The organism is Streptomyces sp. Ru72, assembly GCF_002920635.1.
GTDB lineage: Bacteria > Actinomycetota > Actinomycetes > Streptomycetales > Streptomycetaceae > Streptomyces.
The window spans coordinates 1-53,951 of sequence record NZ_PQSR01000048.1 but is presented as its reverse complement, the minus strand read 5'-3'; the positions used below and the strand labels follow the sequence as shown (position 1 = coordinate 53,951).

Here is a 53,951-nt window from a genome sequence, read left to right as displayed (position 1 = left end):
ACCTCACGGGCATCCGCGACCGCGCGCTGGTCCTGATGCACTTCGCCGTCGTCGGCCGCGAGGACGAACTGGCCTTCGCGCGCGTCCGCGACTTCGCCGAGCCCCCGGGTGGCATCCGGGCCGACCTGTGCGTGGCCAAGGTCCGGCCCGGCATCGTGCCGGTCCCTACGGCTCGCGGCCCTCGATCTGCCCGGTCCGCGCCTGGCAGGCATGGGAGGAGGCCGCCGGCCTGGACGACCCCGAGGGGTACGCATGGCGCCGTCTGCGCAACCGCTGGCACACCGTCATGAAGACCGGACTGCAGCCGGAGTCCATCTGCGCGTCGTCACCCGCGCCGGCGAACGCGCCGGGACCGAGATCCGCTTCACCGGCCACCGCCTCCGCCGCGGCCTCGCCAGGTCCTCACGCATGAAGGGCCACGACCAGATCGTCACAGCCAAGCAGGGCGGATGGGCTGCGCACTCCAAGGTGCTCGTCGGTCGGCTACCTCGAAGTGGTCGACCAGTGGGAGGACGACGCCCTGCTCGACGTGTTGCAGCGCACTTGCCCTGACTCCGCACTGGCCTGGGGCTTACAGGGCGGCGGCCGTCTCGGTTGTCAACCGAACAGGCTCGGTCAGGCAGGCGGCGGGGTCCGAGGGCCCCGGCCGCGTGCCCGCCGGGACGGTGTGTCAGAGCACAGCGAGCCGGTCCACCAGGAGTTCCACCCTGTGCTCGGTGTACTCCGGCGGCAGCCGTCCCGCCCGGGTCAGGGTCGCGATGCCGTGCAAGCACGCCCAGAACACTTCGGTGAACAGCCCCGGGTCGACGCCTTCCCCGGCGACCTCGCCGAGGCTCTCCAGCAGGGCGGCGAAGGCGTCCTTCAGAGGCTCGGGGGTGTCCTCCTGCGCGTACGCCAGGCCGCCGTCGAGCTGGAACAAGGCGTCGTAGACCGCCGGGTTGCGTGCGGCGAAGTCGAGGTAGGCGTGGGCAAGGGCGGCGACCCGGGCGCGCGGGCCGTCCGCGGCCAAGGTCGCGGCCCGCACCGCCGCGGCCAGTTCGGCGGCCCCCTGAAGGGCGACGGCGCCGATGATCTCGCGCTTGCCGCGGAAGTGGCTGTAGAGGACGGGCTGACTGTATTCGATGCGCTCGGCGAGCCGGCGGGTGGTGACTGCGTCCCAGCCCTGCTGCTCGGCGAGTTCGCGGGCGGTCGCCACGATGAGGCGCTCGCGCTCCACCCGTTCGCGTGCCTTGCGTTCCTGTACCGACATGAATCGATCCTAGCATCGCTAGACAACCGAGCGGCAGCAGTACTAGCGTTGCCTCATCAGCTAGCAACGCTAGTTCACGGAGGGATCGTCATGCTCAACGCACTCGAGGTCGTCACCACCGTCGTCGTCGGCCTGATGGTGGGGGTGGAGTTCTCCGTCGCCTTCATCATGAACCGGATCCTGGACGCGCTTCCCGAGGACAGCGGCCAGCTCGGCCACGCCCACGGCGGCCGGATGCTCGGCGCACTGATGCCTTTCTGGTACATCGGCTCGCTCGTCCTCAGCGCGATCTGGGCCGTCGCCGGATGGCACCACCACGGCGCCGGACTCGTCGTCACCGCCGCCGGACTGCTGATCGTCAGCGTGGTCATGTCGATGCTGCTGCTCGTCCCGATCAACAACCGAAACAAGACCTGGACCCCCGAGAACCGGCCCGCGGACTGGAAGGAGCAGCTGAACCGCTGGGGACGCTGGCACTACGTCCGCGTCGCCGTCATCATCGCCGCCTTCACCCTGCTCGTCTCCGCCCTCGTCTGACACCACCGCTGCCCCGGCATACGCGGGTTCGCCCCTGTGTATCGACGACTTTCGTCCGTCGGGGTGAGCCCAAGAGGGCTTCGGATTTCTGACCCCGCGGGCCGACGCCGCGCCGGTGGCGCACGATCCCCACTCCTCGGGGCGGCTGACCACCGAAATCCCGACATTCGGAAATGCATCCGCCGCTCAGATCCCACACCTGCGATCCCGGCAAGCCACGCCCCTCGATCAGCCGCATCCGCACGGCCTGATCAAGCCCCACAGGACTCAGCAAGCTCCACGAAACCCACCAGGCCGACGAAGACTCGCAAGGAGAACAATGTCGCTGAAGAAGATCAACACCGTTCTGGCCGCCGCGTTCATCCTCTTCATCCTCTGGTTCGGTGGGGAGTTCATCCTGAGCCCCGAGACGACGGCGCCGAGCTTCGGCATGCCGAGCTGGCCGTCAGGCGACGGCGGCGGCTTCCTGATCATCAAGGGAATCCGCGACGTCGTCCTGGCCCTGGTCCTCGGCATCCTGCTGGTGACCGGCCACCGCCGGGCGCTGGGCTGGGCGCTGCTGGTGGAGGCCCTCGCCGCGTACGGCGACATGGCCACCGTGCTGGCCCACCACGGCTCCGTCGCCACCGCGCTCGGCGTCCACGCCCTGACCGCGACACTGATGGTGGTCAACGGCCTGCTGATAATGCGCGAGACCCGCAAGGCCGCGGTCGCTCCGGCAACACCGGCCCCGCAGCCCGCCTAGTACTCCCGCAGCGGATCGTGTCCTGAGCTGGTGCTTGTCGTTGTCCTGCTATGCAGGGGATGACCGAAGTCGCCGGCTGGACAGCCGAGTCGGAGTCGGTGTTCGCGCGAGTGGCGGGCAGGTTCGAACCAGTCCATGTTCTCGGGCCTGCTCGGTCACGCTGGCGTTGAGCCTTCCGGCGGTGGGCGTCGAGACGACGCCGACGAGTGACCCCGACACGAGGGCCGCACCTGGCGCGGCTGGCACCACCACCAACGTCGCTCCACTGCTGGGTCAGCCGGGTGACGGTGGCCGGAGACAGCCCCGCCGAGCCGCCGAGGAACTGCTCCAACGCGGGCACGAAGTCCCGGAGCCATACGGGCCCCTCGCCGGTGGACCGGGGCCGGGCCGTCTCGAAACACCACCTGATCACCGATGGGCACGGCACCCCGCTGGCGGTTCTGCTGACCGGCGGCAACCGCAACGACGTCACCCAGCTGATCCCCCTGCTCGATGCGATCCCACCGATCTGCGGCCGGGTGGGCCGGCTTCGCCGCAAACCCGATTCGCTCTTCGCCGACCGCGGCTAAGATCACGACATTTATCGAGACCAGGTCCGCGAGCGCGGCACCGTGCCCGCCATCGCCCGCCGCGGAACACGGCAGGGTACCGGGTTGGTCGGCTGTCGTTGGGTGATCGAACGAAGCTTTGCCCGGTTGCACGGTTTTCGGCGTCTAAGGATCTGCTGGGAACGACGGGCCGACATCCAGGAAGCGTTCCTCAAGCTCGCCTGCTGCCTGTTCACCCTCCGGCAACTCGGTTCACTATCAAGGCCCCGTGATGTGGTCGCCTGGCTGGCACTCCAGTCGATCCCGGCCTGATCAGCACTCCAGATCGGCTACTACGGCGAAGTGGTCTGACGGTGCTGGTTCGCTGGTCCCGGCCAGTGCAGCTGCTCGGACGATGAGGGGGTGTGCGGGCATGCCGGAGCGGGCGAGGATGTGGTCGATCCGTCCTTCAGCGAGCCACTCATCGCTGCCCACGAAGCTGTTGTTGGTGGTGAAGGTGTAGCCCGGCTGTCCGGCACAAGCGGCGGCCCAGGTGTCGACTAGAACACGGGTCAGGGCCTGGAATTCGGATGTGTCAGGGCACGAGTTGAGGTCGGCGGCGAGAATGACCGGCAGCGGACCGTCGAGAGCGGGATCCGTGAGCAGGGCCGCCAGAGCTTGGATTTGGGAAAGCCGAGCCTGGCTCCGGTCGGCATGCCAGTCAGGACAAGCCGTCACCACATGCAGGGGCCCTGCTGGGTGGTCGAACGTGACAACAAGTGCCACCGACGGGTCTGTGGCTGGCAATGGTCCATCCGTGCCGTCGGGCAGCCGTTCCCGTCGGTACTCCAAAATGGGCCAGCGGCCGAGGATCGCCAGGCCGAGCTCCACGGCGTTCGGGGCCGGAGCTGGCTCCGGCATGCGACTTCTGCTGAAGACCGCCTGCATGCCGAGCTGCGCGGCCAGATCGTCGGCCTGACCGGTGTCGTGCGTTACCCATGTCTCCTGTAGGCACACGATGTCTGGCCGTAGCGTGGCCAGAGTTTCCAGGAGCCGTGGCGCACGGTCCCGCCACGGGCCGAAACATCCCCAGACGTTCCAAGTCACCACCCGCATGCATGGGACGTTACCGCCCGGAGCGGGCAACCCGGCAACTACCGACGCGGCGCACCAGGTGCAGCTGACTCATTGTGTTGGCCCCTGTCAGACACCTCAGGGCGCGTGCGTTCTCGGGTGGTGGGACGTCACGTTCGTGACTGACGTCTGGTTCGTGGCGTTCGCAACTGGGTCCTTCCCGACCCGGTCGCGGCCGGCTCGGACAAGTTGGCACAACAAGATCTCCGACAGAGCCCCGGGCTTCCCCGTCCGGCCCCGGCCCCGGCCGTCCGGCCCGGGCCGGACGGCCGGAGTCGCGGTCAGCGGGCCCGGTAGCGGGAGGCGAGTTCGGGGCTCTGTCCGCCGAAGGCGGCGAGGTCGGACTTGAAGACCGCGTCGAGGAGCCCGGCGTCCTCGACGCCGGGGGCGCAGACGACCTCGCCGAGTTCGAGGCCGCGCAGCGCGGCGGTGACGACGTCCTCGGCGCTCATGCGCGGCACCGCACTCAGGTCGAGGCCCTGGCGCGTGTGGAATTCGGTGGCGACGACGCCGGGGCACAGCACCTGGACCTGGACGCCGGTGTCCTCCAGTTCGGCGCTGAGGGTCTGGGACATGGCGACGAGGTGGGCTAGCGAGCCGGCGTAGACGGCGCGGCGGGGCATGACGGACTTGTCGGCGGGACCGCTGAAAGCGATCATCCCGGCCACGTTGATGATCTTTCCGTGGCCGCGTTCCTGCATGCCGGCTACGGCGGCGCGGGTGAGCATGGTGGGGGCGACGACCTTGACGTGGACGAGTTCGCGGGCCTTGTCGGCGGGCAGCTCGGCGAGCGGCATGTAGTGGGCGACGCCGGCGTTGTTGACGAGCATGGCCAGCGGCTCGTCGGCGCAGATCTCGGCGACGGTGTCGACGCCGAGGTCGGTGGACAGGTCGGCGGCGACGGTGCGGACCTTGACACCGGGATGGGTGGCGGTGAACTCCTCGAGGCGGTCCTTGTTGCGGCCGACGATGATCAGGTCGTAGCCGTCCGCGGCGAGGCGTTCGGCGAATGCCTCGCCGATGCCGGAGGTGGCGCCGGTGACGAGGGCGAGCTTGCTCATGAGTGCTGTTCCTTTCGGGGGTCGGCCGAAGTGGCCTCGGTGGTGGGGCTCTGGTGGAGCCAGGTGTGTTCGGCGCGGTACTGCTCGGCGACGGCCTCGGGCTGGTCGTCGCCGAGGTGGTGATCGCCGACGGTGTAACCCTTGCGGTTCAGGTACCAAGCCAGGAACCGGTAGGACGGCCGGTAGCCGGCCAACTCGGCCGCATCGACGGCGAGCCGGGTGCTCGGCAGAACCGGGACGAGGGTGTCCTTCTCGTAGATCGAGGTGATCCGGGCGATGCGCCAGAGGCCGTCGGCGCCGCGCTCGGCCCGGTACTGCGAGCGGCAGGCGGAGGCCAGGTCCGCCTCCACCCCGTCGATGTCGATACGCCACTCGATGATCAGCGGCAGCGAGGCCAGGGCCCGGTCCCTGTGGACGCGGACGGCAGGCGGGCTGAGCCGGTGCACCGCATAGTCACCGCGCCCGGCCATGGCGCGGGTCTGGCGCACGAAGTCGGCGCCGCTGCCGGTGAACCAGCTCATCTGGACGATCGAGTCGTCGGCGAAGCAGTCGGCCATCTCGTCGTACCAGCCGCGGTCCCGGCTCTGGCGTTCGCGCAGAACCAGCTGCGTCACGTCATCAGAGGGCATGGGGCTTCCTTGAGAGAAGAGAAGGGTGAGCGGGGGTCGCCGTTTCAGGCGTTTAGGCGGTGCAGCAGCTGCGTGAGCCCGTGCGCGCCGGCCAGGCCGCGCTCGGTAACGGCGGTGGAGTCGATTCCGGCCTCGCGCATGGCCTGGTCGAACAGCTCCATATCCAGCGCCTCCACGCCGGAGAGGTGCGCTACGTTGTCGGGCCGCACCATCGTGTTCAGCAGCGACAGTGCCGCGCTGGCGGCACTGCCCAGCTTGAGGACCTCCACGAGCCGGCCGGCATCCAGCTGCAGCTCGGCGGCCAGTTCGACGATCTCCCCGATCGCGGCCTGGTTCATCATCAGCAGCGCGTTGTTGAACAGCTTCGCCGTCTGCCCCGCGCCGGCCTCACCGAGGTGCACCACGTGGCGGGAGAACGACTGGAGCACAGGCGCGCAGCGGTCGACCGCGGCCTGCGGACCGCCGACCATCGTGGTCAGCCGGCGCTCCTCGGCACCCGGACGGCCGCCGCTTACCGGCGCGTCCAACACCTCCACATCGCCCTTCGCGCACAGCTCGGCCAGCCGCACGGCGTTACCGGGCAGGCCGGTGCCGTGGTTGACGACGATCGCCCCGGGACGCAGTCCTTCGAGCAGCTGGTCGGCCAGCTCCAGGACGTCGTCATCGGTGCGCACGCACAGGCAGACGATGTCGCAGGCAGCAGCCAGCTCACCGACCGTGTCGCGCCGCTGGTGGGGCACCTGACCGAGGCCGTCCAGGGAGGCGGGGCGCCGGGCCCAGGCGTGCAGGGGAAACCCTGCTTCGGCGATCGCGGTCGCCATGGGCAGTCCCTGATCACCCAGCCCGATGAACCCCACGACGGGCCGTTCGTGCGTTCGTGGTTCTGTCATGCCTCCACGGTCGGCAGGGAACGGATGATTAGGTAGTAGACCCGTTTTCATGGGAACGGCAGTACCAGGACAGGTAAACGCCTCTCTTGCCACAATCAAGGGCATGGCGACCACAGAACTCGGCGCGGCCCTGCGCCACTGGCGTGATCACGTCTCGCCCCAGGCCGTCGGCCTGTCCGCGGGCGGACGCAGGCGCGCCGCCGGGCTGCGCCGTGAGGAGCTGTCGCAGCTGGCCGGCGTCTCCGCCGACTACATCATCCGGCTGGAACAGGGACGCGCCACCAAGCCCTCACCCCAGATCGTCGAGGCCCTGGCCCGCGCCCTGCGACTCACCCAGGACGAACGAGCCCACCTCTTCCGTCTGGCCGGCCTCGCCCCACCGGGCCCCGGCACGGTGCCGCGGCACATCACCCCCGGTGTCCACCGCATGCTGGACCGTCTGACCGGCACGCCCGTCGCCGTCTTCGACGCCGCCTGGAACCAACTGCTCGCCAACCCCCTCTACACGGCACTCATGGGGGAATGGCACGGCAACGACCTCAACGGGGCCTGGCGCAACTTCCTCAACCCTGACCACCGCGTACGCCACACCCCCGAATCCAAAGGCGCACTGCAGGCAGCGCTCGTGGCCGACCTGCGCCGCACCTCCGGCCGCTACCCCGACGATGCGAACCTGCAGTCCCTCATCGCCGAACTATGCCGCCGCAGCGCCCACTTCAACGACCTGTGGGAATCAGGCGCCGTCGGCGAGCACGAAGCCGGGCGCAAGACCGTCGACCATCCCCAGGTCGGCGAACTGACCCTGGACTGCGACGTGCTCAGCGTCGCCGGCAGCGATCTTCGCATCATGGTCTACACCGCCCAGCCCGGCACCGAGGACGCCGACCGCTTGGCGCTCCTGAATGTCATAGGGACGCAGTCCCTCGTCGGGTAACGCCCCGGGGGCCCCTCTGCGCATCGGCCGGGCCCTGAAGGCAGGACGAGCGCCTGGCGATGCGGAATCCGAAGGCCCGATTGAACCGAAACCGTGTCCGCATGCCATCTTCCCTGATCTCCATGCTCGCCCGCCAACGCGCCCGCATGCCAGGCGGTCTCCTGGGCGACGCCACCGCGCTCGTCTCCCTCGCCGAGGTCCTCGACGCCATCCCGGACCCGCGAAGCTGCCGGGGCCGCCGCTACCGCGATGGCCCGCTCCTGGTCCTGTGCCTGGTGGCCGTCCTGGCCGGGGCCGTCGGCTGGGCCGGGAGCACACGCTTCGCCGCCGGCCTCGACCCCGCCACACGGGCCCAGATCGGCCTGGTCCGCGGCATCCCCCGCGCCACCACCGTCGCCCGACTGCTCCGACGCCTCGACGGCGACGTCGGCGACCTGGGCGACGCGTTGTGCGGCGACGCGGTAGGCGCCGTCCGCGGCCACCACCCGGCCGGGACGGCCGTGCAGCTGCGCGCAGGCGTGCAGGACCTGCGTGGCGCCGGTTCGACCACTACGGCAAGGGATCCGGTGTGCAGCAGTACCGTGTCCGGTTCGAGGGGGATGTGCGGCGGGTCCCAGGCGGCGAGGAAGTCGTACGTCGCTGAGCCGGTCGCGTCGTCAACGTAGGCCAGCGCGACCGTGGTGCGTCCCGAGGTGGAGTCGGGAGGTGAAGCACGTCCAGGCCACACCAGGGTGCCGGGCGGGTCGTGGCCCCAGCTGGTGATCAGGGTGACCCGGTGGCCGAGCCGGTGCAGGCCGATGGCCACGTTGGCGGGGCTGCCGCCGGGAAGGGGCCGGATCGCGTCCGCCCCGGTGCGCCGGACCAGGTCGACGAGGCCCTCGCCGACAACCACGGCCTTGGGGGGGCCGTCATGAGGGGCCGTCGTTGCTGTCGCTCTTGTCGTGGATGCTGAGCGGGTTCAGCTGCCACACCTTCGCCTCGAAGTCCGCGGTTCCCGCTCCGGCCGCTCGGGCCTCGAGGTGCCAGGGCTCCTCGCCCAGGGGGTAGAAACGCAGGGTGAGGGCCTCGCCGGTGCTGAGGAAGACTTCGGCGATCGAGCGGTCGACGATGACACGTAGTTCGGCGAAGGAGCCGGGCTCGGTGGTGCGCGGGATGCGCCAGGAACCCTGCTGGGCTCGTGGCTCGCGGGAGGCGTGGGTGCGGTCGACGACGACTTCGCCGGTGGCTGCATCGAGGGTGATGTCGAGGTGTTCGCTGCCGTCGGGGGAGGTCACCAGACGCAGGCCGGCTGCGGCTCGGCCGTCGGCGGAGCGGTGCAGGCGGGCGGTGAGGTCGAAGCTGCGAGGGCCGGTGGTGCCGAGGTCGCACGGCGCACCGGCGGTGACCTGGCCCCTGGACTGGAGGGTCGGCCGGCCGCGCAGCGTGTCGAGTTCGCGTGCGGGGTGCTGGCGGACCTGGCCGTCGGGGCCCAGGGTGACCTCGCGGGGCAGGCTGAGCAGCCCGGACCAGCCTGCCTCGTCGGTCCAGGTGCTGGGGGCGCCGACCTGGACGGCGTCGCGGGCCTCCCAGGCCCAGCCCCACATCAGCCACCGGCCGTCCGGGGCGTGCAGCAGGGCGGGGGCGTAGAACTCGGGTCCGTGGTCGAGGCGTTGGGGCCCCTGGGCGGCGAAGTGGGTGCCGTGGTCGCGGCCCGGGTAGGCCGCGGTATGGGAGGCGCCTGCTTGCGGGTCCCAGGCGCTGAGCAGCAGCACGCCCCGGCCCTCGCCGAAGTCGGCGTACTGCACGCACTCCCAGCCCTCCTCGGTATCCACCCCACCGGGCAGCGGCTCGGGTGCGCGGGCGAGGAAGGGGCCGGCGTACTCCCAGGTCTCCAGGTCGTCGGAGAGGTACTGCTGGGCTGCTCCTCGGCCGTCGGTGAGGCCGGCGCCGACGAGCATGCGCCAGCGCTCCCCGTCCCGCCACACGTAGGGGTCGCGGAACATCGAGGTGCCGTCGGCCGGGTCAGGGATGTGCAGGCCGGGGTGCTTGGTGAAGGTCAGCCCGCCGTCGTGGGAGACGGCCGAGGCGACCGGCTGCCACCAGCGGTCGTCCCGCTTGGCCGAGTAGAAAGCGACCAGCTTGCCGTCGGTGCTGACGGCGTTGCCGGACCAGACTCCGCCCTCGTCGTCGCCGCCCGCGGTCGGGGCCAGCGCGATGGGCAGCAGCTCCCAGTGGATGAGGTCGGGGCTGCGGAAGTGGCCCCAGTGCATGTCGGCGTGGCGGGCGCTGTGCGGGTTGTACTGGAAGTACACGTGGTAGTGGCCGTCGTGGAAGACCAAGCCGTTGGGGTCGTTGATCCAGTGGGCAGGCGGGCGGAGGTGGGCCGCCGGGAAGTGCGGATCGGATACGGGCACGGGGGTGCGCCTTCCTGGTCGGCGGGTCAGCTGCTGGTGCGCTCGTCGTAGCGGCGGCGCACGGCGGCGGCCTGCTGGACGTTGGCCTCGGACTCCTGCAGCGAACGCTCGCCGCGCAGCCGGGTGCGCTCGGCCAGGCGCTCCATGTGGCGCTTGAAACGGGCCTGGTACCGCTCGCGCATCACCGCTATCTCTTCGGCGACCGCGCCGGAACGCGCGGCGGGAACCGGCATGGGCTGGCCGGCCGGGCGCACGGGAAGGCGCTGCTCCAGCGGCAGGATCGTCGCCTTGGGGGAGGGGAGAGTCTGGTACCAGTAGGCGGTGGAGGCCCAGTCGTCGGCGAGGTGGTTGCCGTGGCCGTGCTCGATGGAGACCCGGATGCGTTCTTCGAAGCGGATCGGGTCGGCGACGTGGAAGCGGTAGTTGACCGAGTAGCCGGGAACGTCGGCCTCGTGGAGGATCGCGCCGTGGTAGAGGTAGGCGTTCTTCTGCATGCCCCAGGCGTGGTTGAAGTAGTCCTCGGTGCCGGTGCCGTGGAGGGAGGGCGGCCAGCTGGTGGAGCCGTCGGGCAGGAAGTCGTCGTCGATCCAGATCATGTCGTTGCCCTCGCCCCACCAGCTGCCCTGGCGGTGGTGGACGGAGAGGTTGCAGCCGACGTAGTGGCCCTTGCCCTCGGTGTCGAGGATGACGTAGTTGTCCTCGCCGGTGACGTCGACGATGTTGACCTCGGGGCTGTTGGTCTGGATGTCGGGGGCCCAGCCGTTGCAGGGGTTGTTGCGGTTCCAGCGGGCGTGGAAGTAGAGGGTGTCCTCGGGCAGGTCCTCGGGGTACAGCTCGTAGTCGATGTAGAAGTACTGCTGGATGGGCAGGTCGTTCTCGTTGACGAGCTCGATGCGGGCGCGCTTGTTGAACGGCATCGGTGCCCAGCAGTTCAACGCGGCGCTGCCGCCGAAGATCAGGGATTCCTCGGGCTTGGCGGAGACGGTGAACAGGGCCGACTGGTAGCTGTTGGGCATGCAGTGGCCGATGCCGAAGAAGTCGCCGAGCGGGACCAGGACGGCTGGTTCCTCCTCGTCGTCCCAGGTGATGCGGATGAGGACCTTGCGGTAGTAGTCCGGGTCCGGCTCCTCCCAGTTGACGCCGAGCGCGTTGTGGATCTCCATCACGGGCGCCACGGTGTCGGCCTCGAGCGGGTCGATCAGGCCCGGGCCGAGGGTCTTGCGGCAGAACTGGGTCATCCAGATGTGCGTGATCCGGCCCGGTCCTTCGAGGTCGGCCAGGACGCGGCTGGAGTGGGCGGGGGTCGTCCAGTAGTCCTGGTTGCGGCCCCGCTGGTCCCAGCTGGAGACGCGCGCGGTGCGGGCCCGGGTGGGGCGGGTGAGGTGTTCGAGGGCGTGCGAGGGCATGGGAGACTGATCCCTTCAGTGATGGTTCGCTGAATTCGGGCGGCGGGAGACTGGACCTCTTCCGCCGCCCGCTTTCTTGCTGTGGTGGCGGCTCAGGCCGGGCAGCCGCAGGACTCCCGGTAGGTGATCTCGGGTTCCAGGCGGATGGCGCGCGGGCGGGTGGTGAGGGTGCCGTCGATGCGGCTGAGTAGCAGCTGCATCGCCGTGGCACCGATCTCGTGGGCTGGCTGGGTGACCGTGGTGATGCCCGGACGGAACAGATCCGTGTGCGGGAAGCCGTCGAAGGTGGCGAAGGCCAGGTCGTCGGGGGTGCTCAGGCCGAGCCCCTTGGCCGCCCCCAGCACACCCACGGCGGTCTCGGTGCCGGCGGCGACGACCGCGGAGGGCCGTTGCGGCTGCCGCAGGACGTTCGTCATGCGCTCGCGGGTGTCGTCCGCGCGGCCGCTGCCGGTGACGATCAGGGTGTCGTCGACCTCGATGCCGGCCTCGTCGAGGGCTTCGAGGTAGCCGCGCCGCCGTTCGGCGATAGTGGAGACATCGGTGTCCCCAGCGGCCAGCGCGATCCGGCGGTGGCCGTGCGCTTGCACGAGGTGGAGCACCAGCTCCCGCATGGGGGCGGTGTTGTCGACGCCGACCTGGTCGGCTTTGACGCCGCCCAGCCGGTCGATCAGGACCACCGGCGTGCCCTGGTCGATGACCTCGGTGATCGCCCCTCGGCGGGAGCGGGCGACCGGGGCGATGAGCAGGCCGTCGACCCGCCGCTCGGCCAGGACCTCCAGCGCCCTGGCCTCGAGCTCCGGGTCCTCGCCGGAGTTGGCCAGCAGCACGGTCAGCCCTGCGCCCATGGCCTCCTGTTCGACCCCGTGGGCCATCGCCGCGAAGGCGGGCTCGGCCACATCGGTGAGGATCAATCCGATGGAGTCGGTGCGGGAGCGGCGCAGCGCGCGGGCCAGGCTGTCACGCCGGTAGCCCGTGGCCCGGACTGCTTCCTCGACCCTGGTACGGGTCTCGTCGCGGACCGGCCGGGTGCCGTTGATGACGTGCGACACGGTGGACGTGGACACCCCGGCCATCCGTGCAACGTCGGAGATCGTGGCCACTGCTGCTTCGCCGCCTCCTCGTGTCGTAGAACCCGATCTGCGATCCGGTCCGTAACTCAATAGCGCCATACGGCTCACCGGTCCATGCGGTTGGCCGGTTCACCGCCCAGTCGTTCCTCTCACTTTCAGGTCATCGAAACGATTGCGCAGACCTTCGCACGTCGTGACGCGGACCGTCAATGGCTGTGGCCAGCGAGGGTCTCCTACGGCTGGAAACTTCTCTGGCACACGGTATTGACACGCAGCGGCTCGCGAGGCACCTTTCATCGAAACGTTTGCGTCGGCGGCCACAAAGCTGCCCGATGCCGGACATTCGACCATACCGGACATTCGTCCCGGAATAGACGGCTCGTACTCATACCGAACATCCGGAGCCCTGTCACCCCCACGCCGGTTCCGCCTCCCCGTCCAGCCCCCGGAAGGCAACAGCACCATGGCGACCACCGCTCAGCACGCGACCCCGATGACGAGACGCCCCTCCGGCATCTCGCGCCGCCTCCTGCTCACCGCCACGGCGAGCGCCCTGTTCGTCACCGCCACGGCCTGCGGCTCCGCGGTGAGAACAGCGGATGGATCGTCTTCAGACGGGCTGATCACCTTGTCCATGCAGAACCCGGACAGCAAGACTCAGGACCCGGCGACCTGGCAGCTGGTGCAGGAGTTCAACAAGAAGCACCCCGACATGAAGATCAAGCTGGAGGGCCAGCCGGTCGACCAGCACGAGCAGCGGATGACCATCGCCGCGCAGTCCGGCACGCTGCCGGAGATCTTCTGGGTGTACGACTCGCTCGCGAAGACCATGGTCAAGAGCGGTGACCTGCTGGACCTGTCCCCGATCCTCGCCGAGAACGACCTGAAGTCGAAGTTCGCCCCGAGCATGCTCGCCGGCTTCCGCTCCGGCAACGTCCAGTACGGCCTGCCCTACCAGGCGCTGGTCACCGGCTTCTACTACAACAAGGCCATCCTGGACAAGAACAAGATCGCCGTCCCGGAGACCTTCGACGAACTGGTCGCCGCGGTGAAGAAGCTCAAGGCGGCCGGCGTGGCGCCGATCGCACAGGGCGCGAACAACTCCTCGTTCAGCGTCTGGGCCTTCCTGACGATGCTGGACCGCTTCGGCTACGAGTCGAAGTACCCCGACATCCTGTCCGGCAAGGCGAGCTACGACAACGCCGACTTCCTGCGCCTGTACAAGTACGTGGAGGAGCTCGCCAAGGCCGGCGCCTTCCCCTCCAACATGAACACCCAGACCTACGCCCAGGCCGTCGCCTCCTACACGGACGGCAAGGCCGCCTTCCTCGACGCGGGCGTCTGGGAGGCGGCGAAGATCCAGAAGAGCACCGTGGGCAAGGACACCGGCTTCTGGGCCGGCCCCACCTTCTCCGACGGCGTCGGCGACCAGAAGCTCGTCATGAACGTGCCCTCGGCGCCGTTCGTCGTCAGCGCCAAGGTCAAGCAGGACAAGAAGAAGTACGCCGCGGTGAAGGCGTTCATCCAGTTCTACTACAGCGACGCCGGCCAGAAGATCCTCGTCGACAACGCCCAGCCGCCGGTCACCACCTACAAGCCGGACGTCGACACCACCAGGAACTCGGTCTTCGCCGCCGTCCTGGCCGAAGCCTCCAAGCCGGGCTGGTCCAGCCCGAAGGCGCAGCCCGACCTCGTGGTCTCCGCGGCCACCGCGAGCGCCATGTACGACAGCTTCTACGGCGTGATGGGCGGCAGCCTCAGTCCTGAACAGGCCGTGAAGAACGTCCAGAAGACCATCAAGCAGGCGTCCTCATGAACTGGCTCACGACGCGCCGCAGCTTCGCCCTGATGGTCGCACCGGGGCTGATCATCTACAGCCTGTACATGATCTATCCGATCCTGTACTCGCTGTACTACAGCTTCACCAACTTCGACGGCGTCTCCGCAGGCGGCTTCGCCGGGCTCGACAACTACCGACAGATGGCGCAGGACGACGCCTTCTGGACGTCGATGCGCAACACCGCGATCGTCCTCGGCATCGCGCTGTTCCTGCTGATCCCGCTTGGCTTCCTGCTCGCGATCCTGCTCAGCGGCCGGGTGAAGGGCAGCGGCGCGCTGCGGGCGCTGGTCTTCGCGCCGGCCATCATCGCGCCGATCCTTGTCGGACTGGTCTGGATCTTCATCCTGGACCCGAAGATCGGACTGGTGAACGCCTTCCTGCTGGCGATCGGCGTACCCGCCCACCCGCAGTGGATCGGCGGCCCCACCCTGAGCCCGTACTCGATCGGCCTGGTCTACCTCTGGCAGCAGATCGGCTTCGTCCTGACCATCTTCTACGCCGGCCTGCGCATGCTGCCGCGCGACGTGATGGAGGCCAGCAGCCTCGACGGGGCGAGCCGCTGGCAGCAACTGCGGCACATCCAGATCCCGATGATGCGCGAGACGTTCGGCATCGTCACCGCGCTCGTCGTCACCGGCGTCTTCAAGGTCTTCGAGCTCGTCTACGCCCTCACCGGCGGCGGTCCCGTCCACCTCTCCGAGGTCATGGTCAGCTACATGTACCACATCACCTTCACCACCCAGCAGTACGGCTACGGCATGGCCTTGGCGGTGGTGGTGTTCGTGGTCGGCTCGCTCGCCTCCGCGGCCACCTTCCTCGGCAACCGCCGTAAGGGGGAAGCGAGTTGAGTATCGACACCGAGCTCAGGAAGCCGCTCTCGGCGGCGGCCGTCGGGGCAGCCCCGACGGGGCCTCGGCGCCGCGGCCGAGGCGCGGTCATCGCGACCGCCGCCGCCTACCTGATCACCTTCGTGATCCTGTTCCCGCTGCTGTGGATCGTGCTGTTGTCGTTCCAGACCAACGACAACATCCTGAACCACCCGTTCAGGTTGACCGACCTCTCCCCGGCCAACTACCAGCAGGCTCTGAAGACCCTCAACCTGCTGGTGATGTACAAGAACACCCTGATCCTGGCCGTCGTCTCGGTCACCATCGGGCTGGTCATCTCCTACATGGCGGCGTTCGCGCTCACCCGCATGGTCTTCCGCAGCGGCAGGCGCCGTACGCAGAACACGCTGCGCTTCTACTTCCTGGCCGGCCTCGCCATCCCGGTGTACATCCTGCTGTTCCCGGTGTACCGGCTGGACATCACCTTCGGCCTGTTCGGCACCTACTTCGCGCTGATCCTGCCGTACATCGCCGTCACCATCCCGTTCAACATCCTGCTGCTGACCGGCTTCCTGCGGGACTTCCCGGAGGAGATCGAGCAGGCGGCGGTGATGGACGGGGTCGGGCTGTGGCGCATGGCCTGGAGGGTCGTCTTCCCGCTCATGCGGCCGGTCGTCGCCACCCTCGCGATCCTCAACGTGATCTACGTCTGGAACGAGTTCCCGTTCGCGGTCACCCTCATCAACGACCCGAACATGACCACCGTGTCCCTCGGTGTCTCCCAGTTCCAGGGCGTCTACAGCGTCGACTACGGCGCCATGATGGCGTCCGCCACCCTCGTTCTGCTGCCGCAGCTGGTGATCTACGCGGCTTTCCAGAAGCAGGTCATCGCGGGCATGACCGCAGGCGCCGTTCGATGACCTGACGGCTCATCCCACTCCCGAGTTTCTCCCGCTCGCGAGGAGCCCCCATCACGTCAGCCCGGCCCTCTTGTCCGACCGGGTGAACCCTGCTCACAGGCACCACCCTCGCGGCGCCACCCCACCGCCAGCAGCCGCCCGACGGGCTTGCCTCTCAACCCTCCCCTTCTCGGCCCCAGAGCACGGAGAACATCATGAACAGAACGCCCCCGGGACTGTCCCGGCGCAGCTTCCTGCAGATCACCGGCGCCACCGGACTGGCCGCCGCGGTCACCGCCTGCGGTGCCGGCGGGAGTTCGTCCGGCGGCTCGTCCGGCAAGCTGACCGTGCTGTGCGAGTCGGGCGGCCATGCCGAACTGACCAAGATCGCGGAAGCGTTCAAGAAGCAGACGGGCCACGGCGTCACCTTCGTCGAGCTGCCCTACGACGGCCTGTACAACCGGCTCAACAGTGAGCTGTCCGCGGGATCCGTGTCGTTCGATCTGGCCGCGGTCGACGCGATCTGGCTGCCCACCTTCGCAAACGCCCTCCAGCCGCTGGACGACCTGTTCACCGCCGCCGTGAAGGCCGACCTCTTCCCGTCGCTGGTGGACGGCGCCCAGATCAAGGGCAAGTACGTCGGCATGCCGGCGTGGACCAACGCGGAGATCCTCTTCTACCGCAAGGACCTCTTCGAGGACACGGCCGAGAAGACGGCCTTCAAGAAGAAGTACGGCTACGAACTCGCACCCCCGAAGACCTGGCAGCAGTTCCAGGACACGGCGAGCTTCTTCACCCGCGGCACCAAGCTGTACGGCACCGACGTCAAGGGCGCCGTGGAGACCGAGTGGCTCGCCCACGTCCTGCAGGCCGGATCCCCGGGTGTCGTCCTGGACGACTCCGGCAAGGTGATCATCGACAACGCGCAGCACGTCGCCGCGCTGAAGTTCTACTCCGACCTCAACAACCGCCTGAAGGTCAGCCCGCCCGGCGCCGCGCAGATGGACTGGGCTGCCGCGCAGAACCTGTTCAACCAGGGCAAGACTGCGGTGATGCGCTTCTGGGCGCACGCCTACCCGCTGATCCCGAAGGACTCCCCGGTCCATGGCAAGGTCGGCGCCGCCCCGATGATCGCGGGCAGCGCCGGAATAGGCGCTATCCCCGGCCCCTTCTACCTGTCCATCCCGAGCGCGGGCAAGAACAACGACCTGGCCAAGCAGTTCATCAAGTTCGCCTACGACAACAACAAGCTGGCCATCGACTCCTCCCTCGGCCTCGCCGCCCGCAAGTCCGCCTACACCGCCTACGCCGGCAAGCCCGGCTACGAGCACTTCCAGGCCCTGCTGACCACCCTGAACGGCCCGGCAACCAAGTCTCGCCCGGCCAGCCCCAAGTGGCAGCAGATCGTGGACACGGTGCTGGTGCCCACCATCCAGAAGTCGCTGACCACCGGCGCGGACTACGCCGCGCTGCTGGCCAAGGCGCGCACGGAGGTGGCGAAGCTTGTCCAGTAGCACCCAGCCCCTGGTACGCCAAGCGGCCGCGCCCCCGCCGCGGGCCGCCCGGCGCCCGGGCCGGCGGCCGATGACGGACAAGCAGTTCGCTCTCGTGCTCATCCTGCCGGCGGCGGCGTTTCTCGCCGTGTTCGTCCTCTGGTCGCTGGTCAAGCTGGTCATCGACAGCTTCTACGACATCGCACCCCTGGCCGGCACCCGCCGCTTCGTCGGCCTCGACAACTACACCAACGCCCTGACCTCGTCGGACTTCCTGCACGCGGCGTTGCGCACGCTCGCCTACACGGTGATCGTCGTGACGCTGGAGTTCGCCCTCGGACTGGGCGCCGCGCTGCTGTTCAACTCCCTCGGGCAACGCTCCCGGATGCTGCGCACGGTGTTCCTGTACCCGCTGATGATCGCCCCGGTGGTCGCCGGTCTGCTGTGGCGGTTCCTGCTGATCGACAACTTCGGCCTCGTCAACGCGCTCCTCGTCCGCGTGGGCATCCTCGACAGCCCCGCGGACATCGGCTGGCTGTCCGACCCGAACATCGTCCTGGCATCCGTCTCGATCCCCGACATCTGGCTCACGACGTCATTCATGACCCTCGTGCTGTTCGCGGGCCTGCAGAACATCCCCGGCGATGTCCTGGAAGCGGCCCGGCTCGACGGCGCCAACCACCGTCAGCAGCTGTTTCGGATCATCCTGCCGCTGCTGCGGCCGGTCATCGCCGTCGCGCTGATCGTGCGAGGCATCGACGCCGCCCGCGCCTTCGACACCATCGTCATCCAGACCAACGGCGGTCCCGAGTCGGCGTCGACCACGCTCAGCCTGCTGATCTACCGCACGACCGTGCGCTTCGGGGAGCAGGGCCTGGCCTCCGCGATGGGCGCCCTCTACCTGATCGCGATGCTCGCCGCCGCCTTCGTGGCGATGCGCATGATCTGGCGGCCCGGAGGGGGAGAGTCATGACCGCCGTACTGGACCGGATCGCTGCCAGACGATCGCTGCTGTGGGTGCTGCTGTGCGTGGTGGTCGCCCTGTACGCCTTCCCCTTCCTGTACCTGCTGCTGACCTCGTTCAAGTCGCCGTCGGACGCCCTCGCGGTCCCGCCGACGATCCTGCCGAAGACGTGGAGCCTTGAGAACTTCACGAAGGCACTGGACACTCCAGGCGTGTCCGCCGCGTTCATCAACAGCGTCACGACCGCGGTGCTCAGCACCGTCATCTCCCTTGTCCTGGCCGTGCCTGCCGCGTACGCGGTCAGCCGGTTCGGGACCGTCAGCGGCCGGGTGTTCATCGTGGTGGCCCTGGTGACCAGGATGGTCCCGCCGGTCGCCATCGGCGTACCGCTGATCGGGATGATGAAGACCCTGCACCTGACCGACACCCCGGTCGGCACCGCCATCGCGCACACGACGATCTCGCTTCCGCTGTCGATCTGGCTGCTGGTCAGCTTCTTCGAGGCGGTGCCCTCCGAGCTGGAGGACGCTGCGAAGGTCGACGGCACCGGCCGAATGGGGGCCCTGATCCGAGTGGTCCTGCCGGTCGTCTCGGGCGGCGTGGCGGTCACGGCGATCTTCGCGTTCCTGGCCTCCTGGAACGAATTCCTCTTCGCCCTGCTGCTGACCGCGGTCAAGGCCCAGACCGTGCCGATCCTCATCGCCAACTTCCAGACCCAGTACGGCCTGCAATGGGGGCCGATGACGGCGATGGCCACCCTCTACTCGATCCCGGTCATCCTGCTCACCCTCGTCCTGCAACGCCGCATCGTGGCCGGCCTCACCCTGGGCGCGGTCAAGGGTTGACCGGGCCTCGCCGACACCTTCCCCGCACCCTCCCGGGCCGGCCGCGGGATGCGATCGCCGGCTGCACAACCGAGCACAACCGAAAGGACCCCGGCTCCATGTCCGTCCCCTCCTTCTCCCTCGGCGAAGACCTGCTCGGCCGCGCCGCCAAGCGCCGCCGCTCCCGCTCCGCCCGCGTCGCCAGCTGGGACCACACCGGCCTCAACGAGGACGCCTACATCGTCATGCCGGGCGAGACCGCCGTCCTCGCCGACCTGGAGGGCCCCGGCGCCATCACCCACCTGTGGTTCGTCCAGGGCTGCCGTGTCATCCTCGGCCCCGGCCTGTTCGACGCCCGCAAGGCCGGCACCGCCATGGTCGAGTTCAACAACGCCCTCGGCTACAACTGGGAGGTCAACGACCCCGACTACTACCGCAAGGTCGTCATCAAGATGTACTGGGACGACCAGGAACACCCCTCCGTCGTCGCCCCGCTCGGCGACTTCTTCGGTGTCGGCAACTCCATGCCGGCCAGCTTCCAGTCGATGCCCTTCACCGTCTCCGTCAAGGACGACTCCGAGCGCGTCTACGGCGGCCCCGCGGCCTTCAACTGCTTCCTGCCGATGCCCTTCAACCGCCGCGCCCGCATCGAGGTCGAAAACCAGGGCGAGCACCCGTATGTGCAGTACTTCTACATCGACTACGAACTGTTCGCCGAGGACCTGCCCGACGACACCCTCTACTTCCACGCCCACTGGCGCCGCAACAACCCCTGCAACGGCTGGGGCCCCGACCTGCAGGTCAACAGCCTCGAGACGCAGCTGCCCAACCTCGACGGCAAGGAGAACTACGTCATCCTCGACACCGAGGGCTCCGGCAATTACATCGGCTGCGTCCACACCGTCAACCACTTCACCGCCACCTGGTGGGGTGAGGGCGACGACATGATCTGGATCGACGAGGACTTCAACCCCGATGGCACCACCAGCTGGCCACCGTCCATGCACGGCACCGGCGGCGAGGACTACTTCAGCCACGGCTGGGGCATGCAGAAGATCAACTACCCGTTCCAGGGCACGATCATCCACGAGGAAGACGTCCCCGGCCTCCAGGTCCACTACCGCTTCCACCTCGCCGACCCCGTCCGCTTCAACGAGCGCATCCGCGTCACCATGGAGCACGGCCACGGCAACCACCTCGCCGACGACTGGTCGACCACGGCGTACTGGTACCAGACCCTCCCCGCCCCCCGCCTCGACATCCTGCCTGTCGAACAACGTCTGCCGCGCAAGGCCGAAGGCCCCGGCATGAAGGACCTCTCCACCGTCGACCGCACGACGCTTACCCCGGAGCGCCGGAGGATGTACGAGCAGCGCGACGCCCGCATGGCCGACTTCACCGCCCAGCGCAACGAATGGTTCGAACGCCGCGCCGTCGAATCCCGCGAACGAGCTGCCAAGAACAAGCAGTTCGCCGCCGAGGTACGGGCCAAGTTCCTCGCCGGCGCAAGGCACTGACGCCTGTGGCCGGCCGGGCCGTTCGTTGATGCCGTAGTGGCAGGAGGCCGCTTCGACGAGGCAAACCAAGCTCTCATCGCGACGCTGGTGCCGGCACTCACAGCGCGCATTCTGGGGCCCACCATAGCGGGGGGCTCCAGTCGTTCGCCTGCTGCGGACAACGGACAGCTTTGAACCCTGTCCATGACTTCGGCTCGCCTGCCTGGCCCGGCCGCAGATCAGGGCTGGACACCGGGGACGCGAGCATCGGCTCCGACAGTGTCCACGTCACGCTCGATGCTTTTCACGACGGCTAGGTGTTGCGGGTCAGGACGTTGGTGACGGCGCATAGTGGTGGGCAAGATTGGTGGCGAGGTCGCGAAGGTGAGCCCTGGCTTCGGTGGGGCCGTGCACAGTGATGGCGCTTCCGAACGGCAGTAGTGCTCGCACGTCCTCCAGATGCAGGAAGCGGATTGTTACCTTGTGGCCGGTGGCGGATACTTCATGGTCGTCCCGGACGAGCCGTAGGCCGAAGATCCGTTGCGCTCGCTCGATCTGGGTCTGGTCGATGGTGGCGCTGACCTCTATCGCGTGGTTGTGTTCCCACTGATCAATGAGCGCTGCAGCGACGGTGGCCAGGGTCTGGTTCTCGCGGATCCGTCGTGGCTGGTCGACTTCTTTCCATGTCGTGATGCGTTCGAGTCGGTACATCCGTGGCACTCGGGCACGGTCGGCGACGAGGTACCAGATGCCGGCCTTGGCGAACAGCCCGTAGGGATCCACGACCAGGTCGCGTGGGCATGACTCGCGTGGGCTGTCGTACTCGATCCGTAGCCGGCGACCTCGCCGCACTGCGCCGATCAGCGAAGCCGGAGTCGTGCCGGAGGCTGGTGCCTGATGCCAGGGACGGCTGTCCACGTGCACTACGTCGGTGAGCGGCAGGAGCTCATGAACTCGACGTGGCTGTGTGGCGGCGATCTTGGAGAGCGCGCGCCGGCTTTCGACCGATGCGTTGAGCTCCGCACGTTGCTTCTCATCCAGCCCGGTGAGCGACAGTTGATCACGCTCGCCCGGTGTGAGTCGCGTGAGGTCGAGCCCGGACCCGGGAAGCATGGTCACGCCTCCGAGGCGGCCCCGGTGTGCGGTCACCGGCAGTCCGGCGTCGCGGAGCCAGTTCAGGTCCCGGGTGATGGTTCGAAGGGATACCCCGAGCGCTGAGGCGAGTTCCTGTGTGGTCACGGCATCCCTCGACTTGAGGAGCAGCATCAGGGTGAAGAAGCGATCTGGGGTCACACACCGATCTTTTCAGGAATTGCGACACGATGCGGCGCATATCCCGGTCAGACTGGTGGATGCGTACCTACGACCTGTGAGAAGGGACAACCATGACCACATCCGTCGTGTCCATCCTCTACGTGAACGACGCTCCCGCCGCAGCTCGTTTCTACGGCGACCTCCTCGGCATTAGCCCCTCGTTCGAGACTCCGGGATACATCACCTTCGACCTCGGTCCAGGCGCTGACCTCGGTCTGTGGTCTGGCCAGTTCGAGGATCTGTCACCGGACGTTCCGCGCACCAGTGAGGTTTGCCTGGCCATCGACGGTGGGCCCGACGAGATCAACGCGACCTTTGAGCAGTGGAAGTCCAAGGGGGTCACGATCCTGCGCGAGCCTCATGATGTGGGGTTCGGGCTGACCTTCCTCGCAGCCGATCCTGACGGGAACCGTATCCGCGTCGCACCGCGGGACTGAAAGGCCGCAATGCGGCAGGCGCGCACGATAGGTGTCGCGCCTGCCGTCGACTGACTTCGAGAGGACGACGAGTGCCCCACGCGAATGCGCCCCTGAGCGTCGAGGGCCGTGGCGGCTCGTGCAGCGGTGCCAGACACGTCCCATCGCCCACATCGCCGCTGAAATGGGTATCTCTCGCCCATGCGCCAGCAAGTGGGTAAATCGCTGGCGGCTACACGGTGATGCCGGATTGCAGACCGGCCGTCGAGTCCGCAGCGGAGTCCGAACGCGAGTCCAGCATGGGTCATCGAGCAGATCGAGTCCTGGCGCCGCGAGCACAAGTGGTCCGGCGCAACGGATCACCGACGAACTTGTCAGTATCGGTTTTGTGATCGACCGGAGAACTGTCAGCCGACACCTGACCCGGCTCGGCCTCGGCAAACGCCGCTTCATCGACCCAGGCGGTGAGAACAACCGGAAGCGGGGGAAGATCACTGCCCGCTGGCCCGGACACATGGTGACCTGGATGTGAAGAAGGTCGGCCAGGCCGGGGCAAAGCGTGGCTACGTCTACCTGCACTCCGTCGTCAATGGTCTCTCACGGCTCGCCTACACAGAACCGCTGGGCGATGAGAAGGGCGCGACGGCTGCTGCTTTCCTCGCCCGGGTGAAGGTCTGGTTCGCCGCCCACGGCATCAACCACATCCACCGGGTCGTCACCGGCAATGGCGCTTGCTACCGCTCCGGCGATTTCGCCCGCATTGTCGGGCAAGGCACCCGGCATCAGAGAACCAAGCCTTACACACCTCGGCACAACGGGAAGGTGGATCGCTACCAGCGCATCATGGCCGAGAAAGTCCTCTACCCCCGCGAGTTCACCAGCGAGGACGCCCGGTCAGCCGCGATCGCAGTGTGGAACATCCACTACAACTACCACCGGCCGCATAGTGCTGCCGCCGGAAAGCCGCCAGCAGCACGCCTCCGCGAGAGCGTCACCGACGTCGAGCCCTCATACAGCTAGGGGATTCGTTTGGATCTAGACTTTGCAGCCATCGCTAGCGGCGTTGACGGTGACCGGCGACCTGGTTTACGGGAGGGAGGGTGGAGTTGCACAGCGTGCCGTGGCTGCACGTAATTCCGGAGCAAGGTGCTCTGCCTGTTGATCGCCTGCTTCCCGTGACGGGCAAGACGTACGTGGCGCGTCTCGACGGGCGGGAGATGCGCGACACGGATGCAGCATTTCGGCAGTTCTACGACGGGCTCAGGCTGCCTGATTACTTCGGGTGGAACTGGGATGCGCTCTCCGACTGTCTGCGTGATCTGAAGTGGCTCTCTGCTGACCACCACGTACTGATCTTCAAGGCCGCGGATGAAGCTCTACCAAGCAACACCTCTGGACGACGGCTGCTCTTCAAGACCTTGCTGCGGGCAGGACAACACTGGTCCTTCACACAACGGCCCGAGGGTATCGAGCTCGGCAGGCTCACGATTGTCATGGCTTGCGACGCCGGGGCCGTCCCGTTCCTTCAGGGGCAGTTGCGATCATGCTTGGATGAGATGGCCTCGCCGTAGCGCCGGCCTCATCTCGCGGACCAGAGGAAGATGCCTGCGATGTGAAGTCCGGCCAGGTAGACGGTTGCCGTCTTCTCGTAGCGGGTGGCGATGCCGCGCCACTGCTTTAAGCGGTTGATGCACCGCTCGACGGTGTTGCGCCGTTTGTACGCCTCGCGCTCGAAGGCAGGCGGCCTGCCGCGACGACTGCCCCGCCGTAGCCGGTGACCGCGCTGGTCCGCAGGAACGGGAATCACCGCCCGGATGCCCCTCTTGCGCAGGTACCGGCGGATGGCGCGCGAGGAGTACGCCTTATCGGCCAGGACCACATCCGGCGTAGTGCCAGGCCGTCCACGACGACGAGGAACGCGCAGCCGCGCCATCACGTCGGTGAAGGCGGGCGCGTCACCGGCCTGTCCAGCGGTCAGGGCGAACGCCAGGGGGCGGCACCGGCCGTCCGCAGCAAGATGGATCTTCGCGGTCAGTCCGCAGCGGTACCGGCCGAGGGCGCGGTGGTCCGGTTCGCCGGCCGGGGCCCCTTTTTGCGGGCCCCGGCCGCGTGCTGGTGGGCACGCACGATTTCGTCTACGACATCACCGTGAGACTAAAGCGTGTCGGGTGCTGCTGCTCAGCGCCTCGTCTCGTACCTGGTCAGGACCACGCCGCCGGGAAACGTCCGCGTCTCCACCAGGTTCAGGTTCACCCAGCTGTCCAGCGCGGTGAAGAACGGCGTGCCGCAGCCCACCAGGACCGGATGGGTGGCGATCGCGTACTCGTCGATCAGCCCGGCGCGCATGGCCGCCCCGGCAAGCGTTGCGCCGCCGATGTTCATTGGGCCGCCGTCCTCGGCCTTGAGCCGGCTGATCTCAGCGATCGCGTCGCCGGTGACCAGGCGGGTGTTCCAGTCGACCTTGTCGATCGTCGAGGAGAACACCACCTTCGGCGTGTCCCGCCAGTTCCGCGCGAACTCGATCTCCGCCGGGGTGGCGTTGGGCTGCTGGTCGCCGGTCGGCCAGTAGGAACTCATCGTCTCCCAGAGCTTGCGCCCATACAGCGACAGGCCACTCGCCTGCTCGTGGTGGAGCCACCACTGGAACAGCTCGTGGCTCGGAGGTCCGCTCCAGCCGATGTCGTCGCCGGCCGCGGCGATGTAGCCGTCCAGGGTCAGGTTCATGCCGTAGATCAGTTTCCGCATGGCCCAGCCTTCCGTCCGTGGGTGTCCGGCGTATAGACCAGCGCGGCGCGGGAAACTCATCGGTGCGCGATCTGGGCTCGCCGGCAGCCTCGTGCTCGGGGCTCAGCGTGTGGTGTACTCGGCCGACTCGGGCAGCCGCCTGATGTCGACCTCGCCCTCGCGAAGAAATGCCACGGATTTGAGACTGATCATGGGTGACAAGGACGTGGGACAGCCAAGAACGCCCAGGTCACGCAAGATCGGCATGTCACGAGCGGCGAGACCCCACATCTATCGGGTTGCAGACCCGTGCGGGTTCGGGGCCCGGTAGAACTGTGGGTGTGACGCGTGCGTAACTGACTGATGCTGATTGGGAGTTCATTGCTCCGTTCGGCGGCACCGATGCCCAGTGGTGGGCTTGCCGATTCGGGCTTAGACCGACCGGCAATAGGCGCTGGGGAGGTGGCCCGGACGGCAGAACGGGCACGGAAGCTCGGCAACACCGCCGACGAACCCGACCGCAACCCCGAACCGACACAGTGCTCCGAGCATGCCGGCCGAGTGGCGGACAGACGTCTGGCCAGGGAGAACGGGACCCTCCCTTCGCTTTGGTAATCGCTTGTCAACGCACCAGGGGGAGGAAGAGCGTGTCGACGATCTCTTCGAGAACCTGGTCGGGTACGGCGGCGAAGGTCGTCAGGAACTCGTGGCGAAGCAGGTCGAAGGGCAGGGTCTTGATGCGTTCGGTGAGGTGCTCCGCCTTGACTTCCCCGCGGTCGACGGCACGATGGTAGATCGTGTCGATGGCTTGTTTGCGGCCGGTCTCGGAGGGATCGAGCAGTTCGCTGGGGCTGGTCCCGGTCGCCTGGTGGTAGTCGGCCAGGTACACGCTCATGACGGTGACGAGCTGGACGCGGGTGGCGTTGATCTCCCGCATGAGGGTCAGGACGTCCTCGCGCAGGCTTCCGGTGTCGGGAACGGCCAGGACGTTCTTGTGCAGGATGTGGACGAGGGTCGCCCGGACGAGTGCGTCGCGGTCGGGCCATCGGCGGTAGAGGACCGGGGGGCTGGTGCCGGCGCGTTTGACGACGGCGTCCATGGTGAACCTGGCGTAGCCGGTGGCCGTGAGCTCGTCCCAGGCCGCGTCTAGCAGCGCATTCTCCAGGGCCGCTCCGCGGCGCCGTTCGGGCATCGTCGCTCCTCCAGTTAGATAGATTTGCCTATCTTAGGTTAGCGCCCTAACCTGAGGCCCGTAAGATAGAGCACATTATCTTAAGGGGGGCGTCCATGAGCGCCAGCGGTACCCAGTCACCACCCATCCCCGGCTCCAACCGGGTCGACCCGGCCTTGCGGCGCCTGACCTACACGTTGATCGTCGGCGCGCTCGCCGTCATCTTCGACACCACGATCATGAGCGTCGCCATCGACAGCCTCGCCGGGCAACTGCACACCTCGCTTGCCACCATCCAGTGGGTGACCACCGCCTACCTGCTGGCCCTGTCCGCCACGATGCCGACCGTCGGCTGGGCCCAGTCGGTCCTGGGCGGCAAGCGGCTGTGGATCCTCGCCCTTGGCCTGTTCTTCGCCGGATCGATGCTGTGCGCCGCGGCGTGGAACGCCCCGAGCCTGATCGCATTCCGCGTTCTCCAGGGCATCGGCGGCGGCATCATGATGGTGCTGATGGCCACGCTGGCCATGCAGGCCGCCGGGGGCCGCAACATCGGCAAGGTCATGTCGCTGATCACCGTGCCCACCGCCCTGGGCCCGGTCATCGGCCCGGTGATCGGCGGCGTCATCCTGCACCTGGGCGACTGGCGCTGGATCTTCCTGTTCAACATCCCCTTCTGCCTCGTCGGCAGCTACCTGGCCTGGCGCAACCTGCCCAAAGACGGGCCTCGCCCCGGGACCGGCCCCCGCCTGGACCTCGTGGGCGTGCTCCTGCTCTCGCCCGGCATCGCCGCCGTCATCTACGGCCTGACGCAGCTCGGCGGACCCGACTGGTACATCGGCATCAAGGCCGGGCTGCCCCTGCTCGCTGGAGTCGTCCTGCTCACCGGCTACCTCGCCTGGGCCCTTCGGCGCGGAGCCGACGCTCTGCTCGACATCCGCCTGCTCCGCCACCGGACCCTGGCCTCGTCCACGGCGCTGCTGCTACTGGCCGGAGCCGCCCTCTACGGGGCCATGCTGCTCATGCCGCTGTACTGGCAGCAGGTCCGGGGTGAATCCGCTCTGGGCGCCGCGATGCTGCTCATCCCGCAGGGTGTGGGCACCTTGTTGTCCCGTTCGCTGGCCGGCAAGTACATGGACCGCATCGGGGCGCGTCCGGTCGCCGTCATCGCCTTCGCCGTCACCTTCGCAGCCACCGTGCCGTTCGGCTTCGTCACTGCCACCATGGACAACACCATGCTGATGGCCGCGCTGTTCGTCCGCGGCCTCGGGCTGGGCGCGGCCATGATCGCCTTGATGGGCGGCGCCTTCGTCGGACTGCGACGCCAGGAGATCCCGGCCGCCTCCAGCATCAGCCGCGTCGCCCAGCAGATCGGCGGCTCCATCGGCACCGCGATCCTCGTCATGATCCTGCAGCACGCCACCGCCAGCACCCACACCCGGGCCGCCCTGGCCTCGGGATTCGGCGACGCCTTCTGGTGGGCCGCCGCGTTCACCGCCGCAGCGGTGCCGCTCTGCCTCCTGCTGCCGCGCCGAGCTGACCCCGAAGGCCAAGACTCAGACAACTCCTGACGCACCATCCGCCGAGGTCTGGGCGACCTCGGCACCGCCGAGCCTGATGTACACGAAAGTTCGGGGGTCAGCCGTGTCCCTCGGTTTGGGAATCGCTTCTCAGTGATCACGAAGGACAGCCGTGCCCGCGCTGCCATCTTGCCTGTTCGAACCCCTCTGGGACCAATTTGCCGAGCTCCTGCCCACACGATCGGAGTTCGCTCTGAACCACCCGCTCGGCTGCCACCGCCGTAGGGTCCCCGACCGGACCGTGTTCGAGTATGTGGTGCTCGCGCTGGTCCACGGCTCGGGCTACGAGGGTCTCTCCAGCCCCGGATGCTCGGACCACACCATCCGTCGAAGACTCAACGAGTGGGCGGAACAAGGTATTTCCGAGGCCGTCCACGCTCTCGCGCTCCAGGCTTACGACCGCATGATCGGCCTGGAGCTGTCCGAGATGTCCGTCGACGGCTGCGTCACCAAGGCCCCGTGCGGCGGCGACCGCGCCCGCGCCGCCCGCGCCTACGCCCGCCGCAGCAACTCCCGATGAGACCGCAGCCCACGCGGCGACCAGCCCAGCCGCGCCGCAGCCGGAGCCTGGCGGGGCGACGGCCCGGGCGACGACCGTGACTCCCTCGGGATGCCACCGCGGCACGCGGGCGATCTTCCCGGCTTATGGTTCGGCGTTCGTGAACGGGCGGCGCTTGGACCGCTCGATGAGCTCCGCGAGGTGCTCGCGCGAGCACCCGACCAGCATGCGTCTGCCGTAGTACCTCGACTCCGCCGTGTGGATCGCGGAGGAGTCCCGCACCAGCGCATACCACGACTGTTCCGAGGCTGAGTAGCCGTGGAGTGATCGTCAAGACGTGTGGACCGTGCGTTCTAGGATCTCGGGATGAGCGACGAGCTTCTTCACCTCACGGTCCTGGGCTGCGCGACGCCTTACCCGAGTGTGGACAATCCGTGCTCCGGCTATCTGGTGTCGAGCGGGGACACCCGTATCTGGGTGGACGCCGGCAGCGGGACGCTCGGCCCCCTCCAGCGTCATGTGCGGCTGGATGAGCTCGATGCGATCTGGATCTCGCATCTGCACGCCGATCACAGCGCGGACCTACTCACCGCGTACTACGGCGTCCTGTACGCGGACATCCACCTCGCAGCGCCGATCCCTCTCTACGGTCCGCCTGGAATCGCCGACCGGCTGGCCAATTTCCTCACCAACACTCCGGCGCGCAGCCCGATCGAATCCGCCTTCGCGGTCACCGAATTGCATGACCGGCATCAGGCGGCCGTTGGCTCGCTCCGACTGACCAGCCGGGTGGTGTCGCACGGCATTCCGGCCTTCGCCGTGCGCATCGAGGCGGCGGGCAAGTCGCTGGTGTACTCCGGGGACACGGCACCGTGCCCGAGCCTCACGGAACTGGCCGAGGGATGCGACGTGCTGTTGTGCGAAGCCGAGAGCGCACAGGCACCAGTCGAGGGCGAACAGGTGCACCACACGCCCGAGGACGCCGGCGACACAGCCGGCACGGCCGGAGCTGGCCGACTGATCGTCACGCACGTCGGCCGCTTCCTCACGCCGCAGCAAGCGGTGGCGCGTGCCTCGGCGCGGTTCGACGGTCCCGTCGACTACGCCGCTCCCGATGCCACCTTCTCGATCGGTTAGGCCGGGGACCGCACACTGCTCGAGGTCGTCCAAGACGACCGCCGATCTCATCTTCCACATCCCGGAGCTGATCAAAGTCGTCTCCGCGGGGATCACCTTGCAGCCCGGCGACATCATCGCCACCGGCACCCTGGCGGGCGTGGGCATCTGTTGGACCACATCCGCCCCGGCTTCCGCGCCGCTTCCGAACGCGGCGACCTCCTGCGGCCCGTCACCCACGACATCACCATCGCGCCCGGCATCACCTCACCATGACACCCGGCCACACCCCCGGGCACCTCGGCGTCATCGCCTCCTCCCAAGGCCGCAGCGCCCTCCTCCTCGGCGACGCGATCGTCTGTCCGGTACAACTCGACGAGCCCACCTGGAGTCGCCCGGCGACGTCGACCCCGACCTCGCGCGACGCATTCGCGAACGGCTCTGTGCCTGTTTGTGAACCCTCAGGCTGAGTGTCCTGGCTCCGTACGCCGGCTGAAATGCGTCAAGTGGGGTGCTGGCTTCCTGTGGTTCGTTGCCGGGCATCGGGGTCGGCGGAACCGTGGCAGTCGGGTTGCCTGCTTGTCCAGGGTGCTCTGCCACCAGGAGAGCTCGACCAGGGTCTTCGCCGGCCCGTCCGCGCACAGCACCGCACCGGTGAGCTCGAAGAGCGCGTCCGCACGGTCGCCTCCGCAGTGCCATAACGGATGGTGTCCGTGGAGGCGGTGCCGCCTTGACCGACTGCGATTCGATCACACCAGCCGTCGGTGCCGCGTCGCGGCCCGAACTGCGGCAACAGGGTCTCCTGGATCTCGGTTGGCTTCGCAACCACGCGTTCCAGCAGCCCGACGACCGACGGCATCTGCAACCTCCCGGGGAGCGACGACACAGGACACGCCACCACAACCGCTCGGTACGACAACAGGCATTCAGCTTGACGTTCAACGTCGGTGAACGTCGGCTTGATCAATGTCAGTGACTTTTGATGTCGCTCGGCCCATCCGCGTGTCGCCATGCGGGGTATCTGATCGGTTATGCCCTCTCGAAGCGAGTTCGCTGCGTGGAGGTCGTGTGGCATCTCGCTTCCCCCTCGGCGGTACTGCGTAATGTTGGGCTTCCGGACGGATCATGGGGGGCTTGTGAGTCTGAAGAACGCCTACTTGGAGACCGCCGCGCAGGCCGCAGCGTTGCTGAACTCACCGGAGGTGGCCGCTTCATGGGAGAAACCCAGCGCGTTGACGCAGTGGACTGTCGGCGGCCTGGCCGGCCACCTCGCGTATCAGATCTTCAGCGTCGATCCGGCGCTGGAGGGACCCGCCTCTGAGCAGGAACCCATCCCAGTGCTGGAACACTATGCGCGAGCCGTGTGGATTGATGCGCCGCTCGACGGCGAAGTCAGCTCCGGGATTCGAGCGAAGGGCGACGGCATCTCGTCCGAAGGCGTGCGGCGGCTGGTCGAGCGGGTCCATGCCGCGCTCGACCAGCAGCGGTCCGGCCTTGAGGAGGTGCGTGGCGACTGGGTGGTGTTCATGCCGCAGACAGGGTGGGCGCTGAGCCTGGACGATTTCCTCGTGACCCGACTGGTCGAGCTGGCTGTACATATGGATGACCTGGCGGTCAGCGTGGGCCTCAGCGCGCCGGAGCTTCCCGGCGCGGCCCTCGATCCCGTGGTTGCGCTGCTGACCAGGATTGCCATCCGGCGCCATGGCCAAGCGGCACTGCTGCGTGCCCTGACTCGAGCGGAGCGGGCACCAGCTGCGATCAACGTGTTCTGAACGTTGCGTCAGCTCGCGTCAGCCCGTTCGGCCTGGGCTTCGGTGTGGGCGAGGCGGAAGTACTCGGTGCCGGTCTGGATGATGGCGCCGTTGGAGGTCAGCCGGTCGACGATGGCGGCGCAGAGCCCCGGATCGGTGAACAGTCTTCGTCGACGCGCTGAGCATAAGAGATCGACACGGCCGTAGCGGGCGATCGTATTGGACGGCTGCTTCGCGTCGGCGGCTTCGACCAGTTCGTTGACGAGTTGGGTGGCCGGCACGTAGCGGATACGGAAATCGTGCGTCGCGGCCTCGGTGCCCAGGGCGATCAGCAGGTGTGACTTGCCGGTGCCGGACTCGCCGAGCAGGAAGAGCGGTTCCCCGGAAGGGAGCTCGCCTCCCGGAGCTGGTGAAGGTCTGCATGTATGCCCTCACACTCCGCCTGGGCACCGGCACTCTGATCAACCCTCGCGGCGTGACGTGCACGGTGACTGAGTCGGCGGCGTTCACCGGCCTGTCGGCGGCGGTCGAAAACGCCCTCTACGTCGCGGAAGCACACGGCTGGATCAGAGAGACCGGTAGCAAGGAGTACCGGCTGACCGTGCCGGGAGAGGACATCGACGTGAACGAGTACTGGCTCCAGAAGCTGAAAGAACCGGTGCGTGACGCAGAGCTGTACCAACGGATGAGGGACCAGCTCATTGCCGCGATGTGCTGAAAGGCACCTGAGAGGCTGGGCCGGTCTCCGAACTTCGGCACACCGGCCCGCCCGTGTGCCGTAGCGCAGCCCTCGCACGGGATCGTCAGACGTCGCTGCCGTGACGGCGTTCCTTGCCATCTTTTTATAGGCAGGCTATATAGGCATGCGATATAAATCTGGTGTGGACGGGATGCAGCCGGAGGAGATCGCCGGAGCGTTGGCCGAGGTCGCCCGCGCCGTGATCCGCGGCCTGGAGGACCGCCGGGGCATGAGCTTCACGACCGCGTCCACGCTGGGCCGGCTGGAGCGGGAAGGGCCGGTCCGACTGACAGTGCTGGCGACGGCGGAAGGGGTCGCCCAGCCGTCGATGACCCAGCTCGTCCAGCGGCTGGAGAACCAGGGACTGGCCACACGGGTCAGCGATCCCGGCGACGGGCGGGTCACCCTGGTCGCCATCACGGACACCGGACGCGAGGTGCTGGCCGAGCGCAGACGGGAGAGGAACGCAAGGCTGGCCCGCCTGCTGGCGACCCTGTCGGAGGACGAGCGACGAGCGCTGGGTTCGGCCATGCAGACGGCGTTGCCGCTGGTCCGGCGGATGGTCGACGAGCCGGCCCGCCACCGCGGTCCACAGCACGACACGGCCTGACCGACGCGCCACGGTCCGACCGGCACGACGCGGTCCGACCAGGAGGACGGTCGCAGAACCTCACCGGAGAGAGCAGCCCATGGCCACCGAGGAAACGTCCCACCGCACAGCCGACACACGCGTCGCCCGGCACCGTGGACGCACCGCCTGGATCGGCGTCGACCACCCCCGATACAAGTGGGTGGCGCTGACCAACACGACACTCGGCATTCTGCTCGCGACCATCAACAGCTCGATCGTGCTGATCTCCCTGCCGGGGATCTTCACCGGCATCCGGCTCGATCCGCTCCAGCCGTCCAACGTCAGCTACCTGCTGTGGATGCTGATGGGCTACATGCTCGTCACCGCCGTGCTGGTGGTCGCCCTCGGCCGGCTCGGCGACATGTGGGGACGGGTCCGCATATACAACGCCGGCTTCCTGATCTTCACGCTGACCTCGGTGATCCTCTCCCTCGATCCCTTCCACCAGGCGGATGGGGCGCTGTGGCTGATCGGCTGGCGGATCGTGCAGGCCGTCGGCGGCGCCATGCTGATGGCCAACTCCGCGGCCATCCTCACCGACGCCTTCCCGGCACGGCAGCGGGGCATGGCCCTCGGTGTCAACATGGTCGCGGGCATCGCCGGGTCGTTCCTCGGCCTGGTCCTGGGCGGGGCACTGGTGACCTGGAACTGGCGCTCGGTCTTCTGGGTCAACGTCCCGATCGGCCTGATCGGGACGGTGTGGGCGTACAAGTCGCTGCACGAGACCGGCGTGCGCACGCCGGGGCGGATGGACTGGTGGGGGAACGTCACCTTCGCCGTCGGGCTGACCGCGCTGCTCGCCGGCATCACCTACGGCATCCAGCCCTACGGCGGCCACACCATGGGCTGGACCAACCCCTGGGTCCTGGCCGGACTCATCGGCGGAGTGGTCGTACTCGCCGCCTTCTGCGTGATCGAGGCGAGGGTCGCCGAACCGATGTTCCCGCTGCGCCTGTTCCGCAACGCCGCCTTCGCGGGAGGCAACGCGGCCGCTCTCCTGGGCGCGATCGCCCGCGGCGGGCTGCAGTTCATGCTGATCATCTGGCTGCAGGGCATCTGGCTGCCGCTGCACGGCTTCGACTACGCCGACACCCCGCTGTGGGCCGGGATCTACATGCTCCCGCTGACCATCGGCTTCCTCGGCGCCGGACCGGTCTCGGGACACCTGTCGGACAAGTACGGCGCCCGGCCGTTCGCCGCCGCCGGATTCGTGGTCGTGGCCGCCTCCTTCGCGGGACTGCTCGCCCTGCCCACCGACTTCGACTACTGGGTCTTCGCGCTGCTGATCTTCCTCAACGGTCTCGGCGGCGGCCTGTTCGCCGCCCCCAACACGTCGATCATCATGTCGAGCGTGCCGGCCGAAGCCCGCGGCGCCGCATCCGGCATGCGGGCCACGTTCCAGAACGCCGGCATGGTGCTGTCCATGGGCGTCTTCTTCTCGCTCATGGTGGCCGGACTCTCCGGCTCACTGCCGCAGACGCTCACCTCCGGGCTGACCGCACAGGGCGTCCCGGAGCAGGCCGCGCACGCCGTCGCCGGGCTCCCGCCCGTCGGTGTCCTGTTCGCCGCCTTCCTCGGCTACAACCCCATCCAGCATCTGCTCGGCCCGACCATCCTCGGCAACCTCCCATCGGCCAACGCAGCGCACCTGACCGGACGGGAGTTCTTCCCGGACCTGATCTCGGGCCCCTTCCACGACGGCCTGGTCGTGGTCTTCTCCCTGGCGATCGCGATGTCCCTGGCCGCCGCGGCCGCCTCCCTCATCCGCGGGCGCGTCCGGACGGCACCCGCTGCGGCCGCCGGGGCGTCCGTCCCGCCGCCCCCGGTGGGCGCTCCCACGAGTTCAGCGAACGCGCCCGCCCTCGTCGGCCGGGTGGAGGATCCCACCGAGCGTCCCATCGCCGGCGCCACGCTCACCCTCATCGACCAGGGCGGTCGCCAGACGGCCCGGGCCCGCACGCACGAGGACGGCACCTATGCGCTGCCCCAGCCGCACCCCGGCTCCTACATGCTGGTCGTGTCGGCCGACGGCCACCAGCCCCAGGCCATCGACCTCACCGTCGGCGACCGGCCGGCCTTCTGCACGGTGACACTGGCGGGCGCCACGGGCGGGCGCGGCACCGTGCGCGACGTGGACGGCACGCCGGTGACCGGGGCGACCGTCGTGGTCATCGACGCCCGTGGCGACGTCGTGTCCACCACGACGACCGGCACGGAGGGCGAATACGCCCTCCCCGGCCTGCTCCCAGGACACTTCACCCTCCAGGTGAGCGCGGACGGGCACCGCCCGGCGGCAGTAGCGGTCGAGATCGACGCGAACGGTGCCACGCGCCACGACGTCACCCTGAAACCCGAGGGCATGCTCACCGGCACCGTCCTCCACGGCCCCTCGGGCCCGCCCGTCGCCAGCGCGCACATCACCCTGCTGAACGCCGACGGCGTCCCCGTGGCCTCGGCCACCACCACTCAGGACGGCACCTACACGCTCACCGGCCTCGCGCCCGGTGCCTACACGCTCCTCGCCCGCGGGCTCCTCATCGGCGGGGACGCGACCGCAGGCCGCGGCGAACCCGACGAGGCACAGGACATCGTGTCGTGAAAGCCCGCTCTCCCGACTCTCCCAGGCGACGCGGGTACCGCGGGGACACGCCTCCGGGCCCGGGGTACAAGTGGGTCGCCCTGTCCAACACCACGCTGGGCGTGCTGATCGCCACGATGGACGGATCCATCGTGATCATCTCGCTGCCGGCCATCTTCCGCGGGATCGGGCTCGACCCGCTGGCCCCCGTCAACATCGGCTACCTGCTCTGGATGATCCTGGGCTACCTGCTGGTGTCGGCGGTGCTGGTCGTCGTCCTGGGCCGACTCGGTGACATGTTCGGCCGGGTCAGGATCTACAACCTCGGTTTCCTGATCTTCGCCTGCGCGTCGGTCGCGTTGTCGCTCGACCCGTTCCGGGCCGGCGCCGGCGCCCTGTGGCTGATCGGGTGGCGCATCGTCCAGGCCTTCGGCGGGTCCATGCTCACCGCCAACTCCGCCGCCATCCTCACCGACGCCTTCCCCAGCCACCAGCGCGGCATGGCCCTCGGCATCAACCAGATCACCGCGCTCGCCGGCCAGTTCCTCGGCCTGCTCGCGGGCGGTCTGCTCGCCGCGGTCGACTGGCGGGCGGTGTTCTGGGTGAGCGTCCCCGTCAGCGTGACCGGCACGATCTGGTCGTACCTGAGCCTGCGTGAGACGGCGACAGGCCGGCGCGGCCGGATCGACTGGTTCGGCAACGTCACCTTCGCCGCGGGCGCCGGCATCCTGCTCGCGGGCATCACCTACGGCATCCAGCCCTACGGCGCAAGCGCCACCGGGTGGGGCGACCCGTGGGTACTCGCCGGCCTGTTCGGCGGCGTCTTCCTCCTGACGCTGTTCTGCCTCGTCGAGACGCGGGTCGCCGAGCCGATGTTCCAGCTGTCGCTGTTCAAGGTGCGGGCCTTCGTGGCGGGCAACCTGGCCGCCCTGCTGACCGCGATCGCCCGCGGCGGACTGCAGTTCATGCTGATCATCTGGCTGCAGGGCATCTGGCTGCCGCTGCACGGCTACGACTTCGAGGACACCCCGCTGTGGGCCGGCATCTTCATGCTGCCGCTGACACTGGGCTTCCTGATCGCCGGTCCCGTCTCCGGCTACCTGTCCGACCGGTTCGGCGCTCGCGTGTTCTCCACGACGGGCCTGGTCCTGGTCGCCGGCTCGTTCCTCGGTCTGCTGGCGCTGCCCGTGAACTTCACCTACGGACTGTTCGCGGCGCTGCTGCTGCTCAACGGCCTCGGCCAGGGCATGTTCTCCTCGCCCAACACGTCGTCGATCATGGGGAGCGTGTCGGCCGAGTACCGGGGTGTCGCCTCCGGGATGCGCTCCACGTTCCAGAACTCGGGCACGGCCCTGTCGATCGGCGTGTTCTTCTCGCTGATGGTCTCGGGACTGGCGACGTCACTGCCGCCGACGCTCAGCAACGGCCTGCAGGCCCACGGCGTGCCGGCCGCCACGGCCGACCAGGCCGCGTCACTGCCACCGGTGAGCACGCTGTTCGCGACGTTCCTCGGCCACAATCCCATCGGCCAACTGCTGGGATCGAGCGGCACGCCGGCGCATCTGTCCACGGCCCAGCGGGACACCCTGACCGGCCACACGTTCTTCCCCGAACTCGTCTCCGGCCCCTTCCACCACGGTCTGACGGTCGTCTTCACGGTCGCCGCGGGCATGGCCCTCGTCTCCGCGCTCGCCTCGGCCCTGCGGGGCCGCCAGGCGCCGGCCGACCGGCAGACCCCCGATGCCGGTCCGACCGCCGCGGCCGGGCCCGGCACCACACGCTCTGCCGACGACGGGCATCGGTCACCGGCCAGCCGGCCGTCGCGGTGACCGCCCGTCACCGGCCAGCCGGCCGTCGCGGTGACCGCCCGTCACCGCCCACTCCCCGAAAGGACATCGAACGTGGCCGACAGCGCCCTCCTCGTGATGGACGTCCAGCGGTCCATCGTGGACCGCTTCGACGACGACAGCGGGTACCTGACCCGTCTGCGTGGAGCCGTCGACGCCGCCCGGGCGGCAGGCATCCGGGTGATCTACGTCGTCGTCGGCTTCCGCGCGGGCCATCCGGAGATCAGCGTCCGCAACAAGACCTTCGGCGCCGCCGCACGGTCCGGCGGGTTCGCCGAGGGCGACCCGGGCAGCGAGGTCCATCCCGACGTCGCCCCGCACCCGGACGACATCGTGGTCACCAAGCGACGCGTGAGCGCGTTCGCGGGCAGCGATCTCGACATGGTGCTCAGGGCGGGCGAGATCGACACCCTGGTCCTGACGGGTATCGCCACCAGCGGAGTCGTGCTGTCCACCCTGCGCCAGGCGGCCGATCTGGACTTCCGGCTCGCCGTCCTGGCCGACGGGTGCCTGGACGCCGACCCCGAGGTGCACCGCGTCCTCACCGAGAAGGTGTTCCCGCGCCAGGCGGACGTGCTCTCCATCGAGGAATGGATCAAGACCGTGTCCGTGTGACCGCCGCAGTCCTACGCCTCCGGAACCAGGACGGACGGCCGATGTTCCGGTGATCGCAACCTCCGTACGCTGGCGGCGGCCATTCGTGAGTCCGTGAGGAGAGCTCCATGCCCGTCGACGGTCACAGTCACCTCCGCATCGCCCGCCCCTCCCGTGACCTGGCCGCGGCCGAGCGGTTCTGGGTCGCGGGCCTCGGGCTGTCCGTGGTGTACCGCGCCGAGGGCGGTGAGGAACCCGGCGAACACGATCTGCTGATGGTCGGGTGGCCGGAGGCCTCCTGGCACCTCGAACTCGTCCACGAGGCGGCCCGTCCCGTCGAGCCCCGCCCCACCGAGGAGGACCTCCTCGTCGTCTACCTGGACGGGCCCGTGCCGGACGACCTGGTGGCCCGGCTGGAGGAGCACGGCGGCAAGCGGGTGCTCTCGCCCAACCCGTACTGGAACGAGTGGGGCGTCACGATCGAGGACCCCGACGGCTACCGGCTGGTGCTGTGCCGCCGGGGCTGGTCCAACGCCTGAGGCAGAGCCCCGGACGGCCCGGTGCCGCCGGGGACTTCGGTGTTGATGTCAGTTGTGGACGTCAGCCTGCTCGATCAGACCGAACCAGGGCAGGCACTCCCGCAAGCCTTCGATCGCCACCGGGACCCGTTGGCGCTCCTGCCACTGTTCGACAGTGAGCCGGAGCCTCTGCAGCACGGCCGGCCTGCCACGCACGGTATGACGCTCGACCCCATCGTCGCGGTAGCCGAGTTTGCGCGACACCTGCAGCGACGCCGCGTTATCCGTGTACGCGCCAGAGACGGCGTGTTGCGCGCCGAGCCCGGTGAAGGCCAGGTGCAGGACAGCGGCGCGCATCTCAGTTCCCAGGCCGTACCCCTGGTACGCCATGCCGAGCCAGGAACCGGTACCCACCTCACGGCGTACGCCGAAGTCCCGAGCGCCGATGCCCTGCGTGCCCACGACGACGCCACCCCGGAGAACCACCAAATTCAGTGCCCAGTCCTCCGGCTTCCACGCGCCCCAGCAGCGCCAGTGGTACTGCAGGACGCTCTGGGCTCGCTGCTCCGCCGCAACGTCAGTCCATGCCACTGTGAAGGGCTGCACGGCTGGGTCATGGACCCCCTCGGCGGCCAAGGAAGCCAGCGCGACGAGCTCATCCGAGTCCGGCAACCGCAACTCCAGACGCGGAGTAGTCAACCGGAGCCCAGCAAGAGGCCAGTGGTGGACCAAGTTCATGACTGGGGATTGTTCCTGCCCGTCACGCCGTGAGCCAAGGCATTTAGCCGGCCAGAACTTCTCGGGCGTAGAGCCCCAGTTGGGAAAACCAGTGCGGCGGCCATGTCATGACCTCGAACGCCCCTTTGCGGGCCTACGGATCGGCACCGCCGCTGTTCTCCGTAGTTGCCCGCTGCGTACCCGTCAGATGGGCACGCAGCGGGCACGTCAACCACGCTTCCGCCGGGGGGTGGCGTGATGCCAGGATGCGCCTATGCGGATTGGCGTTATGACCTCCCGGACGGCTCGTGTCTGCGCTACGGTCGGCGGCATTGGGCTCGCCCCGATCCTTCTCGTGGCTGGCGGCCCTCTCCTCCGCTGCTACTTGCGGTACGTCTACAGCGACGGAGGTCCAGGGCTTGTGGACAAGGAACGTGGCTGGGTGAACCCCGGTTGGTATGCAGTCCACAACGTGGTCGTGCGGTGCCTGATCTGGCCTTCCGAGCAAGTGATGGCCAGGCTCGACCGCCGACGACCAACATGGCATCGCCAGGACGGTGGTTGACCACCGCGGGTGGCTTCCCGAACCGGTGACCATTCGATGCGAACTACGGGCGGGGCAGTTGCTGATGTCTGCTCGGCAGGTCAGTCGCTCGTCTGGGGGCGGTGGCGGACGGCCACGGTTGCTGTGGTTGCCGTACTTTCCTGCTGTACAGCGGAGGGAGAATCGGGGGCATGGCGGCACTGGGATTCTTCTTCGTCGTCCTGCCGTGTCTGGCCATTGTCAGCTTCACATGTTTCGCAGCAACCCGGGCACAGGAGCACAAGATGTTCAAGGCGTTGGCCTATGCATGCCTCTGCATCGGCCTGATATGCGCCCTCACTCCGGGGGGAGTTGTGCTCTGGGCGTTGCCTCTCTAGGGCGCGTATTGAAAGTGGATCAAGGTGGTTGTTCTGACCCGGGTATGTGTCATGCGATGCTCACGTCATGACTGATCAACCCGAGGTTGCCATCGTCCGCTGGCCAGGTCAGGCCCCTTCCGCCCAGGATGGGCTGGCGGATCTGCTGACGGCCTACCATCTGCAGACGCAGGCCGAGAAGGGTGAGGCCGTCGCCGGTGTGGATGGGTTGCCGGACCGCTACCGGATAGAGATCGCGGATCCGCAGACCGTGTTCGTAGACGATGTCGTGCTGCTGGCGTTGAGCGGGGACACCGCGGTGGGCTGCTTGGTGGTGACCGCCCCCGGGGACGGATGGTCCGAGGTCAAGAGGCTTTGGACGGACCCAGCGTTCCGTGGGCGGGGCATCGCGTCCAGCCTGGTCAGCGCCGCGCTCGTGCATGCTGCGGACAGCGGCGTCAGCGCGGTTCGGCTGTCGGTGTGGAAGTGGCGGGCGGGCGCGATCGCCCTGTACGAGCGGCTCGGATTCACCGTCACCGAGTCGTGGGACGAGCGGGAGCAACTGGTCTGCATGGAACGAGCCGTGTGAGTGGTCACAGCCATTCATCAATGGCCGCGACGAGGACGGTCGCCTCTAGCGGACCGCGCCACGGGCCAGCAGTGGGCCCGTCACGACCACCGTCATGTCGGCCCCAGGGGAAGGCACCTCGGAGTCCTGTGGCGGACCACCCCACATGGCCGAGCGCGCAACCGTGCACGGCGTCCGCCGCTGTCGCCTTCATGCGCCGCAAGATCACCATCGTGAGCCGGAACCGATCCGGGGGCGGCGAATAGTGCTGGTGCAGGGTTTCTCCGCTGGAGAAGTCCTCCACCGACGGCGCCTGCGCCGCCCGGGCCGTCGCCTCCTCCCTGCGCTCCGAGGCCATCGCCAAACGCACTCGCCGCCCTCCGTCATCGCCGACGCCATCGGCAAGGCGGTCACCGCCCCAAGACTCGCTACGTCAAAGGCTTCGGCGCTCGCCCCCTGATCGCCCTGCGCCGGATCCTGCCCGACCGCGCCTTCGACACGGCCATCTCCCGAGCGACCGAACTCATCGGCCGCGCCAAGGACAGCGGGCAGCTGCGCGAGGACTTCACCAGCCGGGATCTCATCCTGCTCCTGATGGCCGACGCCGGTGTCCTCAGCGCCACCGGCGTCGCCGCCCCGGACGCCTGGCGCCGCCTCGTGGCGTGGATGATCCAGTCCTTCCAGGTCCCAGCCTGCGGACCGCTACCAGAACCACCGGAGGACGCCGCGCTGTACGAGGCCATGCGCCGCGCCAGCCACAACATGAGCTCCCCTGCGACCGGGAAGCAGCACTGAGCGACCAGCCGGGCCCGCGGCGTAGACGGCACGCGTACTGGCTGGCACGAAGTTGGCTGCACCGGGCTGTCATATGGGCCAGAGCTGCCGTCTGCCGTCTGCCCTGAGGAAATGGACAACCTGGTGAGGCGCATGTACCGGGCCGCATGGTGGCAGGAAGCAGAGCCCGATCTGCCTCATGCCGTCGAACGCGAGAACCTCAGCTCCTGCTGACCACGCTGACACCCCTGGACGCACAGGGCGTGCTGGGATCGCCCCGACCACGGCCTGGACGCCGCCGACCATCACCCGACTGCGGCAGGTCGGCGCGCTGCGGCGCCTCCCCGGCTCTGTGCTTGCCGCGGTGCTGGAAATTGAGCTCTTGGCGCACGTCAGCGGTGCAGAAGACATCCGGCGGCGCGGCGCGGCTCCCGTCGTGGACGCCGTGCGGCAAGGATGTCGGGTCATGACGATCGTGTTCCGGGTCCCTGCCGGCGGTGCGGAGCGGGTGGGGTTCGCCTACTCGCCGACGATGGAAGCCGTACTGAGTCTCCACGTGCTGGTGGAGCCCAAGCACCACCCCGTCCAGCACGGCTGGGTGCGTGCGATGCGCAAGCTGTCCCCGGCGCTGAAGCGGGAGATCGAGGCGTTCTCCTACGCGGTGCGCTCGTACTTCCCCGAGTTCCTCTTTCCGCAGCCGACCGGCCAACTGGCGGACTTCGAAGACGAACTGGCCGGCTTGCGCGGGGCGGATCCGGAGCTGGTCCGCCTGGAGTTCGCCGTCCCCCTGCTCACGCCCTGGCCGGGCGGCGGCGAGGGCAGGGACCCGCACGTGCTGGACGAACCGGAGGTACGCGGCCTGTTGCGGGAGCGCCTCGCACGGGAAAGCGACGAAGCGATGGCCGCGATGCTCCTAGACGATCCCCGCGCGCTGCTCGAACGGTTCCTGAGCATGCTGGAGCGCTACTGGCGGGAGGCGTTCGAGGAGGAATGGGCACGGCTCGAACCCCAACTCGCCGCCGGTGTCAGTGAGGCCGGACACCAGATCGAGCAGCGCGGCCTGTACGGGATGCTCCGCGGACTGTGGCCGGAGGTGCGCAGCGATCCGCGCGCCGAACGCTTCTGGCTGGAGCGCCCGCACGACCACGAGGTCGCCATCGGCCCGGACGACACACTCGTACTCGCCCCCAGCGCCTATGTGTGGCCGCACGTACGTGTCAACTGCGACGGTCCGTGGCCCCTCGGGCTCGTCTTCCCCGTCTCCTCGATCGTCCGGGAAGCCCGCCCGAGGATTCCGCCGACCAGGCTCGTCGGCACACTCCGCGCGCTCGCCGACGACACCCGGCTGCGCGCCCTGCGACTGCTCGCCGAACGCCCGCGCAGCACACAGGAGTTGGCCCAGCTCGTCGGCGTGAGCGAGGCCGCCCTGTCCAAGCACCTGCGCGTCTTGGTGGACGCGGGCCTGCTCGAGCGCCGCCGCGAGGGCTATTACGTCCTGTACCGGCTCGCGCCCGGACAGGTGGCGGGCCTGACCCCCAGTCTGGAAAGCTTCCTGCACGGCGACGGCGAGGCGACTGATTAGCCATCTGCCTAATAAGTAGATCAGGCACCCGACGGGACCCGACAGTGGCCGCATGTCACTGCTGAAGGACCGCAACTTCCTGCTTCTCTTCGCCGGCCAGGGCATCTCACGCTTCGGCGACGGCCTGTACACCGCCGCGACCGCCTGGCTGGCCTGGTCACTGACGAAGGACCCCACGGCCGTCGCGGTGGTCAGCGTCTCCGCGTTCGCGCCCGCGTTCGTGGCCACCTTCGTCGTCGCCTCGTACGCCGACCGCCGCGACCGCCGGAAGCTGATGATCGCCACCGACCTGGCCCGGCTCGCCGTGGTGGCCGTGGCTTCGGTCCTGCTCTCCCTCAGCCTGCTGAACCTGCCCCTGCTCGTGGCGACCACGGCGCTGCTGGCGCTGATCGGCGCCCCGTTCGCCCCGGCCCGCAACGCCATCGTCACGCAGATCGTGCCGGACGACCGTCTCCAGCAGGCCAACGGGCTGCTGCAAGTCGCTTTCCGTGCCGCCTTCTTCGTCGGCCCGCTCATGCTCGCGCCGCTGCTGGCCTTCGGCTCGCTGCAGTCGGCGCTGGTGCTGAACGGGCTCACCTTCCTGGGCTCGGCGGCCGCCGTGGCCGCCATCCGCGTGACCCGCCCCGCCCCGACCAGCGGTCAGACGGGGCTGTGGTCCGATCTCAGCGCCGGGCTCAGGGCCGTGCGGGCCGCTCCCGAAGTACTCGTGGTCATAGTCACCTTCGTGCTCGCCCTCGCCCTGACCAACGGTTTCCTGACCGTCGGGCTTGTCGCGGTCGTGGGACAGGGCGGCGAGTACGGCCTGCTGCTAGGTGTCGCCGGGGTCGCCGAAGTGGTGGGTGCCCTGCTCCTGGCCGGCCTGCGCATCCGCAGACTCGCACTGGCCGCGGTGCAGGCGTGGGCCCTGCTCGGGATCTTCCGGGCTCCGCTGGGAACGGTCACCTCCCATGCTGTGGCGGCGGTTCTCCTGACCGCCACGGGGCTGGCCTCGGCCCTCACGGACATTCCCTTGATCGCACTGGTGCAGCAGCGCATACCGAGCCATCATCTGGCGAAGGCGCTCGGCCTGTGGGAGGCCGGGGTGGCGGGAGCCCTGGCGATCTCCCCCTTTGTGGCCTCGACCGCCATCACCCTCGCCGGAGTCGAGAACGCCTTCCTGCTCTCGGGAGCCGCCGTTGTCGTCCTGGCCGTGACCGCCACGCTCACCCTCGTATGCGTCGACGCACGGCAGCCCGGTCAGGAGCCCGTCGTCACGGCCGACGGCACGGCAAGCGTCGCGGCGCCGGAAGAGATAGCGGTGATCAGGGCCGAACCGGAGTGACTGCGCGGATCATCGCTGTGCGCAGGTCGGCCTGTCCATGACTTCGGCTCGCCTGCCCAGCCCGGCCGCAGGTCGGGACACGATGCCGTGGCACCGCGTCCGAGGGCTGATCCCGGGGGACCGGGTTGAGGTCACAGCAATCGGTCGACCAGTCCGTCGATGTAGTCCGGGGTGAGCGGGACCATGCCGAACAGGACGCGGATATACATCGGGGCCAGGATGTGGTCCAGCACGTCGAACGCGTCGAGTGCGGGCTCGCCACGGTGGCGGGCGCGATCGAGCATGGACTGCAGTTGCCGCGTGCGTTCGGCGCGGAGGTGGGCACCAGCCTGCAGGCCCTGCTGACCGCTGCTCGACAGGGCGAAGGCCAGGTGCAGCACCGCCGGACCGTCGGGTCCGGTGATCTCGCGGGCCACTTGGGCCGCGTAAGCGCGCAGGTCGCCGGCGAGGCTCCCGGTGTCGGGCATCGGCGACTGCGCATTGAGGCGGGTGAGCGCCACGTCGGTGAGCAGGTTTTCCAGGTTGCCCCACCGGCGGTAGATGCTGCTGTCGGCTACGCCTGCGCGGGCTGCGACCTCGCCGACGGTGAAGTTGCCGTAGCCGCGCTCACTGATCAGGTCGGTGACGGCCTGGTGCACCTGCGCGCCGACGCGGGCGCTGCGCCCGCCTGGCCGCCTGGCCCGCTGTCGCTCGTTCATGCCCCCCACCTTAACGCAGTCGCGACTTGCGTTTGCGAGGCGACCCTCTCTATAGTCACCTAACGCAGTCGCTGACTGCGTTAGGGCGCTCGCGTGTATCGCCACCTGCGTCGACCGCGATCGGGCGCAACCAACGATGGAGGGGGACCCCATGGCTGCATCGCATGCGACCGTAGGCAGTCGATCAGACCGGGCCGTGCTGCTCACGGTCACCTGCCTGGGCCAATTCATGGTCCTGCTCGACAACACGATCGTTGGAGCGGCACTGCCCGATATGCAGCACCGGCTGCACACGCAGCTGACCGGACTGCAATGGATCGTCGACGCGTACGTACTGCTGGTCGCCATGCTGCTGCTGTCCGGCGGTGTCTTCGCCGACCGGTTCGGCCGCAAGCGGGTGTACCTGACCGGTGTGGCGGTGTTCACCGCCGCGTCGCTGCTGTGCAGCCTCGCGCCCTCGCTCGGCTGGCTGGTCGCCGGCCGGGTGCTGCAGGGCATCGGGGCCGCGGCGCTGAGCCCTGCCTCGCTCGCCCTGCTCGCAGCCGCCTATCCCGTGCCGCAAGAACGAATCAAGGCGATCGGGCTGTGGGCCGGATTGAGCGGAATCGGTCTGGCCGCAGGCCCCGTGGCCGGCGGCGTGCTGACCCAAGCCTTCGGCTGGCCCGCCATCTTCCTGGTCAATCTGCCCATCGGCCTGGTCCTGCTGCTGGTCGGCCTGCGCCACCTCGGCGAGTCCCGCAACCCGAGCGCCCCCGCGATCGACATCCCGGGCACGGTGCTGTCCGTTCTGGCGGTGGGGGTACTGACCTACGGGCTGATCGAGGGGGGTGCCCGCGGCTGGACCTCACCGGTCATCCTGGGCAGCTTCGCCGCCGCGGCGATCCTCCTCGCCGCCTTCGTCGCCGTCGAAGCCCGTCGTTCCGCTCCGATGCTGCCGCTGCGGCTGTTCCGGCAGCGCCTGTTCACCGTGTCCAACACTGCCATGGTCGTGGTGGGGTTCGCGCTCATGGGCTCGTCGTTCTTCTTCTCCCAGTTCTTCGTGTACGTCCAGGGCAGCTCAATCCTGCGCGCCGGCCTGCAGACCCTGCCGGTATCCCTCGCCATGGTGATCGTCAGCCCGTACGCGGGCCGGCTCGCCGCCCGGTACGGCTTCCGAATCGTGGTCACCACCGGCCTGGCCCTGGCCGGCCTGGGGCTGCTGGCGCTCGGCATGGTGCACGCCGACACCGCCTACGGGAACGTGTGGTGGCGGCTGGGGCTCGCCGGCATCGGCTTCGCCCTGGCCATGTCCCCACTGACAGGCGCCGCCATCCAAGCCGTCAGCCCGCAGGAAGGCGGCCTCGCATCAGGCATCAGCAGCACCACCCGGCAGATCGGCGCGGTGCTCGGCGTCGCGGTGCTCGGAGCCATCGTCCGCACCCGGCAATCCGGCGGCGCCTCCTTCGAGACCGGCCTCAACAGCGCCTTCCTCGCTGCCGGCACCGTCACATTGGCCACCGCCGTGTTCACCGGCCTGTGGCTCGCGAGGTCCAAGCCATCGGAAGGCTCCGCGGCGCCGCAACGTTCCACCGATGCAGATGCGGTCACCACCTCGAACGAGGCATCCGCGAGCAGCCTTTGACAATGACAACCACCATGGCCGGGAGAAGCGGCTGCGCGCCGAAGCGTCGACATCACCATGCCGCTGCCGAGGACCCCTGGGCGAACGCTACTTCCAGGTCACCGACCCCAGCGGCGTGATCGTCCAGTTCATCGAGTGAGTAGCGAGCCGTCGCCCTTGAGGCGGCAGTCGCGCAGGATCTTCCATCCCTTCATTCGGGCGAAGGTGTGCTCAACGCGCGCGTGGACCCTGCGGTGTGAGCGGTTGTGTTCCTCCTTGCAGCCCGGAAGTGCACTCTGGCCGGATTCGCGACGGTGGGGGATGACCAGTCCGGTGCCGCGGTAGCCACCGTCGGCGATCACTGTCGTATGGCCGACGGCGGCCTTCGCACCGGACAGCTCCCATGCCTTGCAGTCACACCGTTCGGTTGAGCTAGTGCCGCATCAGGCAAGGTTCGCCCTGGGGGGTCTGCTCGTCTGCGACGATGACTCCATGGACGAAGAAGTCATTCCCATTCTTCGCGTCGAGGACGCTGCGGCGTCGGTCGCTTGGTACGAGCGGCTGGGCTTCGCCAAGCAGTGGGAACACCGCTTCGAACCGGGACTTCCCGCGTTCGTCGAGGTCGCCCGGGGCGGAGTGCGGTTGTTCTTGTCGGAGCACAGGGGTGATGCCCGTCCCGACACGTTGGTCTACCTCCGCGTTCGTGATGTCGAGGCCATCGCCTCCGAGTTCGGTGCGCAGGTGAAGGATGCTCCGTGGGCGCGTGAGATCGAGCTGCGCGACCTTGACGGCAACCGGCTGCGGGTCGGCACGCCGACGGAATGACCATCGCCGGCAACGCGGGGCAGGGAAGCTGTGCCGGTGGCTGAGCGAGTACGCGTCCGCGGGATCGATGACGACGAGGGGCAGCGCCTGCTGCGGATCATCCGCCGGGGCAGCGGGTCGGTGGTGACGTGGAGCCTGGCCAAGCCGGCCGACTTCCTGGTGAGCGTTTTTACGGGAAGCGGATCAGTCCCACCAGAAGTCCCAGCGATGAGCACCGGTGATCCGCTTGGCGTACGCGGCCAATGTGTACGGCCTGCTGCCCTGCCAGATGTCGTCCGGGCAGAAGGCGAAGTGCTCGGCCGCGACCAGGAGAGCCTCATGCTCCTTCGCCGGTGGCGCGGCGACGCTGAGGTGCAGCGTGGAAAAGCCGACCGCGATGACACGGGCGCCGAACCAGTGCTCCCAGTCGCGGAGGACGGCGGAGAATTTCGCGGTGTCGTTGTCGTAGTTGCAGGGTCCGCCCCAGCCCCCGGCCGTCAGCGCCTCGGAACCGGACGCTGCGGCGACCAGCCCCAGACGTGTCTGCGGGCGGTCGGCGAGGAACGCCTGTGCGAACTCGGCAGCCAGTTGATCGGGGTTCGTTGCCGTTTGCCGGCTGGGCGCGAGGCCGGGCCAGCTCTGTCCGAAGGGGGCCGTGACGGCGAGGCGCCTGTCGGCGTCGAGCATGTCGTCGTCTTCGTCGACGGAGGTGTGGGTCGCCCACCACTGTCCGAGGAGGCTGGCAGGGTCGTGGCTGGCAGGGGAGGACATCTGCTCGGGGAAGACCTCTCCGGATCCCCATGGGCGGAACGCGCCGTCGTTCGGATCCAGCGAGTCGAGCAGCAGCGGCCACAGGCCGGAGCGTGTGTGTTCAGCGTGCATCCGCGTCCACAGCTCGGCCGTGGCCGGCCCGTCACTGAGCCAGAGGGGCTGTGCGTCTCCGTCCCCTTCGTTGGACGTGACCATCCGCCCGGGCGGAAGAAGGCCCTCAAGGCTCAACACGCTTCAGGATGCATGGGGCGGATGCTAGTGCTTCGACCATGAGGCATCACTGAGAGAGTCCGACCACTCGATCGCGGAACTTCGCGAAAGTGCGCCAGCCTGACGTTTGCCCCGGAGCGATCAGGTCTCCTTGCGCGCAGTCGAGCACCTTGCACCGCAGAGCCTCGGCAAGACGGAAGACGGGCGTCAGCACGTCGTCACCGGAGCCCCGGATATGGAGCATGATCGAGTCCACCGGGTCTTCAGAGCCGATGTTGAGCTCGATGGACCAAGTGGGGCCGGAAAGCTCCCCCCAGGTGGGATCCGAGAGATCAGCTTCGGGACAGGCCTGGGTGACGGCGGCGAGTACGTCGCGTCGTCGGCCGAGCGAGTCCGGGGTGTGATCGGCAGGGATCTCCTGCACGGAGGTGAGGTCGTCGGGCAGACGGAGGAGGAGTACGTCCCAGCTCATGGAAGCCTTCCAGGTAAGAGTTGAGGAGTGGTTGCGGTCAGTCAGATCAGGCTGAGCTGTTCCGTGGGCTGCTGTGGCAGGAGCACGTTCTGCAGGCGGTGGAGGTTCGCGCACCAGGGGCCGCCATCCGACTCGGCCCACAGGTCCTTCAGCTCGGAAGGATCGGTCATGACGCGGTCGAGGGCCTGGAGAGCGAGATCGCGCAGGCCGGTGAGATCAGGAAGAGGCTCTTTCGTCCCATAAACGGGATCGGCAGGCTCACCCCCAGGGCACTGCGCGGCGACAAGAGCGGCCGCAACTACGGCTTCCTCGGACTCGGGTGCTTCCAGGTAGCCCGCGGTGTCGATCACGCGTATGAGAGCGCTGCGGACAATGCCCTCGCGTTCGCCTACGGCCGCCTCATCAAGGTCCCCGCAGAAATCCGCTGCGGTGTCGTTGTCAAAGGGACCGACAGCCCAGGTACCCATACGTCACTCCTGCATCGCCATCTCTGTCCGCGACATTCTGATGGGAGCCACTGACAACGGCGTCACCGTGGCGCCCCTCGGAACAAGCACAGGACTGTGGAGGCGCAGCGGTGCTCCATCCCTCACGCTTCCGCCGACCGGATCCGGCGGCGCGGGCGGGGGATGAGCACGGGGCAGTCCCTCCAGACGTCGGTGGACAGCGCCGCGCGCCCATTGTCATCCGGTTCGTCGGCGGGGCGACGCGGAGCCGGGTTCAGCGAGGCGGCCGAGGGCCGTGCACGTGCGGTGTGGGCCGGGCGCGGTCGACGCGCCAGACTGAGGAATGGCCTGCCGCTTGGGCGCACGGGACCGTATCCACTCGCTCCGCCTGTGCGGGACGGACGAATGGGCTGCCCGGATGTCAGAGGTCGCTTTGGCAGCATTCGGCGGGGCATCGGTAGACGCTTGGGCTGACCGCGACCGCTCCGGCCGCGTTGTACGAGACAGCGTTACGCGATACTCGTCCTCTGGAGTGGTTCGAGCGGGCCCGGGCAGCGGAACAGATCCGGGACTGGGATGCGGCCATCGCGCTGGTAAGCGCCCATCGTGCCGGTCATCCACCCCGATCACACCGTCCTGCCGGTCGCCGACCACCAGGGCCAAGCGCGAGACCGCGCATGGGTCCTGGGGGGCACCTACGAAGGCATCTCGGGCCCGTTTGCCGTCACCCGTATCGGTCCGACCTTCACCGTCGACTTCATCGCCAAAGCTGGGCCGGTACCGGAACACCACCTCGCATTCCGGGCCGACAACGACACCTTCGACGGCATCCTCGCCCGGCTGCAGACTGCCGGACGTCCGTACGGCGACGACCCCGCCAACCCCGCCAACCTCCGAACCAGCCACCCACTCGCGCACCGCGGCCTCTACTGGCGTGCCGGCGGCCACCTGTTCGAGGTCATGACCATCGACGCGTAACCGCATAATCGGATCATCGCGCGGAGTCGGCCACGGGATGCAGGCGGCCCACCCCGGGGGCGTCCTACTCCTGGCCGGCGAATGCCGCCCTCCGATCCGCCGGCGGTAGGGTGAGGCGGGCGCGAAGGAAGATCACTACTCTGCATGGGTGCTCTCATACGACGAGTTGACTTCACCGGAGCGTGAGCTGTGGGAGGCGTTCCCTGAGGGACGCCGCGTGGACCTGCGTACAGGCGTGCCGGAGGACGACTGTGTCGTCGAGGGTGGACAGTGGGGCCCTGGGCGGACGGTTCGGGCTGCTGTGATCGTGGCGCTGCTGCTGGGTGCGAACACCGCGCGGCCAAGCGCCGTGGCGTGTCTGAGGCTCGCGGGGGCGCGGATATCCGGGCACCTCAACCTGGCCGGCGCGCAGATCGCTCACGCCCTGTGGCTCGAGGACTGCTGGTTCGAGGAGGGCGTGGACCTTTCGGGAGCATCGACCCAGTCGATTGCGATCGTGGGCAGCCGAGTGCCGGGCGTGGAAGCCGGCTTGATCCGTACCGAGGGACGCCTCGACCTGCGGCGCTCTTGCGTGGAAAGAGGCTCTGCCTCGCCCTTGCACCGCAGGGTCACCGCCTTGTCGCTCATCAACGCCCACGTGAGCGGCGCCGTGAACCTCAGCGGCGCCGAGATCAGCGCACCCGAGGAATGGGCTGTGTCCGCCGGGGGACTGGTCGCGGAGGGCGGGGTCTACTGCCAGGACGGATTCGTCGCACACGGTGAAGTACGTCTCATGGGGGCACAGCTGCCAGGCGGACTGCACATGCGCGGTGCGCTGCTGGAACGCCCGGGCCAGCGTGGGGTGGCGCTCGCGCTGGACAACGCCGTGGCCTCGACGCTCGACTTCTCCGACGGGTTCGTCGCCAACGGGACTGTACGGCTGCGGGGTGCCCGGATCTCGGACAACCTGACCTTTGAAGGGGCCGTTCTGAACGGGACGCCCGACAGCCTTGGCCCGTCCTTGGTCGCCTTGCTGGTGCAGGCCGTTGATTTCGACTTCACTCTCGCCCGGCCACCGTCCGGCACCGTGGACCTGCGGGGCGCGCAGGTGTCCTACCTCCACGACAACGAGCACAGCTGGCCGGACGTGGTGGAGCTGGACGGGTTCGTCTACGGCTCCATCAAGGTCGACGAGGCAGGCGAGCGGCGGGAGGCAGTGGGCCGACGGGACTCCTTGGCCCACCGCGTGGCGTGGATACGACGTAGCCCGGGCTACAGCCCCCAGCCATATGAGCAGTTGGCGAGCTGGTACCGGAAGGCCGGTCACGACGACGACGCCCGTCGCGTGCTCCTGGCCAAGCAGCGTCATCGGCGTCAAACTCTGCCCCCGGCCGCGCGTGTGTGGGGGCACTTGCTCGACGTGACCGTCGGTTACGGCTACCGCCCCTGGCTGGCCGGAGTCTGGCTCCTCCTGCTGACCTTGCTGGGCACGCTGTCCTTCGGCACTCACTCGCCCAACCCGGTCCAACGAGGCGAAGGCGTCCCGTTCCAGCCCCTTGTCTACACACTCGACCTCTTGATCCCCATCGGTGGTCTAGGGCAGCGCACGGCCTGGTACTGGTCGAACGACTGCCTTCAGTGGCTGGCCTACCTGCTGATCGCCTTCGGATGGGTCCTGACGACCGCCGTCATCGCGGGTGTCACCCGCACCCTTCAGAAAAACTAGCGGGCGACAGCTGCGTTCAGGCGTCGCCAGCAGATCAGTGCGCATCCGAGGGTGAGGAACGCTTTGTGGATGTCGTCGTGGTTCTCCCAGCGCATCCGCAGGCGGCGGAACCAGTGCAGGTGGGCGAACGCGAGCTCGTCGACCCAGCGTTGGGCACCGAGCCCGGAGCCGTGCTCGGTGCCCCGGCGGGCGAGGCGTCACTGTGACGCTGTCGCTAACAATTCCTTCCGCCGTCTCCACGCCCTCGTCCGGCACTTTGGTGAGCAGAACACGGCGCTGCCTGCCGTTCCATGACGCTCACGGCATCGAGGTGGCTCTGCGACACGGTCCCGGCGGACGCCACCCCGCCAGCTGCTCACCCGGACCGCCGAAATGGCATGTATGCGGCCATTCGCTCGAATCTGGACCAGGCACGGACGCACCGCGCGGCTCCGTTGTACAGCAGCCAAGTACAGAAACCACCGTAACCACTAGCCGGCGGCCCCGAGCGACTGTGCGACGTGCCCAGCAGACCTCAGTGCCACCGTGCCCATAGTTCGCCTCGAGGTGGTCGGCTTTCCAGAGCCCCAAGTCCCGGGCCATCTCTGGGCCGTACGAAGTCAGCCGACGCCGACCAAGAACGACAGAAGCCCACGGCATCCGATCTGGTCAGCGCCGTGGGCTTCGTCAGTCTCACTGGTCAGCGGGACCGGTGTTGCCGAAGTCCGCAGCCGGGCGCGAAGAAGGCGATGCGGGAGATCTACAACGCCGAGGACCGCGACCACGCCCTCAAGGCGGTGAAGGCGTTCGAGAAGACCTACGGCGCGAAGTGGCCCAAAGCCGCCAAAAAGAGCACCGACGACGTGGACGAGCTGCTCGCGTTCTACGATTTCCCGGCCGAACACTGGATCCACCTGCGCACGACCAACCCGATTGAGTCGGCCTTCAGCACGGTGAAGCTCCGGGACCAAGGTCACCCGCGGCGCGGGCAGCCCGGCGGCCGCGCTGGCGATGGTGTTCAAGCTCGCCGAGTCCGCCCAAGCCCGCTGGCGTGCCATCACAGCACCGCACCTGGTCGCCCTCGTCCGCGCTGGGGCCCGCTTCGACAACGGTCACCTCGTCGAACGCCCAGAGGCCGCTGCGGCGTGAACAACCTCAACCGACCCACAAACCTTGACAATTGCTCCCCCGCTACGAACGCAACCCCCTGAGCTACCTGCCGTTCTCGGCCTAGCGGCCGCCCTGTGCTGCTACAAGAGACTCGTCTGCCTCACCACATAGGACACGGTCTCAGTCGCCTGATACGCCCCAAAACGCAATCGCGCGCGGGACGCCGTCCTCGTAGAGGACCATGCAGTGGCCGCTCCACTTCGGGGCCTCCTCCAAGTCGTCCAGGTCCTCGAAATCCATGCCGTTGAAGTCCGCAAGGCTGGGTTGATCGGAGCCGAACCCAGCGCGGATTGCCGCCACACTCAACGGCCGGACAGTACCGAAATCGTGCTCGTCCTCAGCGGCGATCACCCGGTTGACGTCCAGCACCGAATGGGTCCCGCTGGTGCCCATGAACTCCCAGTAGACCGGGTTCTCCAACAGTTCATCCGGCGAGGCCGGCGCAGGCAGCCCCCACTCCGTGGGGCCGTAGTACTCGCCAGACGCCAGAACCTGGGCTCGCGCAGTCTGCAGCGCGGCCCCGAAGTGGCTCTGGTACGGCGTGACGTACCTCCAGCCCGATGCACCCACGCGTTGTTCCTCTCGCGCTGCCCCAAATCGGCGCCACAATGCTAACGGGGAGCTCTGACGCCACGATGCTGGCCCTTAGAGGTCCTAACAAAGGCGTTGGACGTGGCGGTAGGTGATCAGGCAGGTGGCGAGGCCGAGGAAGGCTTCGTGGATGTCGTCGCGTCGTTCCCAGCGGATGCGCAGGCGGCGGAAGCCGTGCAGCCAGGCGATCGTCCTCTCGACCACCCAACGGAAGATGCCCAGGCCAGAACCGTGAGGCTGGCCCCGTTCGGCGATCGCCGGGCGGATGCCGT

At 68.4% G+C, this 53,951-nt stretch carries 51 protein-coding genes and 11 pseudogenes; 37 read left to right on the top strand and 25 right to left on the bottom strand.

Features of this window, described 5'->3' with window-relative positions; translation table 11 throughout:
* The coding region (locus C3488_RS41095; RefSeq protein WP_219822328.1) for a hypothetical protein at positions 1-212 on the bottom strand (212 nt) is incomplete at its 3' end.
* Positions 213-670: 458 nt separating this feature from the next.
* Positions 671-1,249, bottom strand: a complete 579-nt coding sequence (locus tag C3488_RS22155; RefSeq protein ID WP_103842007.1) for a TetR/AcrR family transcriptional regulator — start codon at positions 1,247-1,249, stop codon at positions 671-673.
* 90 nt (positions 1,250-1,339) lie between these two features.
* On the opposite strand from C3488_RS22155, the gene C3488_RS22150 reads away from it, so the two are divergent.
* The 3 genes and pseudogenes from C3488_RS22150 to C3488_RS22135 form a co-directional block, all read left to right on the top strand.
* On the top strand, positions 1,340-1,786 hold the full coding sequence (locus C3488_RS22150; protein ID WP_103842017.1) for a DUF1772 domain-containing protein: 447 nt from the start codon (positions 1,340-1,342) through the stop codon (positions 1,784-1,786).
* 319 nt (positions 1,787-2,105) lie between these two features.
* Positions 2,106-2,531 carry a DUF4267 domain-containing protein gene (locus C3488_RS22145; protein ID WP_103842005.1) on the top strand — a complete coding sequence of 142 codons (426 nt, stop codon included), beginning with the start codon at positions 2,106-2,108 and terminating at the stop codon, positions 2,529-2,531.
* Positions 2,532-2,872: 341 nt separating this feature from the next.
* A pseudogene (locus tag C3488_RS22135) lies at positions 2,873-3,391 on the top strand (IS5 family transposase); the annotation flags it as partial.
* Here the strand turns inward: C3488_RS22135 and C3488_RS22130 are convergent.
* The 4 genes from C3488_RS22130 to C3488_RS22115 form a co-directional block, all read right to left on the bottom strand.
* The gene (locus C3488_RS22130) at positions 3,392-4,174 is read right to left on the bottom strand and encodes an endonuclease/exonuclease/phosphatase family protein (RefSeq protein ID WP_103842001.1); all 783 of its coding nucleotides are present in this window, start codon (positions 4,172-4,174) and stop codon (positions 3,392-3,394) included.
* Between the two features lie 299 nt (positions 4,175-4,473).
* Positions 4,474-5,253: an SDR family oxidoreductase gene (locus tag C3488_RS22125; RefSeq protein ID WP_103841999.1), complete on the bottom strand. Its 780-nt coding sequence runs from the start codon at positions 5,251-5,253 to the stop codon at positions 4,474-4,476.
* Positions 5,250-5,882, bottom strand: a complete 633-nt coding sequence (locus C3488_RS22120) for a nuclear transport factor 2 family protein (RefSeq protein WP_103841997.1) — start codon at positions 5,880-5,882, stop codon at positions 5,250-5,252. The genes C3488_RS22125 and C3488_RS22120 overlap by 4 nt, the downstream gene beginning before the upstream one ends.
* Positions 5,883-5,926: 44 nt before the next feature.
* Positions 5,927-6,772 (bottom strand): NAD(P)-dependent oxidoreductase, encoded by an 846-nt coding sequence (locus C3488_RS22115; protein WP_103841995.1) that lies wholly within the window; start codon positions 6,770-6,772, stop codon positions 5,927-5,929.
* Between the two features lie 103 nt (positions 6,773-6,875).
* Here C3488_RS22115 and C3488_RS22110 point away from each other — a divergent pair, with 103 nt between their 5' ends.
* Both C3488_RS22110 and C3488_RS40680 read left to right on the top strand, forming a co-directional pair.
* The gene (locus C3488_RS22110; protein WP_103841993.1) at positions 6,876-7,706 is read left to right on the top strand and encodes a helix-turn-helix transcriptional regulator; all 831 of its coding nucleotides are present in this window, start codon (positions 6,876-6,878) and stop codon (positions 7,704-7,706) included.
* A gap of 101 nt (positions 7,707-7,807) precedes the next feature.
* Entirely contained in the window at positions 7,808-8,371 is a 564-nt protein-coding gene (locus C3488_RS40680) for a transposase family protein (protein ID WP_181139134.1), read from the top strand.
* A 243-nt stretch (positions 8,372-8,614) separates the two neighbouring features.
* Here C3488_RS40680 and C3488_RS22100 read toward each other — a convergent pair whose 3' ends face one another.
* The 3 genes from C3488_RS22100 to C3488_RS22090 all read right to left on the bottom strand — a co-directional run bounded on the left by C3488_RS22100 (position 8,615) and on the right by C3488_RS22090 (position 12,605).
* Entirely contained in the window at positions 8,615-10,099 is a 1,485-nt protein-coding gene (locus tag C3488_RS22100; protein WP_103841989.1) for a glycoside hydrolase family 32 protein, read from the bottom strand.
* Positions 10,100-10,125: 26 nt separating this feature from the next.
* Positions 10,126-11,505 (bottom strand): glycoside hydrolase family 172 protein, encoded by a 1,380-nt coding sequence (locus tag C3488_RS22095; protein ID WP_103841987.1) that lies wholly within the window; start codon positions 11,503-11,505, stop codon positions 10,126-10,128.
* Positions 11,506-11,597: 92 nt separating this feature from the next.
* The gene (locus tag C3488_RS22090) at positions 11,598-12,605 is read right to left on the bottom strand and encodes a LacI family DNA-binding transcriptional regulator (RefSeq protein WP_103841985.1); all 1,008 of its coding nucleotides are present in this window, start codon (positions 12,603-12,605) and stop codon (positions 11,598-11,600) included.
* A gap of 433 nt (positions 12,606-13,038) precedes the next feature.
* On the opposite strand from C3488_RS22090, the gene C3488_RS22085 reads away from it, so the two are divergent.
* The 7 genes from C3488_RS22085 (at position 13,039) to C3488_RS22055 (ending at position 20,939) form a co-directional block, all read left to right on the top strand.
* On the top strand, positions 13,039-14,391 hold the full coding sequence (locus C3488_RS22085) for an ABC transporter substrate-binding protein (protein ID WP_103841983.1): 1,353 nt from the start codon (positions 13,039-13,041) through the stop codon (positions 14,389-14,391).
* A complete protein-coding gene (locus tag C3488_RS22080; RefSeq protein ID WP_103841981.1) occupies positions 14,388-15,263 on the top strand; it encodes a carbohydrate ABC transporter permease in 876 nt (291 codons plus the stop codon). Before C3488_RS22085 ends, C3488_RS22080 begins: the two co-directional genes overlap by 4 nt.
* Positions 15,260-16,162, top strand: a complete 903-nt coding sequence (locus C3488_RS22075; protein ID WP_103841979.1) for a carbohydrate ABC transporter permease — start codon at positions 15,260-15,262, stop codon at positions 16,160-16,162. Before C3488_RS22080 ends, C3488_RS22075 begins: the two co-directional genes overlap by 4 nt.
* A gap of 194 nt (positions 16,163-16,356) precedes the next feature.
* Positions 16,357-17,655, top strand: a complete 1,299-nt coding sequence (locus tag C3488_RS22070; RefSeq protein WP_103841976.1) for an ABC transporter substrate-binding protein — start codon at positions 16,357-16,359, stop codon at positions 17,653-17,655.
* On the top strand, positions 17,645-18,607 hold the full coding sequence (locus C3488_RS22065) for a carbohydrate ABC transporter permease (RefSeq protein ID WP_219822327.1): 963 nt from the start codon (positions 17,645-17,647) through the stop codon (positions 18,605-18,607). Before C3488_RS22070 ends, C3488_RS22065 begins: the two co-directional genes overlap by 11 nt.
* Positions 18,604-19,443 (top strand): carbohydrate ABC transporter permease, encoded by an 840-nt coding sequence (locus tag C3488_RS22060; protein WP_103841971.1) that lies wholly within the window; start codon positions 18,604-18,606, stop codon positions 19,441-19,443. The genes C3488_RS22065 and C3488_RS22060 overlap by 4 nt, the downstream gene beginning before the upstream one ends.
* Positions 19,444-19,541: 98 nt before the next feature.
* A complete protein-coding gene (locus C3488_RS22055) occupies positions 19,542-20,939 on the top strand; it encodes a glycoside hydrolase family 172 protein (RefSeq protein ID WP_103841969.1) in 1,398 nt (465 codons plus the stop codon).
* 306 nt (positions 20,940-21,245) lie between these two features.
* On the opposite strand, the gene C3488_RS22045 is transcribed toward C3488_RS22055, so the two are convergent.
* A complete protein-coding gene (locus C3488_RS22045) occupies positions 21,246-22,211 on the bottom strand; it encodes a YafY family protein (RefSeq protein ID WP_103841967.1) in 966 nt (321 codons plus the stop codon).
* A gap of 92 nt (positions 22,212-22,303) precedes the next feature.
* Here C3488_RS22045 and C3488_RS22040 point away from each other — a divergent pair, with 92 nt between their 5' ends.
* The 3 genes and pseudogenes from C3488_RS22040 to C3488_RS22030 all read left to right on the top strand — a co-directional run bounded on the left by C3488_RS22040 (position 22,304) and on the right by C3488_RS22030 (position 24,219).
* Positions 22,304-22,669, top strand: a complete 366-nt coding sequence (locus C3488_RS22040; RefSeq protein ID WP_103841965.1) for a VOC family protein — start codon at positions 22,304-22,306, stop codon at positions 22,667-22,669.
* A 71-nt stretch (positions 22,670-22,740) separates the two neighbouring features.
* Positions 22,741-23,668: pseudogene (locus C3488_RS22035) on the top strand (IS481 family transposase).
* An 80-nt stretch (positions 23,669-23,748) separates the two neighbouring features.
* Complete coding sequence (locus C3488_RS22030; protein WP_258053578.1) at positions 23,749-24,219, top strand: barstar family protein; 471 nt, start codon at positions 23,749-23,751, stop codon at positions 24,217-24,219.
* 8 nt (positions 24,220-24,227) lie between these two features.
* On the opposite strand, the pseudogene C3488_RS40675 reads toward C3488_RS22030, so the two are convergent.
* From C3488_RS40675 to C3488_RS22015, 3 genes and pseudogenes are all read right to left on the bottom strand, one after another.
* A pseudogene (locus C3488_RS40675) lies at positions 24,228-24,778 on the bottom strand (IS5 family transposase); the annotation flags it as partial.
* Positions 24,779-24,826: 48 nt separating this feature from the next.
* Positions 24,827-25,393 carry a dihydrofolate reductase family protein gene (locus tag C3488_RS22020; protein ID WP_103841961.1) on the bottom strand — a complete coding sequence of 189 codons (567 nt, stop codon included), beginning with the start codon at positions 25,391-25,393 and terminating at the stop codon, positions 24,827-24,829.
* A 601-nt stretch (positions 25,394-25,994) separates the two neighbouring features.
* The gene (locus tag C3488_RS22015; protein WP_103841959.1) at positions 25,995-26,564 is read right to left on the bottom strand and encodes a TetR/AcrR family transcriptional regulator; all 570 of its coding nucleotides are present in this window, start codon (positions 26,562-26,564) and stop codon (positions 25,995-25,997) included.
* 95 nt (positions 26,565-26,659) lie between these two features.
* Between C3488_RS22015 and C3488_RS22010 the strand changes: the two genes are divergently transcribed.
* Together C3488_RS22010 and C3488_RS22005 are read left to right on the top strand one after the other, a co-directional pair.
* A complete protein-coding gene (locus C3488_RS22010; RefSeq protein WP_103841957.1) occupies positions 26,660-28,111 on the top strand; it encodes an MDR family MFS transporter in 1,452 nt (483 codons plus the stop codon).
* A gap of 121 nt (positions 28,112-28,232) precedes the next feature.
* Positions 28,233-28,598, top strand: a pseudogene (locus tag C3488_RS22005) (transposase); the annotation flags it as partial.
* A gap of 165 nt (positions 28,599-28,763) precedes the next feature.
* On the opposite strand, the gene C3488_RS40670 reads toward C3488_RS22005, so the two are convergent.
* Positions 28,764-28,901: a hypothetical protein gene (locus C3488_RS40670; protein ID WP_181139133.1), complete on the bottom strand. Its 138-nt coding sequence runs from the start codon at positions 28,899-28,901 to the stop codon at positions 28,764-28,766.
* An 84-nt stretch (positions 28,902-28,985) separates the two neighbouring features.
* On the opposite strand from C3488_RS40670, the gene C3488_RS22000 reads away from it, so the two are divergent.
* The 3 genes from C3488_RS22000 (at position 28,986) to C3488_RS21985 (ending at position 31,507) form a co-directional block, all read left to right on the top strand.
* Positions 28,986-29,756, top strand: a complete 771-nt coding sequence (locus tag C3488_RS22000) for an MBL fold metallo-hydrolase (RefSeq protein ID WP_103841955.1) — start codon at positions 28,986-28,988, stop codon at positions 29,754-29,756.
* Positions 29,734-30,192 carry a fumarylacetoacetate hydrolase family protein gene (locus C3488_RS21995; RefSeq protein WP_103841953.1) on the top strand — a complete coding sequence of 153 codons (459 nt, stop codon included), beginning with the start codon at positions 29,734-29,736 and terminating at the stop codon, positions 30,190-30,192. The genes C3488_RS22000 and C3488_RS21995 overlap by 23 nt, the downstream gene beginning before the upstream one ends.
* A 679-nt stretch (positions 30,193-30,871) precedes the next feature.
* Positions 30,872-31,507, top strand: coding sequence for a maleylpyruvate isomerase N-terminal domain-containing protein (locus C3488_RS21985; RefSeq protein WP_258053576.1), 636 nt, complete (start codon positions 30,872-30,874; stop codon positions 31,505-31,507).
* Positions 31,508-31,515: 8 nt separating this feature from the next.
* Here C3488_RS21985 and C3488_RS42660 read toward each other — a convergent pair.
* Positions 31,516-31,650: pseudogene (locus tag C3488_RS42660) on the bottom strand (AAA family ATPase); the annotation flags it as partial.
* 18 nt (positions 31,651-31,668) lie between these two features.
* Positions 31,669-31,863 (bottom strand): annotated as a pseudogene (locus tag C3488_RS42655) (ATP-binding protein); the annotation flags it as partial.
* A gap of 32 nt (positions 31,864-31,895) precedes the next feature.
* Between C3488_RS42655 and C3488_RS21975 the strand changes: the two are divergent.
* From C3488_RS21975 to C3488_RS21950, 7 genes and pseudogenes are all read left to right on the top strand, one after another.
* Entirely contained in the window at positions 31,896-32,204 is a 309-nt protein-coding gene (locus tag C3488_RS21975) for a hypothetical protein (protein WP_103841945.1), read from the top strand.
* 172 nt (positions 32,205-32,376) lie between these two features.
* Positions 32,377-32,835: a MarR family winged helix-turn-helix transcriptional regulator gene (locus C3488_RS21970; RefSeq protein ID WP_103841944.1), complete on the top strand. Its 459-nt coding sequence runs from the start codon at positions 32,377-32,379 to the stop codon at positions 32,833-32,835.
* Positions 32,836-32,986: 151 nt separating this feature from the next.
* Positions 32,987-34,900, top strand: a pseudogene (locus C3488_RS41735) (MFS transporter); the annotation flags it as partial.
* Positions 34,874-35,455 carry a carboxypeptidase-like regulatory domain-containing protein gene (locus tag C3488_RS41730; protein WP_374955447.1) on the top strand — a complete coding sequence of 194 codons (582 nt, stop codon included), beginning with the start codon at positions 34,874-34,876 and terminating at the stop codon, positions 35,453-35,455. The pseudogene C3488_RS41735 and the gene C3488_RS41730, both read left to right, overlap by 27 nt.
* A 116-nt stretch (positions 35,456-35,571) precedes the next feature.
* Entirely contained in the window at positions 35,572-37,263 is a 1,692-nt protein-coding gene (locus C3488_RS21960) for an MFS transporter (RefSeq protein ID WP_181139135.1), read from the top strand.
* A gap of 72 nt (positions 37,264-37,335) precedes the next feature.
* Complete coding sequence (locus C3488_RS21955; protein WP_103841941.1) at positions 37,336-37,896, top strand: cysteine hydrolase family protein; 561 nt, start codon at positions 37,336-37,338, stop codon at positions 37,894-37,896.
* 107 nt (positions 37,897-38,003) lie between these two features.
* Entirely contained in the window at positions 38,004-38,414 is a 411-nt protein-coding gene (locus C3488_RS21950) for a VOC family protein (RefSeq protein WP_103841938.1), read from the top strand.
* A 48-nt stretch (positions 38,415-38,462) separates the two neighbouring features.
* Here the strand turns inward: C3488_RS21950 and C3488_RS21945 are convergent, their stop codons facing one another.
* On the bottom strand, positions 38,463-39,131 hold the full coding sequence (locus C3488_RS21945) for a GNAT family N-acetyltransferase (protein WP_103841935.1): 669 nt from the start codon (positions 39,129-39,131) through the stop codon (positions 38,463-38,465).
* Positions 39,132-40,098: 967 nt separating this feature from the next.
* Here C3488_RS21945 and C3488_RS21935 point away from each other — a divergent pair.
* The 4 genes from C3488_RS21935 (at position 40,099) to C3488_RS21915 (ending at position 44,255) form a co-directional block, all read left to right on the top strand.
* Entirely contained in the window at positions 40,099-40,599 is a 501-nt protein-coding gene (locus tag C3488_RS21935) for an N-acetyltransferase (RefSeq protein WP_103842011.1), read from the top strand.
* A gap of 573 nt (positions 40,600-41,172) precedes the next feature.
* The gene (locus C3488_RS21925) at positions 41,173-41,373 is read left to right on the top strand and encodes a hypothetical protein (RefSeq protein WP_258053575.1); all 201 of its coding nucleotides are present in this window, start codon (positions 41,173-41,175) and stop codon (positions 41,371-41,373) included.
* Positions 41,374-41,818: 445 nt separating this feature from the next.
* A complete protein-coding gene (locus C3488_RS21920) occupies positions 41,819-42,934 on the top strand; it encodes a DUF5937 family protein (protein ID WP_103841930.1) in 1,116 nt (371 codons plus the stop codon).
* A 52-nt stretch (positions 42,935-42,986) separates the two neighbouring features.
* Positions 42,987-44,255, top strand: a complete 1,269-nt coding sequence (locus C3488_RS21915; protein ID WP_103841927.1) for an MFS transporter — start codon at positions 42,987-42,989, stop codon at positions 44,253-44,255.
* A gap of 131 nt (positions 44,256-44,386) precedes the next feature.
* Here the strand turns inward: C3488_RS21915 and C3488_RS21910 are convergent, their stop codons facing one another.
* Positions 44,387-44,953, bottom strand: a complete 567-nt coding sequence (locus C3488_RS21910; RefSeq protein ID WP_103841926.1) for a TetR/AcrR family transcriptional regulator — start codon at positions 44,951-44,953, stop codon at positions 44,387-44,389.
* A 151-nt stretch (positions 44,954-45,104) separates the two neighbouring features.
* On the opposite strand from C3488_RS21910, the gene C3488_RS21905 reads away from it, so the two are divergent.
* On the top strand, positions 45,105-46,574 hold the full coding sequence (locus tag C3488_RS21905; protein ID WP_103841924.1) for an MFS transporter: 1,470 nt from the start codon (positions 45,105-45,107) through the stop codon (positions 46,572-46,574).
* Between the two features lie 128 nt (positions 46,575-46,702).
* On the opposite strand, the pseudogene C3488_RS21900 reads toward C3488_RS21905, so the two are convergent.
* Positions 46,703-46,975: pseudogene (locus C3488_RS21900) on the bottom strand (transposase family protein); the annotation flags it as partial.
* Positions 46,976-47,045: 70 nt separating this feature from the next.
* On the opposite strand from C3488_RS21900, the gene C3488_RS21895 reads away from it, so the two are divergent.
* Positions 47,046-47,378 (top strand): glyoxalase superfamily protein, encoded by a 333-nt coding sequence (locus tag C3488_RS21895; protein ID WP_103842009.1) that lies wholly within the window; start codon positions 47,046-47,048, stop codon positions 47,376-47,378.
* 183 nt (positions 47,379-47,561) lie between these two features.
* Here C3488_RS21895 and C3488_RS21885 read toward each other — a convergent pair whose 3' ends face one another.
* From C3488_RS21885 to C3488_RS21875, 3 genes are all read right to left on the bottom strand, one after another.
* On the bottom strand, positions 47,562-48,239 hold the full coding sequence (locus C3488_RS21885; RefSeq protein ID WP_258053574.1) for a DUF4253 domain-containing protein: 678 nt from the start codon (positions 48,237-48,239) through the stop codon (positions 47,562-47,564).
* Between the two features lie 166 nt (positions 48,240-48,405).
* Positions 48,406-48,810 carry a hypothetical protein gene (locus C3488_RS21880; RefSeq protein ID WP_103841920.1) on the bottom strand — a complete coding sequence of 135 codons (405 nt, stop codon included), beginning with the start codon at positions 48,808-48,810 and terminating at the stop codon, positions 48,406-48,408.
* Between the two features lie 41 nt (positions 48,811-48,851).
* Positions 48,852-49,277: a DUF4259 domain-containing protein gene (locus C3488_RS21875; RefSeq protein WP_103841918.1), complete on the bottom strand. Its 426-nt coding sequence runs from the start codon at positions 49,275-49,277 to the stop codon at positions 48,852-48,854.
* Positions 49,278-49,862: 585 nt separating this feature from the next.
* Between C3488_RS21875 and C3488_RS21870 the strand changes: the two genes are divergently transcribed.
* On the top strand, positions 49,863-50,234 hold the full coding sequence (locus C3488_RS21870; protein WP_103841916.1) for a metallothiol transferase FosB: 372 nt from the start codon (positions 49,863-49,865) through the stop codon (positions 50,232-50,234).
* Positions 50,235-50,382: 148 nt separating this feature from the next.
* Positions 50,383-51,939: an oxidoreductase gene (locus tag C3488_RS21865; protein WP_103841914.1), complete on the top strand. Its 1,557-nt coding sequence runs from the start codon at positions 50,383-50,385 to the stop codon at positions 51,937-51,939.
* On the opposite strand, the pseudogene C3488_RS41725 reads toward C3488_RS21865, so the two are convergent.
* Positions 51,936-52,133, bottom strand: a pseudogene (locus C3488_RS41725) (IS5/IS1182 family transposase); the annotation flags it as partial. The gene C3488_RS21865 and the pseudogene C3488_RS41725 overlap by 4 nt on opposite strands.
* A gap of 504 nt (positions 52,134-52,637) precedes the next feature.
* Here C3488_RS41725 and C3488_RS21855 point away from each other — a divergent pair.
* Positions 52,638-53,067, top strand: a pseudogene (locus C3488_RS21855) (transposase); the annotation flags it as partial.
* Between the two features lie 28 nt (positions 53,068-53,095).
* A pseudogene (locus C3488_RS21850) lies at positions 53,096-53,199 on the top strand (IS5/IS1182 family transposase); the annotation flags it as partial.
* A 9-nt stretch (positions 53,200-53,208) separates the two neighbouring features.
* On the opposite strand, the gene C3488_RS21845 reads toward C3488_RS21850, so the two are convergent.
* A complete protein-coding gene (locus tag C3488_RS21845) occupies positions 53,209-53,658 on the bottom strand; it encodes a hypothetical protein (protein ID WP_103841912.1) in 450 nt (149 codons plus the stop codon).
* Between the two features lie 84 nt (positions 53,659-53,742).
* Positions 53,743-53,951, bottom strand: a 209-nt coding sequence (locus C3488_RS21840) for a transposase (protein ID WP_146067903.1), incomplete at its 5' end; no start/stop codon positions are given.

Coding starts and splice junctions, on each gene's coding strand:
- C3488_RS40680 (WP_181139134.1), top strand. CDS start 7,808: ATGCCATCTTCCCTGATCTCCATGCTCGCCCGCCAACGCGCCCGCATG.
- C3488_RS22010 (WP_103841957.1), top strand. CDS start 26,660: ATGAGCGCCAGCGGTACCCAGTCACCACCCATCCCCGGCTCCAACCGG.
- C3488_RS22000 (WP_103841955.1), top strand. CDS start 28,986: ATGAGCGACGAGCTTCTTCACCTCACGGTCCTGGGCTGCGCGACGCCT.
- C3488_RS22070 (WP_103841976.1), top strand. CDS start 16,357: ATGAACAGAACGCCCCCGGGACTGTCCCGGCGCAGCTTCCTGCAGATC.
- C3488_RS21995 (WP_103841953.1), top strand. CDS start 29,734: ATGCCACCTTCTCGATCGGTTAGGCCGGGGACCGCACACTGCTCGAGG.
- C3488_RS22060 (WP_103841971.1), top strand. CDS start 18,604: ATGACCGCCGTACTGGACCGGATCGCTGCCAGACGATCGCTGCTGTGG.
- C3488_RS21880 (WP_103841920.1), bottom strand. CDS start 48,810: ATGAGCTGGGACGTACTCCTCCTCCGTCTGCCCGACGACCTCACCTCC.
- C3488_RS21950 (WP_103841938.1), top strand. CDS start 38,004: ATGCCCGTCGACGGTCACAGTCACCTCCGCATCGCCCGCCCCTCCCGT.
- C3488_RS21920 (WP_103841930.1), top strand. CDS start 41,819: ATGACGATCGTGTTCCGGGTCCCTGCCGGCGGTGCGGAGCGGGTGGGG.
- C3488_RS21915 (WP_103841927.1), top strand. CDS start 42,987: ATGTCACTGCTGAAGGACCGCAACTTCCTGCTTCTCTTCGCCGGCCAG.
- C3488_RS22015 (WP_103841959.1), bottom strand. CDS start 26,564: ATGCCCGAACGGCGCCGCGGAGCGGCCCTGGAGAATGCGCTGCTAGAC.
- C3488_RS21895 (WP_103842009.1), top strand. CDS start 47,046: ATGGACGAAGAAGTCATTCCCATTCTTCGCGTCGAGGACGCTGCGGCG.
- C3488_RS21960 (WP_181139135.1), top strand. CDS start 35,572: ATGGACGGATCCATCGTGATCATCTCGCTGCCGGCCATCTTCCGCGGG.
- C3488_RS21910 (WP_103841926.1), bottom strand. CDS start 44,953: ATGAACGAGCGACAGCGGGCCAGGCGGCCAGGCGGGCGCAGCGCCCGC.
- C3488_RS21935 (WP_103842011.1), top strand. CDS start 40,099: ATGACTGATCAACCCGAGGTTGCCATCGTCCGCTGGCCAGGTCAGGCC.
- C3488_RS22155 (WP_103842007.1), bottom strand. CDS start 1,249: ATGTCGGTACAGGAACGCAAGGCACGCGAACGGGTGGAGCGCGAGCGC.
- C3488_RS22125 (WP_103841999.1), bottom strand. CDS start 5,253: ATGAGCAAGCTCGCCCTCGTCACCGGCGCCACCTCCGGCATCGGCGAG.
- C3488_RS22095 (WP_103841987.1), bottom strand. CDS start 11,505: ATGCCCTCGCACGCCCTCGAACACCTCACCCGCCCCACCCGGGCCCGC.
- C3488_RS22120 (WP_103841997.1), bottom strand. CDS start 5,882: ATGCCCTCTGATGACGTGACGCAGCTGGTTCTGCGCGAACGCCAGAGC.
- C3488_RS22020 (WP_103841961.1), bottom strand. CDS start 25,393: ATGCGGAAACTGATCTACGGCATGAACCTGACCCTGGACGGCTACATC.
- C3488_RS22080 (WP_103841981.1), top strand. CDS start 14,388: ATGAACTGGCTCACGACGCGCCGCAGCTTCGCCCTGATGGTCGCACCG.
- C3488_RS22150 (WP_103842017.1), top strand. CDS start 1,340: ATGCTCAACGCACTCGAGGTCGTCACCACCGTCGTCGTCGGCCTGATG.
- C3488_RS22115 (WP_103841995.1), bottom strand. CDS start 6,772: ATGACAGAACCACGAACGCACGAACGGCCCGTCGTGGGGTTCATCGGG.
- C3488_RS22055 (WP_103841969.1), top strand. CDS start 19,542: ATGTCCGTCCCCTCCTTCTCCCTCGGCGAAGACCTGCTCGGCCGCGCC.
- C3488_RS21905 (WP_103841924.1), top strand. CDS start 45,105: ATGGCTGCATCGCATGCGACCGTAGGCAGTCGATCAGACCGGGCCGTG.
- C3488_RS21875 (WP_103841918.1), bottom strand. CDS start 49,277: ATGGGTACCTGGGCTGTCGGTCCCTTTGACAACGACACCGCAGCGGAT.
- C3488_RS21925 (WP_258053575.1), top strand. CDS start 41,173: ATGGCCGACGCCGGTGTCCTCAGCGCCACCGGCGTCGCCGCCCCGGAC.
- C3488_RS22145 (WP_103842005.1), top strand. CDS start 2,106: ATGTCGCTGAAGAAGATCAACACCGTTCTGGCCGCCGCGTTCATCCTC.
- C3488_RS22040 (WP_103841965.1), top strand. CDS start 22,304: ATGACCACATCCGTCGTGTCCATCCTCTACGTGAACGACGCTCCCGCC.
- C3488_RS21945 (WP_103841935.1), bottom strand. CDS start 39,131: ATGAACTTGGTCCACCACTGGCCTCTTGCTGGGCTCCGGTTGACTACT.
- C3488_RS22085 (WP_103841983.1), top strand. CDS start 13,039: ATGGCGACCACCGCTCAGCACGCGACCCCGATGACGAGACGCCCCTCC.
- C3488_RS21970 (WP_103841944.1), top strand. CDS start 32,377: ATGCAGCCGGAGGAGATCGCCGGAGCGTTGGCCGAGGTCGCCCGCGCC.
- C3488_RS22110 (WP_103841993.1), top strand. CDS start 6,876: ATGGCGACCACAGAACTCGGCGCGGCCCTGCGCCACTGGCGTGATCAC.
- C3488_RS21885 (WP_258053574.1), bottom strand. CDS start 48,239: ATGCACGCTGAACACACACGCTCCGGCCTGTGGCCGCTGCTGCTCGAC.
- C3488_RS22130 (WP_103842001.1), bottom strand. CDS start 4,174: ATGCGGGTGGTGACTTGGAACGTCTGGGGATGTTTCGGCCCGTGGCGG.